The sequence below is a fragment of the Streptomyces sp. NPDC002773 genome, from assembly GCF_040295605.1.
Classification (GTDB): domain Bacteria; phylum Actinomycetota; class Actinomycetes; order Streptomycetales; family Streptomycetaceae; genus Streptomyces.
Window position 1 is genome coordinate 56,710 of sequence record NZ_JBEOVO010000018.1, and the last position, 54,614, is coordinate 111,323.

Genomic DNA, 54,614 nt, shown 5'->3' on the forward strand with positions numbered 1-54,614 from the left:
CTGCGCAGCCGGTCCCGTACGACCGCGAGGGTCATCGCGTCCATGTCCTTCATGTCGACGGCGCCGCGGCCCCAGACGCAGCCGTCGGCGATCTCCCCGGAGAAGGGGTGGTGGGTCCAGTCCTCGGCGTTGGCCGGGACGACGTCGGTGTGGCCGTGGATGAGGAGGGCCGGCCGTGACGGGTCCTCGCCCTCGATGCGGGCGACGGTGGAGGCCCGCCCCCGGTGCGACTCGATGATCTGCGGTTCGAGTCCGACCTCCGCGAGCTTCTCGGCGATGTACTCGGCCGCCGCGCGCTCACCCGGTCCCGAGTGGTCGCCGTAGTTGCTGGTGTCGATGCGGATGAGGTCGCCGCAGAGGTCCACGACCTCACTCTCGGCGGTGACGCTTCGGCCCGTGTTCGACTCGCTCACGCTGCTTCCTCCCACTACGTGCCCCACGTGATTGCTTCGGTGCTCGCCCATCCTCCCGCGCGCCCCCCTTCCCACCCAAGGGGGGCGGCCCGGGGGTGGTGATCGGCCACCCCGAATGTTTGCTATGGTTTTCCTCGTCGGAAGGGCCCAGCGGCCAGGAAGACAGACACCTTGTCCGGGTGGCGGAATGGCAGACGCGCTAGCTTGAGGTGCTAGTGCCCTTTATCGGGCGTGGGGGTTCAAGTCCCCCCTCGGACACCAGCGGAAGACCCCACATCTCGTGGGGTCTTTCTTGTTACGGCGGTAGGACCCGGTGCGACGCAGATCCAAGGCCCCCTCTTCGCCCCTCCCCCAGCGGGACGGGATCGATCCGGCGCGGGTGCGGTTGCCGGATGATCCCGAGGGGGTCTGGGGAACGGTACGGGAGCATCTGCTCGACCGGTACGCGGGCGCCATCGGTGCCGGGCGGGTCGAGGAGATGCTGCTGAGCGGCCGTTTCGTGGGGACGGACGGTCCCGTCGGCGGGGACGAGCCGTATGCCGTGGGGCGGTATCTCTGGTTCCACCGGGACTTTCCCGTCGAGACGCCGGTGCCCTTCCCGATCGGGGTGGTGCACCGTGACGAGCGGATCGTGGTGGCGGACAAGCCGCACTTCCTGGCGACGATGCCCCGGGGCCGGCATGTGACGGAGACCGCGCTCGCTCGGCTGCGGCGGGAACTGGGCCTTCCGCACCTCCAGCCCGCGCACCGGCTCGACCGGCTGACCGCGGGCCTGGTGCTCTGTGTCGTACGGCCGGAGGACCGGGGGGCGTACCAGACGCTGTTCCGGGACCGGCTCGTACGCAAGGAGTACGAGGCGGTGGCGCCGTACGATCCGGCGGTCGGGCTGCCGGTGACCGTGCGCAGCCGGATCGAGAAGGAGCGCGGGGTGATGGCCGCCCGGGAGGTGCCGGGCGAGCCGAACAGCGAGAGCCGGATCGCGCTCCTGGAGCGGCGGGGCGGGCTCGGCCGGTACCGGCTGGTGCCGGAGACCGGGCGGACGCATCAGCTGCGGGTGCACATGAACGCGCTCGGGCTGCCGATCCTGCACGATCCGATCTATCCGGTGGTCCGCGAGGACGGGCCGGAGGACTTCTCGCGTCCGCTGCAACTGCTCGCGCGGACGCTGGAGTTCACCGACCCGTTCACGGGTGTGGCGAGGTGCTTCGAGAGCCGGCTGGCTCTCAGTGGCCTCGGTTGATCCAGTCCTCCAGATGCGGGGCCTCGGCTCCGATCGTGGTGGTGTCGCCGTGGCCGGTGCGGACCACCGTCTCCGGCGGGAGGGTGAGGAGCTTCCCGCGGATCGAGTCGATGATCGTCGGGAAGTCCGAGAAGGACCGGCCGGTGGCGCCGGGGCCGCCCTGGAAGAGGGTGTCGCCCGTGAAGACCGTGCCGAGCTCGGGGGCGTACAGGGAGACCGCTCCGGGGGCGTGACCCGGGGTGTGGAGGACCGTGAGGTCGATGCCGGCGATGGTGAGGACCTGGCCGTCGGCGAGGTCGCCGTCCGGGCTGTGGTCGGGGTGGGTCCGCTTCCACAGCGGCTGGTCGGCGGGGTGGAGCAGGATGCGGGCGCCGGTGGCGGCGGCGAGCGCGGGGGCCGCGTCGATGTGGTCGTCGTGGGCGTGGGTGCAGACGATGGCGCGCAGCGTCCGGCCGTCGAGCGCGGCGAGGATCGCGCGGGCGTCGTGGGCGGCGTCGATGACGATGGCCTCGGCGTCGTCCCCGACGATCCAGACGTTGTTGTCGACGTCCCAGGTGCCGCCGTCGAGGCTGAAGGTGCCGGAGGTGACGAGGTGGTCGACGCGGGCGGCCATCACAGCACCACCACCGAGCGGAGGACGTCGCCCTCGTGCATGCGGGCGAAGGCCTTCTCGACGTCGTCGAGGCCGATGGTCTCGGTGACGAAGGCGGCGAGGTCGATGCGGCCCTGCTGGTGCAGGTCGACGAGCAGGGGGAAGTCGCGGGAGGGCAGGCAGTCGCCGTACCAGGAGGACTTGAGGGCGCCGCCGCGGCCGAAGACGTCGAGGAGCGGGAGTTCGAGCTTCATCTCGGGGGTGGGGACGCCGACGAGGACGACGGTGCCGGCGAGGTCGCGGGCGTAGAAGGCCTGTGCGTACGTCTCGGGGCGGCCGACGGCCTCGATGACGACGTCGGCGCCGAAGCCTCCGGTGAGTTCGCGGATCGCCTCGACGGGGTCGGTGGAGCGGGAGTCGACGGTGTGGGTGGCGCCCATCGTCCTCGCGGTCTCCAGCTTCCGGTCGTCGATGTCGACGGCGATGATCTTCGCGGCTCCGGCGAGACGGGCGCCGACGATCGCCGCGTCGCCGACGCCGCCGCAGCCGATGACGGCGACGGTGTCGCCGCGGCCGACGTTCCCGGTGTTGAGGGCGGCGCCGATGCCGGCCATCACGCCGCAGCCGAGGAGGCCCGCGACCTCGGGGGCGACGGCGGGGTCGACCTTGGTGCACTGGCCGGAGGCGACGAGGGTCTTCTCGGCGAAGGCGCCGATGCCGAGGGCCGGGGAGAGTTCCGTACCGTCGAGCAGGGTCATCCGCTGCTTCGCGTTGTGGGTGTCGAAGCAGTACCAGGGGCGGCCGCGCAGGCAGGCGCGGCAGGTGCCGCACACGGCACGCCAGTTGAGGATCACGAAGTCGCCGGGGGTCACGTCGGTGACGCCCTCGCCGACGGACTCGACGATTCCGGCGGCCTCGTGGCCGAGGAGGAAGGGGAACTCGTCGTTGATGGCGCCCTGTTTGTAGTGGAGGTCGGTGTGGCAGACGCCGCAGGCCTGGATCTTCACGACGGCCTCGCCGGGGCCGGGGTCGGGGATGACGATCGTCTCGACGCGTACCGGTTCGTTCCTGCCGGGGGCGATGACCCCCTGGACGTGCTGTGGCATCGCGACCTTCCCTTCCTCCGACCGGATCTTGTAAGGCTCTTGCGTACCACTATCTCCTGACAAAAGGCGAGACCCCCGCAGGCCGTGCCTGCGGGGGTCTCGCCGTATCCCGTGGGGGGAGGTCGTCAGTCGCGGTTCGCCGCGGCGGTCGTACGGACCCGGTTGCGGACGAGGAACCAGCCGCCGACGAGGGCCGCCGCGATGAGCGGCAGGCAGTTGACGGTGGTGCGGCTGATGCCGCCGTCCATCCACATGAGGACGAGGACGGAGCCGAGGAAGACGAGGGTCACGATCTGGGTGTACGGGGCCCAGGGCAGGTTGTAGCCGGGGCGGGTGAGCTTGCCCTGCTCGGCGTTGCGCCAGAACAGCAGCGAGCAGACCATGATCATGGCCCAGGTGCCGATGATGCCGATGGAGGCGAAGTTGAGGACCAGCTCGAAGGCCTCGCCGGGCATCACGTAGTTGAGCGCGACGCCCATGACGCCGAAGGCGGCGGTGAGCAGGATGCCGCCGTAGGGGACGCCGCCCTTGTTCATGACGCCGGTGAACTTCGGCGCGGAGCCGGAGAGCGACATGGAGCGCAGGATGCGGCCGGTGGAGTAGAGGCCCGAGTTGAGGCTGGAGAGCGCGGCGGTGAGGACGACCAGGTTCATCACGCCGGCGGCGCCGGGGATGCCCAGCTTGTCGAAAACGGTGACGAAGGGGCTCTGGTCTCCGGAGTACGCGGTGTACGGGAGGATCAGCGCGAGCAGGACGACGGAGCCGACGTAGAAGAGGCCCACGCGCCACATGATCGAGTTGATCGCCTTCGGCATGATCTTCTCGGGGTTCTCGGTCTCGCCGGCGGCGACGCCGCACAGCTCGACGGAGGCGTAGGCGAAGACGACGCCCTGGATGAGCAGCAGCATCGGCATCATGCCGTTGGGGAAGATGCCGCCGTTGTCGCTGATGTTGGCGAGGCCCGGGGTGTGGCCGCCGACGTCGTGCGAGGTCACGATGAGGAAGATGCCGATCAGCATGAAGGCGACGAGGGCGCCGACCTTGATGATCGCGAACCAGAACTCCATCTCGCCGAAGTACTTCACGGAGATGAGGTTGGCGGCGAGGACGACCGCGAGGGCGATCAGGGCGAGGATCCACTGCGGGACGTCGCTGAACATCGCCCAGAAGTGGGCGTAGGTGGCGGCCGCGGTGATGTCGGCGACGGCGGTGGTCGACCAGTTGAGGAAGTACAGCCAGCCGGCCGTGTAGGCGCCCTTCTCGCCCATGAACTCACGGGCGTAGGAGACGAAGGCGCCGGAGGAGGGGCGGTAGAGGACCAGCTCGCCGAGGGCCCGCACCACGAAGAAGGCGAAGACGCCGCAGACCGCGTAGGCGATGAAGAGGGAGGGGCCGGCCTGGGCCATCCGGCCACCGGCGCCCAGGAAGAGGCCGGTGCCGATGGCGCCGCCGATGGCGATCATGTTGATGTGCCGGGACTTGAGGTCCTTGCGGTATCCGGCGTCGCCGGCGTCGACGTGGGGGGCGGCCGGGTTCGCCTTGGCGGCGGACAGCGGGTCGGCCGCGATGACGCGGTCACTCATGGAGTTGTTCGCCTTCGTGAGGGGGCTGTGCGGTACCCGGCCGTGCCTCGTGGGGGTCTCCCGGCACGGCCAGCGGACATCCTCACGGCAAGGGGTGCCAACTGACTGTGGTGCATGTCACTGAACGCCCATATTTGAGCTAGTTCAGAGCTTTACGCGCGCCTTACGGGTGCCTGACCGGCGCCTTGCGACGTTCTACGGAGCCAGGACGTCCAGTTCATGGAGGGCGCCGACCGCGATCTGGCGGGTGAGCTCCTCGGCACGGGCCGCGTCCCGCTCCCGTACGGCCTCGGCGACCTGGACGTGGAGGGTGACGGCCGCCGGGTCGGGGTCCTCGAACATCACGTGGTGGTGGGTGCGGCCGGTGAGGACCTCGGCGACGACGTCGCCGAGGCGGGCGAACATCTCGTTGCCCGAGGCGTCGAGCACGACCCGGTGGAAGGCGACGTCGTGGACGAGGTACTCCTCAAGACGCCGGCCGCGCGAGGTGGCGACCATGCCCAGGGCGTGTTCGGTGAGCTCGCGGCACTGCTCCGGGGTGGCGTTCTCGGCGGCGAGGCCGGCGGCGACGGGTTCGACGGCCGAGCGCAGGACGGTGAGCGAGCGGAGCTGGCGGGGACGGTCGGCGCCGGCCAGGCGCCAGCGGATGACCTGGGGGTCGTAGACGTTCCAGCGGGCGGTGGGCAGAACGGTCACACCGACGCGGCGGCGGGACTCGACGAGGTGCATGGACTCCAGGACGCGGACGACCTCGCGGACCACGGTCCGGGAGACGTCGAAGCGCTGGGCGACCTCATCGGTGCGCAGCACGGTGCCGGGCGGGTACTCCCCGGCGGTGATCGCGAGACCCAGGGTGGCGAGGACGTGCGAGTGGAGCCCCTGGACCGGTGTCGTCATGGTGGCAAGCCTATGCGGGCCCGGCCGGGTGATCACATCGGGAATTAAAAGTACTACTTTTATGTCACAGCCTCTTGAATACGTCGTACCCAATGGGTTTCATGGGCGCGACGGATCGATGTCGAAGAAGACAGCGAGGCACCACCCATGAGCACCACCCCCCAGCCCGGCACGAGGACGGTCGTCGTCGTGATGGGCGTCGCCGGGACCGGCAAGACCACGATCGGCCCGCTGGTCGCCGAAGCCCTCGGCCTCCCGTACGCGGAAGGCGACGACTTCCACCCGCCGGCCAACGTGGCCAAGATGTCGGCCGGCGTCCCCCTGGACGACGAGGACCGGGGCCCCTGGCTCGACGCGATCGGCGCCTGGGCCCACGGCAGGGCCGGACTCGGCGGCGTGGTGAGCAGCTCCGCCCTCAAGCGGGCCTACCGGGACCGGCTGCGTGCGGCGGCGCCCGGTGTCGTCTTCCTCCATCTGACCGGCGACCGGCAGCTCATCGAGCAGCGCATGGGCTCCCGCAAGGGGCACTTCATGCCGACGGCGCTCCTCGACTCCCAGTTCGCCACCCTGCAGCCGTTGCAGGACGACGAGGCCGGTGTCGCCGTCGACGTCACCGGCACCCCCGAGGACATCGCCGCCCGGGCCGTCGTCGCGCTGCGCGGCCTCGCCGTCCGCTGACTCCCGTACCCCGTCCCCTTCCCCCGCTCGTACGAAGGACTCCACCGTGACCAGTCTCAGCGTCGAGATCCTGGCAGCGGACGCCGCCGAACCGATCACCTCGGCAGGCAACGCCCAGCTCGGGATCGCCGTGCTCGCCGGCATCGCCGTCATCGTCCTGCTCATCACCAAGTTCAAGCTGCACGCGTTCCTGGCGCTGACCATCGGCTCGCTCGCGCTCGGCGCGTTCGCCGGGGCGCCGCTCGCCGACGCCATCAAGTCGTTCACCGCCGGGCTCGGCAGCACCGTCGCCGGGGTCGGCGTACTGATCGCCCTCGGCGCGATCCTCGGCAAGCTCCTCGCCGACTCGGGCGGCGCCGACCAGATCGTCGACACGATCCTGGCGAGGGCAAGCGGCAAGGCCATGCCGTGGGCGATGGTCCTGATCGCCTCGGTGATCGGCCTGCCGCTGTTCTTCGAGGTCGGCATCGTGCTGCTGATCCCGGTGGTCCTCATGGTCGCCAAGCGGGGCAACTACTCCCTGATGCGGATCGGCATCCCGGCCCTCGCCGGTCTGTCGGTCATGCACGGCCTGATCCCGCCGCACCCCGGCCCGCTCGTCGCGATCGACGCCGTCGGCGCCAACCTGGGCGTCACCCTCGCGCTCGGTCTCGTCGTCGCCGTCCCGACCGTGATCATCGCCGGTCCGCTGTTCTCCCGGTACGCGGCCCGCTGGGTGGACATCCCGGCCCCCGAACACATGATCCCGGCCCGCCCCTCGGAAGACTTGGAGAAGCGCCCCGGTTTCGGCGTGACCGTCGCGACCGTGCTGCTGCCCGTCGTCCTGATGCTGGTCAAGGCGCTCGTCGACATCGTCGTGGACGACCCGGAGAACGGTGTCCAGAAGGTCACCGACGTCATCGGCTCGCCCCTGATCGCGCTGCTCGCCGCCGTCATAGTGGCCCTGTTCACGCTGGGCCGGGCGGCCGGCTTCACCAAGGAACGGCTCTCCTCGACCGTCGAGAAGTCCCTCGCCCCGATCGCCGGCGTGCTGCTCATCGTCGGCGCGGGCGGCGGCTTCAAGCAGACCCTCATCGACATCGGCGTCGGCCAGATGATCCTGGACTTCTCCAAGGACTGGTCCATCCCCGCGCTCCTCCTCGCCTGGCTGATCGCCGTCGCTATCCGCCTCGCGACGGGCTCGGCGACGGTGGCGACGATCTCGGCGGCCGGGCTTGTCGCTCCGCTGGCGGCGGGCATGTCGACGAGCGAGACGGCGCTGCTCGTGCTCGCGATCGGCGCGGGTTCGCTCTTCTTCAGCCACGTGAACGACGCCGGGTTCTGGCTGGTGAAGGAGTACTTCGGCATGAGCGTCGGCCAGACGATCAAGACCTGGTCGGTGATGGAGACGATCATCTCGGTCGTCGGCATCGTGTTCGTGCTGCTGCTGTCGCTGGTGTTGTGACCTGAACGGTGCGTACACCCGTACGGGCCGGTCGTGGCTGACAGACTGTCGGCCATGACCGGCCCTCACGCGCTCAAGCCCTTCCTCCTCGCCTTCCCGGGCCCGCTGCGGGACCGGCTCGTGGCCGCCGTCCTCTCCGGCGAGAAGGTCGCCACGACGGGTCTCCTCGTGGAGTACGAGATCGAGAACGAGGAACTGCCGGAGCCCGGCGAACGCTCGGCGCTCATCGACTCCGACGGCCGCGAGGTCGCGGTCGTCGAGCTGACGGAGGTCCAGGTCCTGCCCCTGGGCGAGGCGGACCTGCGGCTCGCCCTCGACGAGGGCGAGGGCTTCCTGTCGGTGCCGGAGTGGCGGGAGGCGCACGAGCGCTTCTGGCACAGCGCGGAGATGCGGGAGGCGCTGGGGGACCCGGGGTTCGTGGTGGACGACTCGACGATGGTGGTGGTGGAGCGGTTCAGGGTGGTGGAGTCGATTCAGGGGCACTGAGTGGCGAGGACCGTGAGGAGGCGCTGCGCGAGTTCTCGGATCTCCCGGTGGTCGTCGGTCGCGGCTGCCCGGCGGAGTAGCGGGAGGAGCTCGGGGTCGTCGCGGCGGAGGTCCGCGAGGACCCGGAAGGCGGTGAGCCGGACCGAGGGGTCGGGGTCGTGGGCGAAACGGTCCTGTGCCAGGGCCGCCAGCTCAGGGCCGCCGGCGCACTCCAGGAGGTACCCCAGGACGGTGGCCCGTACCTCGCCGGCCTCGTCATGCACGGCGAGGTCGTGGGCCAGGCGCACCGCCTCCACGCCGTCGTCGTCCTCGGTCATCAAGTGTCCGACCACCGCGACGCGCACGTCCGCGTCGGGGTGGTTCCGCGCGAGGTCGACGGCCAGGCCGTGCGCCCCCTCGTGATCCAGGGACTCGAGCCACAACAGAGCCTGGGCGCGGACCTCCGGACTCGCGTCGTTCCGACCCCGGTCGAAGAGGAAGTCCCGGACCGCCACCTCGTTCTCGCCGTGTGCCACCAGGAGATCCAAGCCGTACTGACGGATCCAGCCGAACTCGTCGTACGTCAGCCGATCAGTGAACAGGTCTGCCAACGGCCCGTCCGGGATCCCCGCCTCGGCCAGGCAGCGGAGGGCGGCCCAGCGCACGGTGAGGTTCTCGTGCCGGGTCAGCTCACAGAGGTGCGCGTGCGTGCCCGGCTCGTCCGACCCGATCTCCCGTACGGCGTCGATCGCGGCGGACACCACCTCGGGGCTGCCGTCTTTCCTCAGCAGGTCTTGGACGAGCGCACGGACCGCCGGCTCGTCGCCGGTCCTCGTCACCACGGCGGTCAGTGCCGTACCGCGGAGCACGGGATCGACGTCCTCCAGCGCGGACCGCAGCAGCTCGACCGCTTCTGTTCCGTCCTCGGCGTGCAGGGCGAGCGCCCGTACGACCGGCTCACGCAGGTTGGGATCGTCGCGCAACCCGTCGAGCGCGACCCGGGCTTCCGGCGTGGCGATCCGGTGACGCTCCAGACATTCGAGCGCCACTTCGCGCACATCCGTGTCCGCGTCACCGAGCCGCTCCACTGCGAGCCGGGCCACCCAGTCGGGGGCGGCGTCCTCGCTGTACTTCAGGCGTCTCATGAGCGCCGCCCTCATCGCGGCGCTCGGTTCCTGCCGAAGGCAGTGCGCCAGCCACTCCCCCGACGCCGTGTCGCGGCCCGCCCTGTCCATGAGCAGGCCCGCCGCACTGAGCCGCGCCGCCCTGCCGGATCCGGTCAGGGCTGTGTCGGCGAGGAGTTCGGCGCTGGGCGGCTCCCCACCACCGTGCAGGAACAGGTGGATCCGCATGGCGAGCCGGCTGATGGAGCCGTCCAGCACCAGCCAATCCTCCTGGTCCCCTCGGGTCCACGACTCGCACCACCGCAGATAGTCGTCCCGGCCCGCCCAGTCGGCGCCGAGAGACGTCAGCGTCGGCCCCAGGGACTTCACGTGCTCGGAGGGATGGAAGGTGGCGATGCCCAGCTCTCGGGTGAACGCGAACAGCCGGATCGTCCGCCGCACCAGTGCCCTGCTCTGCGGGGCCAGTGCCCCGATCCGGCGGGTCTCCGCCAGGCAGCGGGCGACGAAGGCCACTCCGGCGAAGGCCCCGTCCGTACGGTCTCCCACCGGTGTCTCGATGAGCTTCGGCGCCAGCAGCCGGTCGATCACCCCCGCCACGAACCGTTCGTCCAACAGCCCCACCAGCAACAGCAGGATCTCGTGCCACGTCGGATCGTGGACCTTGCTCGCGAACAGTTCCTGGAGGTCCCCCTCCGACAGGCTGCGTTCGTGGTTGAAGCGGTGGGCCAGGTCCGTCGCCGCCAGGTACTCCAGGAACGTGCGGTGGACGAAGCCGTAGATCTCGCCGCCGTAGCGGCTCAGGACGAAGTTGCGGTGCCGGAACTGGTCCAGCATCACGCGGGCCGCCGTCGCCGCGCGGTCCGGCGGGAGCGCGTAACGGTCCTTCAGGTACTCCTCGAAGCTCCTGAGGAGGTCGGGGCCCGCGATGTGGTTGCCGGCGACGCCGCCGTGGCCCTCCTGCATCTGGCGGGCGATGAGGCGGAGCAGTTCGCGTTTGTCCTCGGCGGCCAGGTACGGGAGGTGTTCCTCGACCTGACGGTCCTTGAGGTACTTGCTCGGATCCCAGTGCTCCACGAGGACGTCGACGGCGTGCTCGTACACCGTGCGCCGGTCGCGCGGGAGTTCACGGCGGCGGCCGATGATCGCCAGAATCGTGAGGATCAGGGGGTTGCCCGCGAGTTCCCGGACGGAGGTGGACGCGTCGACGGCCGTCGTGACGCGTTCGACCAGTTTCCGGGCCTGGTCCGGGTCGTCCGGGCACGCGAGCGCGAACCACTGCCCCGCGAACGCGCCGATCTGCTCCCGGTCGAGTTCCTGGAGCATGAAGTTGGTGAACCCCGCGCCGTCCAGGACGGCCCGCTGGTAGCCGTAGCCGCGTGAGGTGACGACGATCCGGGCCCGGTGGTGGCGGGCGGCGAAGCCCGCGATCCGGCGGGTGACCGCGTGCCTGACGTCCTTCTCGAAGAGCTCGTCGAGGCCGTCGAAGATCACGAGGGCGGAGTACGGGCCCTCCCCCGCGAGGAGCGCGGTCAGCGTCTCCGGCGGCAGCCCGAGTCCCTCCGTCGCGTACTGATGGGCGAGGAAGTCCTCGAAGGTCCGCTCGCGCCAGGCGGGTTGCGCGTACTCCCGGAGTTCGACGATGAGCGGGAGGCTGCCGTGCAGTGCGTCGAGGCCCGGCGCGGGTTCGGGGGAGGTGAGGACGAGTGCCAGGTAGCGGGCCAGGGTGGACTTGCCGGAGCCCGGGTGGCCGAGCAGGACGACACGGTCGTGCTCGGGCGTGGTCAGGACGTCGAGTACGGGCAGCGGTGGCCGCTCCTGGTACGCGCGGCGGACCCGGTCGACCGTCTCCCGGTCGATGCCGGGCGGCAGGTCGTGGAGCTGGGCCTCCGCGGGGTCCATGAGACGGCGCAGAAGCTCCTGGGGAAGTTCGACGGGCGGCGGGTCGGCCCGCACGGACTGGGGGACGAAGACGTCCCGCAGCCGCAGGACCGGGCGCTCGTCCTGCTCCCGGAGGGGGGTGAAAACCTCCAGGTCGAGGCGGCCGTAGCGCTGGCGTACGCGGGTGGCGTAGGCCTCGCGGGCCGTCTCGATCTCCGGTGCCTCGGGCTGCGGCGGGACGGGTCCGAGGGTGACGTGGACGTTGCCCTGGACGCCGCTGATCTGGGTCAGGGGCCCCTGGACGGTGGCTCGGGACGCTGTCTGGGACGCCTTCCGGCGCTTGAAGAAGCCTCTCACGGGGCCGGGGAGGCCGGAGGTTCGATGCGTACCGAGCCGCCCACCCCGTCGATCTGGTGCAGGTCCCCCGCCGTACGCGTTCCCTGGGCGGACTGCGTTCCGCCGCCCTGCCCCTCGACGGGGGCGGCCGTGGGCGGGGTGCCCGTACCGCCGCCGCCCGCCGTGACGACCACGTCCCCCGCGACGTTCCTGATCTGGTGCAGCGATCCCCCGGTCACGGCCTGGTCCGCCGACTGCGCGGAGGGGCGGTTGAGCAGGCCCACGAGGGTCATCGCGCAGCCCGCCACCGTGAAGAACAGGCTGAGGACGCTGCTCCACTTGTCCGCCGCGTCCAGGCCCTGGAGGACGAGGAAGACAGCCAGCCCGCCGAGGGCCACGACGCCGCCGACGAGTATCAGCAGTACACGTTTTGTCACACCGTCATCTTGCCCTGGTGGAGCGCCCCGCGTCAGCCGACCGCCCTCGCCGCCGCCCTGCCCGCCGCCCGGCCCGAGAAGATGCAGCCGCCCAGGAAGGTGCCTTCCAGGGAGCGGTAGCCGTGGACTCCGCCGCCGCCGAAGCCGGCCGCCTCGCCCGCCGCGTACACGCCCTCCAGGGGTTCGCCGCCCTCCGTCAGGACGCGGGAGTCGAGGTCGGTCTCCAGGCCGCCGAGGGACTTGCGGGTGAGGATGTTGAGGCGTACGGCGATGAGCGGGCCGGCCTTCGGGTCGAGGATGCGGTGGGGGGCGGCCGTGCGGATGAGCTTGTCGCCCAGGTACTTGCGGGCGCCCCGGATCGCCGTGACCTGGAGGTCCTTGGTGAAGGCGTTGGCGATCTCGCGGTCGCGGGCGGTGATCTCGCGGCGGAGGGCCGCCTCGTCGATGAGGGGCTCGTCGGTGAGCGCGTTCATGCCCCGGACGAGGGCCGGGAGGTCGTTCTCGACGACGAAGTCGACGCCCTTGTCCATGAACGCCTGGACCGGGCCCGGCACGTCGGCGCGGGCGCGGCCGAGGACGTCACGGACGGACTTGCCGGTGAGGTCGGGGTTCTGTTCGGAGCCGGAGAGGGCGAACTCCTTGCCGATGATCCTCTTGTCGAGGACGAACCAGGTGTGGTCGTGGCCGGTCCGCGTGATGTGTGCGAGGGTGCCGAGGGTGTCGAAGCCGGGGAACAGCGGGACGGGCAGCCGCTTGCCGGTCGCGTCCAGCCAGAGGCTGGACGGTCCGGGCAGGATGCGGATGCCGTGCCGGGCCCAGATGGGGTTCCAGTTCTCGATGCCCTCGGTGTAGTGCCACATGCGGTCGCGGTTGATGTGGTGGGCGCCCGCCTTCTCGGCGATGCCCAGCATCAGGCCGTCGACGTGGGCGGGCACTCCGGAGAGCATCCGGGCGGGCGGCGTGCCGAGGCGCTCGGGCCACTGCGCGCGGACCAGGTCGTGGTTGCCACCGATGCCGCCGGAGGTGACGATCACGGCCTGGGCGCGCAGTTCGAAGGTGCCGGTGGTGGTGCGGGTGCTCGCGGTGCCCCGGGCGGCGGTGGAGGGTTCCAGGATTTCGCCGGTGACGGTGTCGACGGCTCCGGCGGTGCGGCCGAGGGCGGTCACCCGGTGGCGGAAGCGGAGCTGGACGAGGCCCCGGGCGACGCCCTCGCGGACCGTGCGCTCGAAGGGGGCGACGAGGCCGGGGCCCGTACCCCAGGTGATGTGGAAGCGGGGTACGGAGTTGCCGTGGCCGTTGGCGTCGTAGCCGCCGCGCTCGGCCCAGCCGACGACGGGGAAGAACCGCACCCCGCGCGCGTGGAGCCAGGAGCGCTTCTCTCCGGCGGCGAAGTCGACGTACGCCTCGGCCCACTTCCTCGGCCAGTGGTCCTCGGTCCGGTCGAAGCCGGCCGTGCCGTACCAGTCCTGGAGGGCGAGGGCGTGGCTGTCCTTGACGCGCATCCTGCGCTGCTCGGGCGAGTCGACGAGGAAGAGCCCGCCGAAGGACCAGTGGGCCTGGCCGCCGAGGGACTGTTCGGGTTCCTGGTCGAGCAGGATCACGGTGCGGCCGGCGGCGACCAGCTCGGCGGTGGCGACGAGCCCGGCGAGGCCGGCCCCGATCACGATCACATCAGCGTCGTAGGACATGGACCGCATCTTGGATACACGGATGTATCGAGTCAACCGTTTCACCGATCGGCGACCCCTCCCGTTTTCTAATGTCCGGCATTAATATGAACGCATGGCGAGAACATCGGGGCCCGAGACCCGGGAGAAACTGATCCGCGCGGCGGAGGAGCTCTTCGCCGCCCAGGGCGTGCTCGGGGCGCAGTTGCGGGACGTCGTGGGCCGCGCCGGGCAGGCCAACCCGTCCGCCGTGCAGTACCACTTCGGCTCCCGGGCCGGGCTGCTCGACGCGGTGATGACCGGCCGCCAGGCACGTACGGAGAGCGTGCTCGCCCCGCTGCTCGCGGCGGCCCCCGACGAGCTGCGCGCCCTGGTCACGGCCCTCGTCACGGCGGAGGCGAGCGAGCTGCGCACCGCGTCGGGGCGGCGCTGTCTGCGGATCTCCGCGCAGCTCAGCCATGAGAGCGGTGTACGCGCCCGCACCCCCCATCCCACGCTCGCCGGCACCGGCTACTGGCGTCTGATCGAGCGGATCGGGGACCGCCTCGCCGCCGACGGGCTGCCTGAGCCGCTGCTCCTGGAGCGCCTCGACCTGGCGCTGACCGTGGTGGGCGCGGCGATGGCGGACCGGGCCCGGCAGTACCTCGACGGCACGGAACCCCTCACCGGCGAGGCGCTCTTCCTCGCCGATCTGGTCGAGACCACCACCGCCCTGCTGCGAGCCCCGCAGCCGGAGCAGGCGCACCCCCTTCCTCGAAAGGATGCTTCATGAACGACCTCACCGGCAGGACCGTGCTCGTCACCGGCGGCGCCCGCGGCCTGGGGGCCGAGGCCGCCCGGCAGGCCCTGGCGGCCGGAGCGAACGTCGTGATCACCGACGTCCTGGACGAGGAGGGCAGGGCGACCGCCGACGCGCTCGGCGAGCGGGCCCGCTTCCTCCACCACGACGTGACCTCCGAGGAGGAGTGGGCGGCGGCCGTCGCGTACGCGGTCGCGGAGTTCGGCGGGCTGCACGGCCTGGTCAACAACGCGGGCATCTCCACCGGCGCCTTCCTGGAGACCGAGTCCGTCGAGCACTTCCGCAAGGTCCTCGACATCAACCTGACGGGCGTCTTCATCGGCATGAAGACCGCGATACCGGCGATGAAGGAGGCCGGCGGCGGCTCGATCGTCAACATCTCCTCGGCCGCCGGCCTGATGGGCCTCGCCCTGACCGCTGGGTACGGCGCCTCCAAGTGGGGCGTGCGGGGTCTGACGAAGATCGGCGCGGTGGAGCTCGGCACGGCGGGCATCCGCGTCAACTCCGTCCACCCGGGCATGACGTACACCCCGATGACGGCCTCCGTCGGCATCGAGCGCGGCGAGGGCAAGTACCCGAACACTCCGATGGGCCGGGTCGGTGAGGCCGGCGAGATCGCGGGCGCGGTCGTCTTCCTGCTCTCGGACGCCTCCTCGTACGTGACCGGCGCGGAGCTCGCCGTCGACGGCGGCTGGACCACCGGCCCGACGGTCAAGTACGTCATGGGGCAGTGAGCGGTGGGTCCGCGGGGGCTTTTGCTTGGATGGGGGCATGAGCGCCGCTGAAGAGATTCTCGATGTCGTCGACGAGCACGACCGGGTGATCGGACAGGCCCCGCGGGGTGAGGTGTACGCGCGGGGTCTGATCCACCGCTGCGTCTTCGTCCGGGTCCGGGACGCCGAGGGCCGGGTCTTCGTCCATCGCAGGACCCCGACGAAGCTGGTCTTCCCCTCCCTGTACGACATGTTCGTCGGCGGGGTCGTCGGCGCGGGCGAGTCCTACGACGAGGCCGCGCTGCGGGAGGCGGAGGAGGAGCTCGGCGTCTCCGGGCTGCCCCGTCCCGAACCGGTCATGCGCTTCCTGTACGACTCCGAGGGCGTGGCCGGGAAGTGGTGGTCGGCGGTGTACGAGGTCCGCTGCGAGCTGCCCGTCCACCCTCAGGTGGAGGAGGTCGCCTGGCACGGCTTCCTCACCGACGGGGAGCTGGCCGAGCGGCTCGGCACCTGGGAGTGGGTGCCGGACGGGCTCGACGCGTACGAGCGGCTGCGGGCCCTGGAGGCGGGTGGCGGGCGCGGGGCCGGCCGCTAGGGTGCACGTGTGAGCGACTTCGTGCAGAGCCTGCGGCTGTGGTTCGCCCCGCAGCGGATCCGGGACGAGGGAGAGACCCCCGACTACCGCTTCTCCCTCGCCAACGAGCGGACCTTCCTCGCCTGGATCCGGACCGCGCTCGCCCTGGTCGGCGGCGGATTCGCCGTGGACCAGTTCCTGCCGGACCTGCGCTGGGGCGTACGGGTCGGACTGGCGCTCGCGCTGCTCGCGGCCGGGGTCCTGTGCGCGCTGCGGGCGGTGAACCACTGGGTGCGCTGCGAGCGGGCGATGCGGCGCGGCGAGGACCTGCCCGGGTCCCGGTTCCCCGCGCTGCTGAGCCTCGCCGTGGCGGTGGTGGCGCTCACGATGGTGGTGGTCGTGGTCTTCGGCTGGACGGGGCGGTGACGGAGGGGGCCGATCCGGGGGGCGGGGCTGAGGCACGTGACCCCGGGGCGGGGGCGGCCGAGGTTCGCGATCCCGGGCTTCAGCCGGAGCGGACGCGGCTCGCGTGGCGGCGTACGACCCTGTCGTGCACGGTGGTGGCGGTCCTCGCCGTCAAACTGGCCGTCCACGGCGACGTCACGGCGGTGGGGCTGACCGGCCTCGCCCTTTCGGCGCTGGTGTGGATCGGTTTCCTGGCCGTCGCCCATCGCCGGATCCGGTCCCTGAGCGCGGCCAGGCCGCGGGCCCTCTCGCACCGGGGCGCGCTGTTCGCGACGGCGTGCACGATCGCGCTCGCCGTCTTCGGGGCGGCGATGATCTGGTGACCCGGCCGTGCGCCGCGGGGAGAGGCACGAGTCGGGCAAACAGGGACTAGTAGCGCATTCGCGGCTAGCCTGGAGGTGTCAGCCGACCCCTCACAGAGGCCATGTCATGACCGTTCTCCACACCGAACACCCCACGCACACCCACACCCACGGCGCGGACTGCGGCCACCAGGCGGTGACCCACGAGGACCACGTCGACTACGCGCACGACGGGCATCTGCACCGCGAGCACTCCGGGCACTGGGACGAGTGCGAGAAGTCCGGCCACGTCGCCCACGACGGGCACGCGCACGAGCACGGGCCGGAGTGCGGACACCAGGCGGTGACGCACGGGAACCACGTCGACTACGTGCACGACGGGCACCGGCACGCGGCCCACGACGGCCACTGGGACGACCACTGAGCCGTGCCGCCTTCCCCCGGGCTCGGGCCGACTGGCAGGCTGCGCCTGTCCAGTCGGGCTCTCAACCGGGGGAACTCCTGTGTCTGCCACCGATCCCTACGTCGTCGCGCTCGCTCCGAAGGTCCATGCCTTCGTCCAGCCCGACGGCGGGTGGTGCCTGAACAACGCCGGCTTCCTCGGCGACGCGCGCGAGTCACTCCTCGTCGACACCGCCGCCACCGAGCGGCGGGCGCGGCTGCTGCGCGAGGCGGTGCTCGCCGAGGGACTTCCGCTGCCGGGGACCGTCGTCTCCACCCACCACCACGGCGACCACACCTACGGCAACGGCGTGTTCCTGCCGGAGGCGCGGGTCGTGGGGCACGAGAACTGCCGGAGCGAGCAGCTCGCGGCCGGCCACCAGCTCCATCTCCTGTGGCCGGGGACCGACTTCGGGAAGGTCGACATCCTGCCGCCGTCCGTCACCTACCGCGAACGGCTGACGCTGTACGTCGGGGACATCGAGGTGCGGCTGATCCACCCGGGCGTCGCGCACACCACCGGCGACTCGATCGTGCACCTCCCCGCAGAGGGCGTGGTCTTCACCGGTGACCTGGTCTTCCACGGCGGGACGCCGTTCGTGCCGATGGGTTCGCTCGCCGGGTCGCTGCGCGCGCTGGACCTGCTGCGGTCGCTCGACGCGCCGACGGTGGTCCCGGGGCACGGGCCGGTGACCGACCCCTCGGTGTACGCAGCCACGGAGCGGTATCTGCTCTGGGTGCGGGAGCTGGCCGCCGAGGGGTACGCGGAGGGGGCGACGCCGCTGGAGACTGCGCGGCGGGCGGAGCTCGGCGAGTTCGCCGCGTGGCGGGAGAGCGAGCGGCTGGTGGCGAACCTGCACCGGGCGTACGCGGAGCTCGACGGCCTTCCGGAGGGCTCGCCGCTCGATCCGGTGGGGGTCTTCGGGGACATGGCGGCGATGAACGGCGGGGAGCAGGTGGCCTGCCACGCGTAGCCGTTGGGCCAGCGGCGGGGTGCGGGGTGTGGGGTTCAGGCGCAAGGGGCGGAGGCGCCCGCCAGGGCGCCGTTCCGTTGTGCCCACCCGTTCCGCCCCAGCGGAACGAATGCCCACAACGAAGAGTCACCACTTGCCTGGGGTCCAGTTCGGGTCCGCGGCGTGCATCGCCGCCCTGTCGTCGCGGTTTCGCAGGGTGCCGTCGTCTTCGAGCCAGCGGCGGTGGAGGGCGGCGAGTGCCGTGCGGTCGAGGTCGATGCCGAGGCCGGGGGCGTCGGAGACGGTGAGCCGGCCGTCGTGGAAGACGGGGCGGGTGGTGACGACATCCTCGGTCTGCCACGGGTAGTGGGTGTCGCAGGCGTGGTGGAGCTCGGGCAGGGTGGCGGCGACCTGGGTCATGGCGGCGAGGCTGATGCCCAGGTGGGTGTTGGAGTGCATGGAGAGCCCGACGCCGTACGTGCGGCAGAGCGCGGCCAGTTCGCGGGTGCGCCCGAGCCCGCCCCAGTAGTGGTGGTCGCAGAGGACGATCCGTACCGCCCCCTTCGCGAAGGCCTCCGGGACCTCCTCGAAGGTGGTCACGCACATGTTGGTGGCGAGCGGCACGTCGGTGCGGGCGGCGATCCCGGCCATGGCGTCGGTGCCGCTCGCGGGATCCTCCAGGTATTCGAGTACGTCCTCGAGTTCGCGCGCCACGGCGAGCGAGGTCTCCACGGACCAGGCGCCGTTGGGGTCGAGGCGGAGCGGGCGGCCGGGGAACGCCTCGGCAAGCGCGCGGATCGCGGCGACCTCCTGCTCGGGCTCGAACACCCCGCCCTTGAGCTTGAAGGAGCGGAAGCCGTGGAGGCGGTCGAAGCGGCGGGCCTGGGCGACGATTCCGGCGGGGTCGAGGGCCGGGCCCCAGTCGTCCCCCGGCAGCTCCCGGCCGGCCGCGTCCGGGTGGGCGGCCCAGCGGTAGAAGAGGTAGGCGCTGTACTCGACGGTGTCGCGGACCTTGCCGCCGAGCAGGGCGTGGACGGGCAGGCCGAGCGTCCTGCCGAGCGCGTCGAGGCAGGCGGTCTCGAAGGCGGAGACGACGGAGAGGCGGAGCTTGTCGGCGGTCCGGACCCCGCGCAGTCCGGCGGCGTCGACGCCCGCGTCCGGTTCCTGGACAGCCCCGGTCGGCGCGGCCGCCGCGGCCAGGGCGAAGAGGGCGTTCATGTCCGTGACCGGGTGGCCCGGGAGCGCCTCGGCCAGCGGCCGGGCGAGGTCCAGGTAGACGCTGTCGCCGTAGGTCTCGCCGAGACCGCTCACCCCTCCCCTGGTGATCACTTCGACCACAAGGCGGGGCGTGTAGGGCTGGTGGACTCCTTGGACGTTGAGGAGAGGCGGGTCGGAGATGAGGATCGGGGTCAGCCGGACTTCGTCGACGATCAGCTTCGCATCCATATGTGAACCCTATTCAGGGATACGACTCGACACCAGAGTGCGGCAGGGCTTTCCCCGCGCCCCCTCTGGACGACATACCGACTGGTCGGTCATCATGAACGCCGACCGAAGCCGATCCGGAGGTACGTACGCATGAGTTCCGCCCCGCCGCCAGGCCTCGACCCCGAGCAGCTGCGCCGCTTCCTCGACCGCGAGCGCCCCGGCCTGGTGTCCGGCCCCCTCGAAGCCCGGCTGATCGAGGGCGGCCGGTCGAACCTGACGTACGTCGTGACCGACGGCGCCGGGCGCTGGGTCGTCCGCCGACCGCCGCTCGGCCACGTCCTCGCCACCGCCCACGACATGCGGCGCGAGCACCGCGTCATCAGCGCCCTGCACAGCACGGACGTACCCGTCCCGGAGACACTGCTGCTCTGCGAGGACGACTCCGTGCTCGGGGCGCCCTTCTACGTCATGGAGTTCGTCGAGGGCACGCCGTACCGCTCGGCCCGTGAACTCGCCCCGCTCGGCCCCGAGCGCACCCGTGCCGCCCTCCTCGGCCTGGTCGACACCCTGGTCGACCTGCACGCCGTGGACCCGGCCGCCGTCGGTCTCGGCGACTTCGGGCGCCCCGAGGGCTTCCTCGACCGGCAGCTGCGCCGCTGGGGCAAGCAGCTCGACGCCTCGCGCGGCCGTGAACTGGCCGGGATCGACGAGCTGCACGCCGCCCTCGGCCGCTCCCTCCCGGCGTCCGGGGCGCCGACGGTGATCCACGGCGACTACCGGCTCGACAACGTCCTCATCGACGGGGACGACCGCATCCGGGCCGTCCTCGACTGGGAGATGTCCACCCTCGGCGACCCGCTCACCGACCTCGGTCTGCTCGTCATGTACAGCACGCCGCTCGACCTGCCCGACTCCCCCGTCTCCACGACCGCCACGGCACCCGGACACCCGAGCGCCGCCGAACTCGTCGAGCGCTACGCGGCCCGCTCGGGCCGCGACACGTCCGCCCTCGCCTGGTACACGGCCTTCGCCTGGTTCAAGCTCGCCGTGATCCTGGAGGGCATCCACTACCGCTGGACCCTCGGGCAGACCGTCGGCGCGGGCTTCGACCGCATCGGCGACCTCGTCCCCGTCTTCATCGAGCACGGCCTCACCACCCTCCAGGAAGGCTGATCCGTCATGGACTTCGCGTACGACGCCCGCACCGAGGAACTGCGGGCGAAACTCCTCGCCTTCATGGACGAGCACGTGTACCCGGCCGAGGCGGTCGCCGAGGAGCAGCGCGCCCGGCTCGCCTCCCCCTGGGACACCCCGGCGGTCGTCGAGGAGCTCAAGGCCGAGGCCAGGCGGCAGGGGCTGTGGAACCTCTTCCTTCCCGACGAGGAGTACGGGGCGGGGCTCACCAACCTCCAGTACGCGCCGCTCGCCGAGATCACCGGCCGCAGCCCGCACCTGGCCCCCACCGCCCTCAACTGCGCCGCCCCGGACACCGGGAACATGGAGCTGCTCGCCCAGTTCGCCGACGAGGCGCAGAAGAAGCAGTGGCTCGGGCCGCTCCTCGCGGGCGAGATCCGCTCGGCGTTCGCGATGACCGAGCCCGAGGTCGCCTCCTCCGACGCGACGAACATCGAGACGCGGATCCGGCGCGACGGCGACTCGTACGTCGTCGACGGCCGCAAGTGGTACATCTCCGGGGCCATGAACCCCGACTGCGGGATCTTCATCGTCATGGGCAAGACCGACCCCGACGGGCCGGACCTCCGCCGCCAGCAGTCGATGATCCTCGTCCCCCGTGACACCCCCGGCGTCGAGGTGCGGCGCGCGATGCGGGTGTACGGGTACGAGGACCACTCCCACGGCGGCCACGCCGAGGTGCTCTTCGACGGGGTGCGGGTGCCGGCCGCGAACCTGATCGGCGAGGAGGGCGGCGGCTTCGCCATCGCGCAGGCCCGGCTCGGCCCCGGCCGCATCCACCACTGCATGCGGCTCATCGGGATGGCCGAGCGGGCCGTCGAGTTGATGTGCCGGCGCGCGGTCTCCCGTACCGCCTTCGGCAAGACGCTCGCCCAGCAGGGCGTCGTGCAGAACTGGATCGCGGACGCCCGGGTGACGATCGAGCAGCTGCGGCTCCTCGTCCTCAAGACGGCCTGGCTGATGGACACCGTCGGCAACCGCGGCGCGCACACCGAGATCCAGGCCATCAAGATCGCGACCCCGCGCGCGGTCGTCGACATCATCGACAAGGCCGTGCAGGCCCACGGGGCGGGCGGGGTGTCGCAGGACTTCCCGCTGGCCGAGCTGTGGGCGGCGGCGCGCACGCTGAAGCTCGCGGACGGGCCGGACGAGGTGCACCAGCGGTCGCTGGCGCGGCGGGAGCTGAAGAAGTACCTGTAGCGGTGGCCGTACGAGGGAGGGGCCCACGACCGTTCGGTCGTGGGCCCCTCCGTCGCGTACGCCCTTCAGGGGCGGAGCGCCCTGAGCAGGAGGTCGGCGAGGTGGCCCGCGACCTGCTCGGGGGTGAGCGGGCCGTCCGGGCGGTACCAGGTGGAGAGGTGGTGCACCGAGCCGAAGTGGTAGTCGACGACCAGGTCGGCGGGGGTCGCCGAGGAGAACACCCCGGCCTGCTGACCCTCCTCGATCAGGGCGCGGAACCGTTCGTGGTAGCGGCGCCGCTCGGATCGGACCTGCTTGTTCTTCTCCGGGCTGAGGTGGTGCATGGAGCGGAAGAAGATGGCGGCGTCGTCGAGGTTCTCGATGGTGGTGACGACGACGTCGGCGGCGGCGTCGCGCAACCGGTCCTCGATGGGCGCGTCGGCGTCCGCGTACGCGTCGAGGCGTTCCTGCTGGAGGCGCAGCACGCGGGCGTAGACCTCCTGGAGGAGGTCCTCCTTGGAGCCGAAGTAGTGGTAGAGGGCGCCCTTGGTGACCCCGGCGGCCTCGACGATCTCCTGGACGGACGTGCGGTCGTAACCCTGCTCGGCGAAGAGCCGGGTGGCGGCGGCGAGGAGCCTCTGGGGGACGGGGGTGCCGCTCCCGTCCGTCGTCCTGGCCATGCTCCGCCGCCTTCCGTGGTGATCGTTTTCGGTCATGGGGAACGTGTTCCCGCCGGTAGATCTTCCCATCCGCCGGGGTCCGCGCCGACGAGGGCTATCGGGTGCCCGTCTCCCAGGCCTGCTGGACGTGGTTCATGGTGGAGAGCCAGCGCTCGGGGTCGGTGGCCCGGTTGCGGTAGTAGCCGGCGACCTCGGGGTGCGGCAGGACGAGGAACCGGTCGGCCGCGACGGCGTCGAGGAGGGCGTCGGCGACGTCCTCGGGCTCGATGGCGGTGGGGGCGAGGACGAGTTCGCCGGCCGTCCCGGCGGCGGTGAGCATGTCCGTACGGACGCCCTGCGGGCAGATGGCGTGGACCTTGAGGCCGCGGTGCCGGTAGGTGAGGGAGAGCCATTCGGCGAAGGCGTACGCGCCGTGCTTGGAGACGCTGTACGGCGCGGCGCCGATCATGGTGAGCAGGCCGGCGGCCGAGACGGTGGAGACGAACCGGCCGCTGCCGCGCTCCAGCCACTCCGGGAGGAGGGCGCGGGCCGCGCGGACATGGGCCATGACGTTGACGTCCCAGGCGGCGGCCCACACGTCCTCGTCGGCGAAGGCGTCGCCGGGCGAGGAGAGTCCGGCGTTGGCGCACCAGATGTCGACGGTGCCGCCGAGGGCCTCGCGGGCCTCGTCGACGACGGCGGAGGCGTCACCGGGGACGGCGAGGGCGCCGATCTCCTCGGCGACGGCCTTCGTACGGACGGGGTCGAGGTCGTTGACGACGACCCGGGCCCCTTCGGCGGCGAACCGGCGGGCGAGGGCGGCTCCGATGCCACCGCCCGCTCCCGTGACGACCACTCCGGCGCCCTGGACGACGCTCGCGCCCGTGCCCCCGCTCGTACCCGCACCCATGGCGTGATCCACCTCTCCGCGACGACGACCCGAACTGACGTGACCTGTCGACCGGCAGACTAACCGGTCGGTATGTCGGGAGGGAAGGGACCGGGCGGGGGTGACGGAGGTGCCGGACCCGGCGGGTCCCGCACGCCTCGTTCCCCGACGGCGTCAGGAGCGCTAGCGTGCGTGCCCATGTCACGTGCCCCGGCCGGGGACGGCGATCGAGGAGGTTTCCGCATGAGCCTGTCGCGACGGAGTCTGCTGGCCGCCGGAGGCGCGCTCGGGGCGGTGGCGGCCGCCGCGCCCACCGCCTCGGCGGCCGGGGAGCGGTCGGGCCGGCCCGGGGTGCGGACCGGGTTCGAGCGGCTCGCGGCCGACGGGTACGCCCTCCTCGCCGGCGAGCGGGTCGGCGTCGTCACCAATCCGACCGGCGTCACCCGGGACGCGCGGCACATCGTGGACGTGATGCACGCCGACGAGCGGGTGGACCTGGTCGCCGTCTTCGGACCGGAGCACGGCTTCCGCGGTACGGCCCAGGCGGGCGGCTCCGAGGGCAGGTACGACGACCCGGCGACCGGACTGCCCGTCTACGACACGTACCTGAAGAGCGGACAGCCGCTCGCGGACGTCTTCACCGCCTCCGGGGTGGACACCGTCGTCTTCGACATCCAGGACGTCGGCGCCCGCTTCTACACCTACATCTGGACGCTGTACGACTGCATGGCCGCCGCCGCCCTCGCCGGGAAGCGGTTCGTGGTCCTGGACCGGCCGAACCCGGTGACCGGGCGGGCGGCCCTCGGCCCCGTCCTCGACCGGGCGTTCGCCACGTTCGTCGGACGCGAGCCGATCGCGCAGGCGCACGGCATGACGGTGGCCGAGCTGGCCCGCCTCTTCGCGGGCGAGTTCCTGACCGCGCCCCTCGCCCTGGAGACGGTACGGATGTCGGGGTGGCGGCGCACGGACTTCTTCGACGCGACCGGGCTGCCCTGGGTGCCCCCCAGCCCCAACATGCCGACGCCGGACACCGCGCTCGTCTACTCCGGCACCTGCCTCTTCGAGGGGACGAACCTGTCCGAGGGCCGGGGCACCACCCGCCCCTTCGAACTCCTCGGCGCCGAGGGGATCGACCGGCGGTGGGCGGAGGCGGCGAACGCGCTCGGTCTGCCCGGGGTGCGGTTCCGTGAGGCGTACTTCGCGCCGACCTTCTCCAAGTTCCAGGGGAAGACGGTGGGCGGGGTGCAGCTGCACGTCCACGACCGGGACTCCTTCGACCCGGTACGGACCGGGATCGGGCTCCTGGTCACCGCCCGGAGCTCGTGGCCCGGCTTCGCCTGGCGGGCGGACCACTGGATCGACAAGCTGACCGGTTCGACCCGGGTCCGGACCATGATCGACGCCGGCGCGGGCGTGGACGAGACCGCGGGGGCGTGGCAGGCCGACCTGGCGGCCTTCCGGGCGGTGCGGAAGGAGTACCTGCTCTACCGGTGAGGCGGAGGGTGACCGGGGGCTGTGCCCGGGTAGGCACGGGCGCGGACCAGTGGCTGCCCCCGGGTCGGCACGGGTGCGGACCTGGGGCTGCCCCCCGGTCGGGACGGGTGCGGGCGGGATGTTCCCCGGGCGTCCCGCCGACCAAGCTGGCCCCATGAACCTCTCCTTACGCCGCCGGCTGCCCCTCGTCGGACTCCTGCTCGCCGCCTGCCTCGGCACCCTGGCTCCCGCCGCCGGCGCCACCGCGGCCCCGGCCGTGCCCGATCCCGCACGCGAACTCGCCCGCACCGCACAGCCCTTGGCCGATCTGCGTCCGCTCGACCGGATGATCGGCTCGGCCAAGGTCGTCGGGATCGGCGAGGCCACCCACAGCTCGGCGGAGTTCTTCACCACCAAGCACCGGATCTTCGAACACCTCGTGGAGCGGCGGGGCTTCACCACCTTCGCCCTGGAGGCCAACTGGTCGACCGGACTGCTCGTCGACGAGTGGGTACGCACCGGCCGCGGCGACATCCGGAAGATCATGCGGGACGAGTTCCAGGAGTCGTACCGCCTCTGGAACACCGAGGAGTACCTCGACCTGTTCCAGTGGATGCGGCGGCACAACCAGCTCCACCCCGGGCACCAGGTCCGCTTCATGGGCAACGACCTCGGCTACGCGGGCGGGAACGTCTTCGACGAGGTGACCTCGTACGTGGCCCGTGTCCACCCGGCGCTCCTCCCCCGCTTCCAGGAGCTGTACCGGGCCTCGCGCCCCAGCGGTGAGGTGGAGGCGTGGATGAAGGGGTACATGACCAAACCGCTGCCCGAACGGCGGCGGCTGGCCGCCGAGGTGAACGCCGCCCTCGCCCTCCTGGAGCGGCAGCGCCCCGGGAAGGACGCACGCGCGCGCGAGGCGGCGGCGTGGGCCGTCCAGCACGCGCGTGCCATCGCCCAGGTCGGCACCGAGTACGCCCACGACATCCTGACGGACGCCGGGATCGCCGAGGCGATGCTCTACCGCGACCGGGTCATGGCCGAGAACACCGTGTGGTGGCAGCGGCGGACCGGCGACCGGATCCTGCTCTCCGCGCACAACGGGCACGTCGGCTACGAGACCACGAAGCCGGACCAGTACCCGCGGCTCCAGGGCGCCTTCCTCCGGGACGCCCTCGGCCGGGACTACGTGAGCGTCGGCACCTCCTTCGGCCAGGGCTCCTTCAACGCGCACGACACCGAGGCCCCCGGCGAGCCGCTGCGGCCCTTCACCGTCGGCGCGCTCGGTCCCGACAGCAGCGCCCACACCCTCGACCGGGTCGCACCCGGCGCCTTCTACCTGGACCTCCGGCGCGCGACACCGGCGGCGCGGGACTGGCTCGGCACGCACCGGCCGACCCGGGGCATCGGGACCGCGTACCCCTGGCCCGGCGCCGTCGCCCCGGTCCGCCTCTCCACCGCGTACGACCTCCTCGTCCACTTCCCCCGGATCACGGCGGCCCGGCTGCGCTGACAGCGCGCCGCGCGTCTGGACGGGGCCGTGCGCGGGCATGCTGGCCATGGAGCCGCCGCCCGCGCGCGGGGCGCATTCGGCGCTGCGGCCCCCTCGACGTGGAGGGACGGGTCGGGCCGTGGCCGGGATGAGTGTGGAGCCGTACCAGGAGATCACTTTCGACAAGGAGGGCGACGGGCCGCCGGGGCAGACCGCGGCCCTCGCCGCACTGGCCCGGCGAGGGGTCACCGACCTGGTGGTCCTTGCCCACGGGTGGAACAACTCGCCCTCCGGCGCCACCCGCCTCTGTTCCGACTTCTTCGCCCCCTTCCCCGGTCTGCTCGCCCCCGGGGCCGAGGTCGGGTACGCGGGGGTGATGTGGCCGTCGATGATGTTCACCGGCGAGCCGGTCCCCGACTACCGGGCCCTCGTGACGGTCCTCCCGGAGAAGGAACCGGTCCTCGACCGGATCACCGAACTCCTCGTCACGGCACCGGCGGACGAGGGCGCGTTCGCCGAGTTCGGGGCGCTGCTGCGGGAGCTGGCGGACGTGCACGGCGGTGGTGGCCGGGAGCGCGCCGCCGGGTCGGGGGAGCCGGTGCCGGAGTTCCTGGTCGCGGACCCGGTGGAGGTCTGCGCCCTGTTCACGGAGGCGCTGGAGGGCGGCGCGGGCGCCGTACCCGAGGAGGGCTTCGGGGAGGGTCTGAAGCGGTACTGGAAGGGCGGCCGGGAGGCCCTTCGGCAGGCCACGTACTACGTGATGAAGAAGCGGTCCGGGCAGGTCGGCGAGGCCGGGCTCGGGCCCCTCCTCGGTGAGGTCGCCCGGGCCGCCCCCGGCCTCCGCGTCCATCTCGTGGGCCACAGCATGGGCGCCCGGCTCGTCGCGCACGCGCTGAAGGGGCTGCCGTCGGGGGCCCGTCCCGTCGCCTCCGTGACCCTCCTCCAGGGCGCCTTCTCGCACTACGCGTTCGCGGGGAGGCTGCCGCACGACCCCCGGCGGTCCGGCTCGCTGCGGGACATGCAGGAGCGGGTCCGGGGGCCCCTGGTGGCCTGCTACTCGCGGCACGACACGGCACTCGGGGTGATGTACCCGCTGGCGTCCCGGCTCGCGCGCGACTCCGAGTCGCTCGGGGCCGCCGCGTCCGGCCTGCTGGGCTCGGGCGACCCGCGCTGGGGCGCGATCGGTCACGACGGCGTCCAGGCGGTACCGGGCACGGTGGTACGGAACCTTGCGGCGGTCCTGCGCGAGGGCGTGCCGGCGTCGGGGTGCGTGAACGTGGACGCGGCGGAGGTCGTTCTGTCGCACAGCGACATCTGCCGTCCCGAGCTGGCCCGGGTGGTGGTGTCGGCGGCGGGGGCGGGCCGCTAGGACCTGGGCGTATAGCTGGTCGAACGCCTGGTCAGGCGCCTGCTCAGCGGTGCGCGGCCTCGGCGGACGCGCGGGTTCCGCCAGGTCTCAGGGGCCTCTCGCGCACCACTGATGGCTGCCATCCGTATTTCGATGGAACACGGCGGGCCGCTCGTTCGTCCCTCTGATACCGCGGAAGGACCAGCGACGGAGGTGGCGGGAGATGGCCGGTTTCCGGAGTCTCGCGAGACAGGTGCGCGATCCGGGGTGCGACACGGCGCTGCGCAGGTACTCGCTGCGCAAATGCCTGGAGCGGTTCGCGCCGTACGGGCACCGGGCGACATGGGACCACCTGTGCCGGCGGCACAGGTTCGGACCCGAGGACCGGGAGCTGGACCCGGGGCGGCTGATCGCCGCGCTCGACGAGCTGGAGGAGGCGCGGGCCGTGTGGCTCGCGTACGAGGAGGAGTTCGCGGCCCGGCGGCGGCGTGAGAAGCAGGAGGGCCTGCGCGGTCTCGGGGCGGTCGACGACTGGCACCGCCGGGTCTGGGGAGGCAACGGGGTGGTGCGGTGCGGTGATCCCGCGGTGCACCCGTCGGACCCGCTGCCGGAGGTGCTGCGGCGGCTGATCACGGCCCTGGAGCGCGGGCCCGGCGAGAGGTGCCCGGTGTGCGCGGGGCCGCGGATCGAGTGGGCAGGACCCGCCGAGCCGTACGAGCCATGGCTCGGCCCGGTCTGCGGGGACTGCGGGGTGGGCGTGCCGCGTACGGTGCTCACCTCGGGGGCGCTGGCCCGCGCCCGCGGGGAGCGGAGCAGGCCGCTGGCGTCGGCGGCGTGAGCGGTGCGGCCGGTGTCTGAGGTACGGGTGGGGCGTCTGGCGTCTCAGGTGCTTCGGGTACCGCAGGGGCCACCGGTCCCCCACGTGCTCCAGGCGTGTCTCAACGGCCTGCGCGGGCCCGGTGATTCGGCCGCGGTCCCGATGTCGCCGGAGTCGCTCGCGGAGTCCGCGGCGCGGGCGGTGGCGGCCGGGGCCCGGGAGGTGCGGGTGTACCCCCGTACGCCGTGCGGGGCGGTCTCGCTCTCGCCCCGGGTGCTCACCCCGGTCCTGGAGGCGGTCCGGGCCGCGGCCGGCACCCGTACCGCGGCCGCGAACGGCGTCGCGAGCGCCCGGGTGCGGGTGGCGACGGCGATGGCCGCCGAGACCGATCCGGGGCGCCGGGTGGAGCGGATCCGCTCCTGGCCGGTGCTGCCCGACCTCGTGTCGGTGGCCTGGCACGAGCCGGACGCCGAGGAGGTGGCGGCGGCGCTCCTCCAGCGGGGCGTCGGGGTGGAGGCCGCCCTGCGGTCGGGCACGGACGGCCCGGCCCGATTCGCCCGCTCACCCCTCGCGCCCCGGGTACGGCGGATCGTCGCGGCAGTGCCGTACTCCCCGACGGGGACGCGGACAGGGGCCGAGGCCGCCGCGCGCTCGCTCCTGGCGGCGCTCGTCATCCCGCCCGGCGTCCCGGTGCTGCTGCACGGCGAGGAGGGCGGCGCGTGGCCGGTGCTGCGGCTCGCCCGCCGTCTGGGCCTCGCGGCGCGGATCGGGTTCGAGGACACCCTGCTGCTGCCGGACGGCACCCCGGCACGCTCCAACGCCGAGCTCGTGACGGCGGCTCTCGGCAGCTAGGGCGTGTCCGGCGGATCAGGACCCCGGCCATGATCCGCCGGACACGCCCTAGGGCGTGTCCGGGCCTGGCCGGCGGACCGGCAGCAGGCGGGAGCCCGCGATCCGTTCGCCGACGACGTCGTCGGGGTTGGACAGGACGCAGGTCTCGAGCGAGAGGCAGCCGCAGCCGATGCAGTCCGTCAGGTGGTCGCGGAGCCGGCCGAGCTGGGTGATGCGCTCGTCGAGCTCGGCGCGCCAGGCCGCCGAGAGCTTCGCCCAGTCGTCGTTGGTGGGGGTGCGCTCCTCGGGGAGCTGGGCGAGCGCCTCGCGGATCGTGGCCAGCGGGATGCCGACCCGCTGGGCGGCGCGGACGAAGGCGACCCGGCGCAGGGTGTCACGGCCGTAGCGGCGCTGGTTGCCGGTGGTGCGGCGGCTGCTGATGAGCCCCTTCGCCTCGTAGAAGTGGAGGGCGGAGACGGCGGCCCCGCTACGGGCGGAGAGCTGGCCGACGGTGAGTTCGTGGATCTTCTCTGGAATCTGCGGCACCCCGCGACCCTACTGGTCCGTCGACCGGCCGCCTCCGCCCGTCCGTTGACAGCGCCCCCCTCACCCCCACATGCTGAGCAAGCGCTTAGATACCGACCGTTGGGTATGCCGTACCGAAGGGAACAGGAACATGGCCGAGCCGAGGATCTTCACCTCCGCCGACGAGCTGCGCGCGGGGGTCGGCGAGCAGTTGGGACACAGCGACTGGCTGGAGATCGACCAGAAGCGGATCGACCTCTTCGCGGAGGCGACCGGGGACCACCAGTGGATCCACGTGGACCCGGAGCGCGCGGCCTCCGGCCCGTTCGGGACGACCATCGCGCACGGCTATCTGACCCTGTCGCTGCTGCCGGTCCTCGTCCCGCAGGTCCTGAGGGTCGAGGGCATGAAGATGGGCCTCAACTACGGCACCGAGAAGGTGCGTTTCCCCGCTCCCGTGCCGGTCGGTTCGCGGCTGCGGGCCACGGCCGTCCTGACGAAGGTCGAGGAGGCGGGCGGCGGCGTGCAGGTGACGGCGGCGGTGACGGTGGAGCGCGAGGGCGCCGAGAAGCCGGTCTGCGTCGCCGAGTCGGTCTCCCGTTACTACTTCTGAGCGCCGACCATCCTGAGCACGAGGTCGGCGTAGAGCGCGCCGACCTCGTCGGGCGTCCGGCGGCCCTGGGTGTTGAACCAGCGCGAGACGTCGATGCAGAGGGAGAGCACGGCGACCGTCGTGCCGGACACGTCGGGCACGTCGAACTCGCCCGCCGCCACGCCCTCGTTGATGACGCGGCGCACCACGGCGTCCGACCTGCGGCGCAGTTCCACGATCTCGGCGCGGTGTTCGGGGCCGAGGGCGTCGAGTTCGTACTGGACGACCCGGGCCGTCGTGTGGCGCTCGGCGTGCCAGCGGACGAAGGAGCGGACGGCGTCGGCGAGGCGCTCGGCGGCCGTACCGTCGGCGTCGGCCGCGGCCGTGAGGATCTCGAGCGCCCGGTCGTGGCCGATCCGGCTGATCCGGTGGAGCAGCTCTTCCTTGGTCTTGTAGTGGATGTAGAGCGCGGCCGGGCTCATCCCGGCGCGGCCGGCGATGTCCCGGGTGGTGGTGGCGTGGTAGCCGCGCTCGGCGAACGCCTCGACGGCGGCCACCAGCAGCCGCCGGGCAGCCTCGGGCGTGACCTCGCCCCAGGGCATGTCCTCCACCCCGGGGGTCTCCTCCGCCGCGCTCATCCCACACTCCTTCTCGGACCCCGTCAGGACCAACACCATACAACGAGGGTGAGCAAGCGCTTAGAGCTTCTGGAAGGGGTCGTGCTCGGCGAGGAGCTTCTCCAGCCGGGCCTGGTCGACGCGGCTGACGATCTGCCCGGCCTCCTGGCGGTCGCGGACGACCTTGGCGAGCGTGAACGCCGAGGTCGTGAGGTAGAGGACCGAGACGGCGAGGAAGGCCCGCACCCAGGCGCTCGCCTCCAACTGGAAGATCCCGATGGACACGGCCGCGAGGGCGAGCCCGAAGGAGAGGACGGCCTGCGTGTAGTAGGCGGCGGTGTTCTGCTGCTTGACCGGTGTGTCGCTCATGTCGGACAGCATCGGCCGGATGTGGCCGGTGCCACATCCGTCCGCGTACTCAGCGGCGTACTCAGAAGCCGGGGATCAGAAGGCCGACACCCCCGTCAGCGCCCGTCCGATGATGAGCTTCTGGATCTGGCTCGTGCCCTCGTACAGGGTCATCACGCGCGCGTCGCGGAGCAGCTTGCCGACCGGGTACTCGTCGATGTAGCCGTAGCCGCCGAAGACCTGGAGGGCGTTGTTCGCGGCGCGGACGGCGGCCTCGGAGGCGTACAGCTTCGCCTTGGAGGCGGCGGTCGCGAAGTCCTGGCCGCGGTCGATCAGGTCGGCGACCCGCCAGGTCAGCAACCGGGCGGCGTCCACGTCGACGGCGATGTCGCTGATCAGCTCCTGGACCAGCTGGTACGAGGCGATGGGCTTTCCGAACTGCTCGCGCTCCCCCGCGTACCGCACGGCGGCGTCGAGGGCGGCCTGCGCGATGCCGACGCAGCCCGCGGCGACCGACATGCGCCCCTTGGCGAGGGCGGACATGGCGACGGTGAAGCCCTTGCCCTCGGGGCCGAGCATGGCGCCGGCCGGGACGCGGACGCCGTCGAGGACGAGTTCGGCGGTGGCCTGGCCGCGCAGGCCGAGCTTGCCGTGGACGGGGCGGCGGGTGAGGCCGGGGGTGTCGGTGGGGACGAGGAAGGCGGAGACGCCCTTGTGGCCGGGGGTGTCGTTGGTGCGGGCGAAGAGCAGCACGACGTCGGCCCAGGTGCCGTTGGTGATGAACATCTTGGTGCCGTCGATGGCGTAGTCGTCCCCGTCCCGTACGGCCCTGGTGGCGAGGTTCCCGGCGTCGGAGCCGGTGCCGGGTTCGGTGAGGCCGAAGCAGCCGAGTGCCTCGCCGGAGGCGAGCCGGGGCAGCCACGCCCGCTTCTGCTCCTCGCTGCCCCACGCGGCGACGGTCTTGGCGACCAGGCCGAGGGAGACGGAGACGATGCCGCGCACGGAGGAGTCGCCGCGGCCGAGTTCCTCGGTCACGAGGCAGTACGCGAGGTGGTCGCCGCCCGAGCCGCCGTACTCCTCCGGGAGGGTGAGCCCGAGGAAGCCGACGGCACCGAGCTTCTTCACGATGGCCCGGTCGACCTCCTCGGCGCGGTCCCACGCCACGGCGTGCGGGGTCACCTCGCGCGCGACGAAGTCCTCGGCGAGCCGCCGTACGGCCTCCTGCTCCTCGCTCAGCGCCAGATCCACCGTGCACCCCTCACTCGGGCCGCTGCCCGGTCCCCGGTGCGGCCGTCGGTCACGCGGGCCGCTGCCCGGCTCATTAATTACCACTGCTAGTTTTTTCTGCGCGGGCCTACTATGTGCGCCATGGCCCGACCGCGCAAGCCCCTGCTCAGCCGAGACCGCATCGTCGAGACGGCGGGCGCGCTCGTGGACGCGGAGGGCCTCGGCGCGCTCTCCACCCGCCGGCTCGCGGCCGAACTCGGGGTGAGCGGACCCTCGCTCTACAACCACTTCCGCACGAAGGACGAGATCCTCGACGCCGTCGCCGACGCGGTCAGCGCGAAAATCGACCTGTCGATGTTCGCGGAGGCGGACGGCCGGGACTGGGTGACGGCGCTGCGGGACTGGGCCGTGTCCTACCGCGCCGCCCTCGCCGACCACCCGCACATCGTCCCGGTCCTCGCCCAGGGACCCGGCCGCCGCCCGGCCGGCCTGCGCGTCGCGGACGCCGTCTTCGGCGCGATGGTCCGCGCGGGCTGGCCGCCGGCCCAGGCCACCTCCATCGGCGCGCTGATGCGGTACTTCATCACCGGCTCGGCGCTGGGCTCCTTCGCCCGCGGCTTCGTCGACGACGAGTCGGCCTACGACCCGGCCGACTACCCCCACCTCGGCCAGGCGCACCTCCTCGCGGAGCACCGCCAGAAGGTCGACGAGGGCGCCTTCGACACGGGGCTGCGGGCCCTGCTCGACGGGCTGCGGCTCCAGTACGCGGCCCTCGGCCGCCGGCCCGGGACCTCGATCGGCACTTCGGCCACCACCGAAGCGTGAGTGCGGGAGCCTTGGCGCATGGCTGCCAGTGACCTCGCCGCGCTCGCGGCGCTCCTCGCGGACGAGACCCGCGCCGCGTTCCTGCTCGCCCTGCTCGACGGACGGGCCTGGACCGCCGGGGAGCTCGCCCGGCACGCGGGCGTGGCGCCGTCCACCGCGAGCGAGCACCTCGGCAAACTCGTCTCCGGCGGGGTGCTCACGGAGGAGCGGCAGGGGCGCCACCGGTACGTACGCCTCGCCGATCCCGGGATCGCGCACCTCGTCGAGGACCTCGCCGCCCGGTCCGAACCGGCGGTGGCCGCGCCGCCCCGCTCCCTGGGGGCGGCGAGCGCCGGGCGGGCGATGGCCCGGGGACGGACCTGCTACGACCACCTCGCCGGACGGCTCGGCATCGTCGTCACGGAGGCGATGACCCTGCGCGGGCTGCTGCGCCAGGACACCGGTTTCGCGCTGACGGACCGGGGTCTCGCCTGGTTCGACGAGCTGGGCGTTCCCCTCGTACGCCGGGGGCGGCGGCCCGTCGCGCGCGGCTGCCTCGACTGGACCGAACGGCGACCGCACCTCGCGGGGGTCGCGGGCGCCGCGCTGTGCCGGCACGCGCTGGACGCCGGGTGGTGCGTACGGATCGGCTCGGAGCGGGCCGTGAAGGTGACCGTGGAGGGCGAGAGCGCGCTGTACGCGTCCCTGGGCATCGCCCCGGCGGAACTGCGGTGACATCGCGGCGAGTCGGGGCGGCACACCTCCCCGGGGGGCCGCGCGATATTGCGGTGACCGCCGAAGCGTCCGCGTCCTACGGTCGGGCCATGCAGAAGCAATCCTCGCGGCTCGCCTTCGCGGCCGCCGGCGTCACCGTCGTCCTCTGGGCCTCCGCCTTCGTCTCCATCCGCAGCGCCGGGGAGGCCTACTCGCCCGGCGCCCTCGCCCTCGGCCGGCTGCTCGCGGGGGTCCTGGTCCTCGGGACCGTCCTCCTCGTCCGGCGCGAGGGGCTGCCGCCGCGGGCGGCCTGGCCGGGGATCGTGGTCTCGGGGCTGCTCTGGTTCGGGGTGTACATGGTGGTGCTCAACTGGGGCGAGCAGGAGGTCGACGCGGGCACGGCCGCGATGGTGGTGAACATCGGGCCGATCCTGATCGCGCTGCTCGGCGCCCGGTTCCTCGAGGAGTCGCTGCCGCCGCGGCTGCTCGCGGGCATGGCGGTCTCCTTCGCCGGCGCGGTGACCGTGGGCCTTTCGATGTCCGCCGGGTCCTCCGGCGGGCACGCCTCGGTGCTCGGAGTGCTGCTCTGCGTCCTGGCGGCGATGGCGTACGCGGGCGGGGTCGTGGCCCAGAAGCCGGCCCTCGCGCACGGCAGTGCGCTCCAGGTGACGACCTTCGGGTGTCTGGTGGGGGCGGTGGCCTGCCTGCCGTTCGCCGGGCAGCTGGTGGAGGAGGCGGGCCGCGCCCCGCTGTCGGCGACCCTCAACATGGTCTATCTGGGCGTGTTCCCGACCGCGCTCGCGTTCACGACCTGGGCCTATGCCCTGGCGCGTACGACCGCCGGGCGGATGGGCGCGACGACGTACGCCGTGCCCGCTCTCGTCGTGCTGATGGCGTGGGTGTTCCTGGGCGAGCTGCCGGGGCTTCTCACCCTCGCCGGGGGCGCGCTGTGCCTGGCCGGTGTGGCCGTTTCGCGCTCGCGGTCCCGGGCTTCGGCCGCCGCCGGAACGGCTGGATCCACCTGACAGGCCATACCTCCGGTTCCGGTCACTTCACGGACGGGAGGCGCGCGGCGGGCGCCCGCGACCTGGGGAGGAGATGCCCGTCAAGCCCCAGTTTCGGCCCGTGGGAAGGCGAGGCACGTTTCGCCGCCGCCCGGCCGGATAGTTTCGAGTCGGTCACAGGCGTGGGCCGGAACATAACGCTCCGGCACCTTCTCGCAAGCCCGACGGGGGAGCTCATGGCGATACAGCAGCGGGCGGAACGTACGAGACAGGAGATCCTGTCGGCAGCGGCGCGGGTGTTCGACGGCCTCGGGTACGAGCGGGCGTCCCTGGCCAGGATCGCCGGCGAGGCCCGGGTCACCACCGGGGCGCTCGTCTTCCATTTCGCGACGAAGGCGGATCTGGCGACGGCGGTCCGCGGACGGGCCCGCGCGGTCACCCGGATCACGGTCGAGTCGGCCTGTCTGTCCACCGAGGGTGTGGGGGGCACCGCGATCGACAAGCTGGTGATCGCCACGCACGCGCTGATCCGGCTCTTCGAGACCGATCCCATGGCACGGGCCGGCGAACGCCTCGCGCGGGAGCTCCAGTTGACCGACCCCGGCTTATCCGGGGACTGCCCCTGGCGTCGCGAGGTGGCCCGCCTGGCGCGCTTCGCCGCGGCCGAGAAGGCCCTGCGCCCCGGAGTCGACGCGACGGCGGTCGCGGCGCTGATCGGTTATGTGATCACCGGGGTCGAGCTGGAGATGCGCTGCCCGAGCACACCGTCGGACGAGGCCTGGTCCACCGAGGAGGAGCCCAGGACCGCCGAGACCGGCGCCCTGCACTGCCCGGCCGAGCAACGGCTCGGCCGGATCTGGAAGTTGATCCTGCCGGGCCTGGTCCACCCGGCCCCGCAGGTCCCCTAGGGCAGGCGGGCCCGGTCCACCCGGCCCCGCACATCCCCTAGGGCCCCTCCGGCTCTGATCCGCCGACACCTCCCCGCCCCTGACCCGGCTCACTCCCCCGAGCGCAGCAGCTGGCGGGCGAAGAGTGAGAGGGAGCGGCCGATGCGCTCGGTCGACAGGCCGAGTTCGTGCCGCTGGAACTGGAAGAGCTCGGGTGACAGAGGGCCGAGCGCGATGTCGATCAGCGGGTCCGGGTCCTGGACGCCGTGGTCGACGAGCAGGGTGCGGACGTGGACGCGCCAGAAGCCGTAGGCGCCCGTCCGGAAGCGCGCGGGGCCGGTCTCCGCCCCCAGCGCCAGCGGCAGATGCCGTTCGAGCAGGTCGAGCATCGCCAGGTAGAAGGCCGCGAGCCGCTCCCCGGCGGGCGCGCCGGGGCCCAGCGGCGGCGGACCGTAGATGAGCTGCCCCTGGAGCCTGCGCTCGTGCTCGTCGAGCAGGGCGACGGCGACCGACGACGGATCGGGGAAGCTCCGGTACAGGGTGGCGCGGCCCACCCCGGCAGCCTTGGCGATCTTGTCCATGGTGACCGACCGCGGGTCCTGCTCGGCGAAGAGCCGCTCGGCCGCGGACAGGATCTGGGCGCGGTTGCGTTCCGCGTCCGCGCGCCGACGCGGAGCGACCGGCTGTTCGTCGACCGCCTGGAGATCGCCGAGGAGCCCGCCGACCCGGTGCACGGAGGCGGCTCCACGACCGCGCTGCTCGTCCTCGCTCATGGACCAGACCTTACTTGCCTCGGAGCTAAGTGGACACCTTGTCCGCTTGCTGGGTGTCATGGCATGCTAAACGGACTCAGTGTCCACTTACCCGCTCGCCATCCCGCCCCAGGGAGATCAAGATGCACACCGCGCTCCTCGCCGCGGCCCTGCTGGTCGGCTGCCTCCTGGCCGTCCAGGCCTCGGTGAACCTCCAGCTCAACTCGGCCGTCGGCACCCCGTACGGCGCCTCGACCATCCAGCTCGGCGTCGCGACCGGTCTGCTGACCGTGCTCGCGGTGGCGGCCGGAGCCCTCGGCGCGCTCGGCAAGCTGCCCGACGTCGAGGCCTGGCAGCTCCTGGGCGGTCTGGCCAGTCCGCTCTACATCACCAGCGGCATCCTGCTCTTCCCCCGGCTCGGAGCCCTCGCCGCCGTCGGACTCTTCGTCACCGGCCAGATGTTCGCCTCGCTCGCGCTCGACCTCTTCGGTCTCCTCGGGCTCGAACAGAAGGACCTCAGCGCCGGGATCGTCATCGGCGCCCTGGCGGTGCTCGCCGGCATCGTCGTCATCATCCGGGGCATGAAGGCCGCCGCGCCTCCCGGCGCGCCCAGGATGTCGAGCGCCGGCCGCGTCGGCTGGCTCGCCCTCGGTGTCGTCGCCGGCGCCGTGCTCCCCGTACAGGGCGCGGTCAACGCCCAGCTGCGCGCCCAGCTCAAAGAGCCCATCACCGTCGCCGTGATCAGCTTCGCCGTGGCGACCTTCACCATCGCCGTCGTCCTGCTCGTGCTCTACGCGACCCGGCGCACCCCCAAGCCGAAGATCGCGCCGCTGAAGAAGATGCCCTGGTGGGGCTGGCTCGGGGGTGCCTGCGCCGCCGCCTACGTGACCGGGACCTTCCTGCTCATCCCCTCCATCGGGGCGGCGGTGACCATCGCGCTCACCGTGACGGGACAGCAGCTCACCTCGGCCCTGATCGACCACAAGGGCCTCTTCAAGCTCCCCCAGCGCTCCCTCACGAAGCCGCGCGCCCTAGGTCTCGTCCTGCTGATCGCCGGATCCCTGATCATCCAGCTCGTCTGACCGCGGGTCGATCACGCGTCATGAAAGGTGTGTCATGAGAGCGTCCTACACCGCCGGGCCGGACATCCACGTCCTCCCCTCGGCGCTGCCCATACCGGGCCTCGGCGACCAGCCGGTGAACGCCTTCCTCGTACGCTCCGGCCAGCCGCTCCTCGTGGACACCGGCATGCCCGTGGACCGGGAGGACTTCCTCGACTCCCTCTGGTCGCTGATCGAGCCCGCCGATCTGCGCTGGGTCGCCGTCACCCACGACGACCGCGACCACACCGGAGCCCTCGCGGACATCCTGGCGGCCGCGCCGCACGCGAAGGTGCTCACCAACGCGTTGTCGGTGACGCGAATATCGGAAGAGTTCAGCATTCCGCAGGACCGGGTGGTGACCGCCAACCCGGGAAGTCGGGTGAAAATCGGCGACCGTGAGCTGAGTTTCCACCGGCCCCCCACCTTCGATTCACCCGGAACTCTCGCCGTGTTCGACCACTCCGATGGAACGCTCTACAGCTCCGACAGTTTCGGTACCGTCATCGAGGAAATCAGCGAGGACTTCGCCGATCTCCCCGAGGAGGAATTCTTCCACGGCTTCGACGTGCTGAACCGGGCGATAGCACCGTGGACCGCTCTGGTCGACGAGGCGAAATTCCTCCGCCCGGTGCGCGAACTGGCGGCCCTGCGTCCCACGCGGCTGCTCAGCGCCCACGGGCCGACCGTCCGCGAGGACGCCGTACTGCGGCTCTTCCGGGCGATGGCCCGCATCCCCTCCCTGCCCGCCTGGCTGCCGGGCGCCGACCTCGACCTCGAGGCGGCGCTCGACGCCGTCGAGTCCCCTGCCGGCTGAGCCCGCTCCGCCCGGCGTACCCACCGAGGAGAACCATGCTCGACCCGACCACCGCCGACCTGACCCCGCCGCGCGGAGTCGTCACCGTCTTCTCCGACATCTGGTGTTCCTTCGCGCACATCGCCATCCACCGGCTGCACGCCACCCGGGCCCGTCTCGGCCTGGCGGAGCAGGTCTCCTTCGACCTGCGCGCCTTCCCCCTGGAACTGCTCAACGACGCCCCGAGCCCGCGCCCCGGCACGGACAGCGAGGTCGCCCGGATGGCCAGCCTCGAGCCGTCCGCCGGCTGGCAGCTGTGGCAGGCCAAGGACTGGCTCTACCCTTCCACGACCCTGCCCGCGCTCGAGGCGGTGCTCGCCGCCAAGGAACAGAGCCTGAACGCGTCCGAACAGCTCGACCTCGGGCTGCGCCGGGCCTTCTGGGCCGAGTCGCGCTGCATCAGCCACCGCAAGGTGATCCTGGACGTGGCCGCCGGCACCGGCGCGGTCGACGTCGACGCCCTCACCGAGGCGCTGGACGACGGGCGCGCGCGCCGGGCGCTCGCGGACCAGGCCGCGCTGTCCGGGACCGACCGGGTCAACTGCAGCCCCCACCTGTTCCTGCCCGACGGCTCGGACCAGGCCAACCCCGGGATCGACGTGGGCTGGGAGGGCTCGTACGGCATCGGCTGGCCGGTGATCCACTCGGACGACCCGAAGGTATACGAGGACATCCTGCTGAGGGCCGCCACTGAATAGTTGAAAGGCCGCCCAAAGCGGCAGCACAAGCGAAAGAACAAGGGGAACGACGGTCAGGCATTCCTTCGAGGGCCTTTCGAGGACCTTTCGAGGAATGCCCGACCGTCGTTCCTTTTTTACGCCGGGAGAACATCGTGGTGATTATTAATTGCGTGACCCGGCCGTTATTCGCAAGGCCGGTCGAAGCTCCTACAGTCGTTCACGCCGCCCGAATTCCGGACGGAGTTTCGTATCGACAGCGGGAGTTCTTCATGTCGTTGACCGACAAGGCAGACGTCAGCACGTTCGTCGACCTCACCCAGCACGAGATCGAAGCCCTGAAGACCCGGTTCAATCTGGCCGACGCGCACACCCACCAGCGCCAGTCCGCGTCCCAGGAGCGGATCGTCTCGCGCCTCCCCGAGCTCTGGCACGAGTCCGAGTCGAAGCAGCAGGCGCACTTCGAGCGCCAGTTCCTCGACGCCTTCTTCCGACTGCACCAGCAGCCCACCGCCCGTGCGATGGACCGCACGCTCCTTTCCTACTCCGCCAGCGTGTCGACCATGGTCGCCGGCATGTTCCTGAAGCAGCGCGGGAAGTCGGTGCAGCTGGTCGAGCCCTGCTTCGACAACCTGGTCGACCTGCTGCGCAACATGCAGGTGCCGATCTCCCCGCTCGCCGAGTCGGCCCTGCACGACAAGGACACCCTCTACGAGCGGCTCGTCGAGCAGGTCGACGCCGACGCCCTCTACCTCGTCGACCCCAACAACCCCACCGGGTTCACCTTGCTCGCGGAGAAGCTGGAAGGTTTCCGCGAGGTGGTCCGCTACTGCGTGGACCACGACAAGGTCCTGGTGATGGACTTCTGCTTCGCCTCCTTCGCGCTCTGCGACGAGGGCATCGGCCGGGTCGACATCTACCGGCTCCTGGAGGAGTCGGGCGTCACGTACATGGTCATGGAGGACACCGGGAAGACCTGGCCGATCCAGGACGCCAAGTGCGCCATGATCACGGCGAGTCGGGACATCCAGGAGGAGGTCTACAACCTCCACACGAGCGTCCTCCTGAACGTCTCGCCGTTCGTCCTCAACATGGTCACCCAGTACGTCGAGGACTCCATCTCCGACGGTTTCGCCTCCATCCGCGACATCATCCGCACCAACGGCGACGCCGCCCGCACCGCCCTCAGCGGCACGATCCTGGAGTTCCAGGAGCCGGTCGTGGGTACCAGCGTCGCCTGGTTCCGCATCACGGCGGAGGACCTGACCGCCACCCGGCTCCAGGCCGTCCTCTTCGACGAGGAGGTGTACGTCCTGCCGGGGACCTTCTTCTACTGGAACACCAAGGAGAAGGGCGAGCGCTTCATCCGCCTGGCCCTGGCCCGCGAGCCCGAGGTGTTCGCCGGCGCGATGGAGCGGATGCGGAAGGTGCTCGAGCGCTATGCGGCCTGACGCGAAATCGGCCGTGTTCGTCGACGCCACCCTCTTCATGGGCATGCACAGCAAGGACGACACCGTCCGCCTGGCCGCCAAGGCCTTCTTCGCCGGCCGGCTGGCCGCCGGGGACGCCGGCGGGATCGTCATGAGCTGGGAGCAGGTCGGCCGCTGCGACGACCTGGTGTGGGGCTACGAACGAGGGGTGCAGGACGAGTACTACCCCTTCATGGACGTCCTCCACACCGACCTGGCCATCGAGCGTGCCGCCTACACCGAGGACGACCTCCGCCGGGCCTGCACCACGCCCGGGTTCGACGGCCTCCCCACCCACGAGCGGCTGCTGCTCGCCCAGGTCCTCGGCCGCGGCGGCGTCCTGCACACCGCGAGCCCCCGGCTCACGGCGAGAGCCGGCCTGCCCGTCGTACCGATCGTGCCGGACGGCTCAGCCGGCCCGCTCGGGGAAACGACGTTCCCCTCGTACCTGGAAGACCTCTACCAGCGGTCGCTGGTGCTGACGGTCGTCTCCGAAAACCTCTGAAGGCATTCCGAAAGGCACCCCTCTCATGCCTGACACCCACTCCTACTCCGGGACCGTCGTCCCGCTGATCACCCCCCTCGACGAGCACGGCACCGTCGACGAGCAGAGCGTCGCCCGCCTCCTGGACCACATCCGGGCCGAGGTCACCGGCCTCATGCCGGCCCTGACCTCCGGGGAGGGCTGGAAGCTCGACGCCCGGCAGTGGCAGGACGTCGTCACGTACACCGTCAAGCACGCCGACGGCCTCCCCGTGCTCGCCGGCATCCAGCTCCCCGACACCGCCTCGGTGATCGACCGGGCCCGCACGGCCGCAGACATCGGCGCCGACGCGGTCGTCGTCACCACGCCGTTCGGCGCCGACGTGACGCAGGACCAGATCGTCGCGCACTACCGGGCCATCCGCTCGGCCCTCGACGTACCGATCTTCCTCTACAACGAGGAAGCGCTCTCGGGCAACCGGATCGAGTTCGACACCCTGGTGCGGATCTGCGCGGAGATCCCCGGGATCGTCGGCATCAAGGAGTCCAGCGGCGACGCCGCCTTCACCCGGAGGATGGCCGGGGCCGGCACCGGCATCCCGGTCTTCGAGGGCTGGGAGAACCTGCTCGTCGACGCCCGCGGCATCCAGGGCTTCATCGGCCCGCTCGCCAACCTGGAACCCGCCCTGTGCAACGCGATGCTGGTCGACCCGACCCCCGACCGCCAGGCCGAGATCAACACCGTCTGCGAGCGGTACGGAGTCTTCCGCGACGACTGGTACCGCTGGGTCAAGAAGGAACTGCACCGGCGCGGCGTCATCGCCTCCCCCACCACCCACGAGGAGGCGAAGGCGGCATGAGCACGCCCTCGTCCCACCTGTCCGTCCCGGTGGCCGCGCATTCGGTCACGGCCCCGGCCGCGACCGCGCAGCGCGAACTGCACAGCCTCTACCGGCGGGTTCCCAACCTCGGCGACTACGGGTCGATGACCGCCATCGAGGAGCGGTGGATCCTGCCCAAGGCGCGGGCGTACGAGACCTCGGCGCCCCGGTTCGACTCGGCCGGCGAGCTGCTCCAGGCGCTCAAGCAGTTCCTCGCCGAGGAGGAGGCCGCGCTGCCCGAGAGCGCGACCTTCCTCGCCGAGCACGCCACGCTCGACCAGTTCAAGGCCGTGGTGCGGCAGTTCGCGCTCGACGGCCTCACGGAGTCCGAGTCGCTGCTGCCGGTGGTGCCCCGGCTGCCGTACCGCTCGGCGATGGCGGTCTTCCGGGTCCTCATCGACGAACTCGGCTGCGGCAACGAGGAGAAGGCGCACTCCCAGCTCTACCGCGACCTGCTCACCGAGCTCGGTCTGAGCCTCCGGCTCGACGACTATCTCGACGAGACCGTCCCGGAGTGCTTCGCGTACGTCAACATGTTCCACTGGCTGGCGAGCCGGGCGCCCTCGCCCCAGTACTTCCTGGGCGCGTACGCCTACTTCGAGACGAGTGTGCTGTACGCCTTCCAGAGCTTCGCGCGGGCGGCGCGGCGGCTCGGGATCGCCCACGACGCCTACTACACCGAGCACCTCTACATCGACTCGTACCACAGCAACCACATGCGTACGGCGATCCGCTCCCTCGACGAGCCGGACCTGGCGAAGATCTGGGCGGGGGTCCGGCTGGCCTCCGACATCGTCGGTACGGCCACGGAGGCGGCCGTAGCCCGGGCGCGGGAGACCGTCGCGTGACGGCCGTGCCCGCCGGGCGGCGGGGTTCCGACGAGCCCACCGTCCGGCAGGTGACCGAGGACCTGGTCCTGGTCGAGGTCGGGGGCCGCAAAGTCCTCGCGGCCGCCGTCTGCCCGCACCGCGGGGGCCGGCTGAAGTACGGCAGGGTCGACGGGGACAGGCTGCGGATCACCTGCCCCCTGCACCACACGACCTTCGACCTGACGAGCGGGGAGCGCACGTCGGGCGCGGCGTGCGCGGCCCTGCGGGTGCTCGACGTACTGCCGGGCGAGCCCGCCGGGGGCGCCTCATGACCACCACTCCGACCGGGGCGGCGTCCACCGCGGCGCCGCCCCGTGCGGGGGCCGACCACGACGGCGTCGCGCCGGTGCCCGAGGCCGAACGCACCTCGGCACCGGGCGACTTCGGCTGGATCTGGCCCTCCGCGCAGTTCTCGTTCGGCACGGTCGTCCTCGGCGCGCTGCCCGTCGTCTTCGGCCTGGGCTGGTGGGCCTCGGCGAGCGCGATCGCCGTGGGCGTCGCCGTCGGTACGGTGCTGCTCGCCCCGTTGGCCCGGTTCGGCGTCCGTACCGGCACCAACGATCCGGTGGCGAGCGGCGCGCACTTCGGTGTGCGGGGCCGGGTCGTCGGCAACGCCCTCACCGTGGTGACCGCGCTCGGGTTCTTCGCGATCGCCGTGTGGACGGGCGGCACCGCCGTCATGGTCGCGGGACACCGACTCCTCGGCACCCCCACGGGCCCCGGCGCGCTGACCGCCGCGATGTTCGTGACGGCGGCCGCGGTCGCGCTGGTCGCCGTACGCGGCCACCGGACGCTCGTCCGCACCTACAAGGTGACCGCGGTCACCGGCGGCGTCGTCCTCCTCGGCACCGTGCTCGTCCTCGCCCCGGACTTCGACGCGGGCTACGCCGGCGGGACGCTCGCGCTCGACGGCGCCTTCCACACCTGGCTGCTCGCGGCGACCGCATCCGCCACCGTGCCCCTGTCGTACGCCACCTTCCAGGGCGACTACACCCGTTTCATGCCCTCCTCCACCCCCACCGGCCGGGTCGTACGGGCCAGCGGGGTGTCCATGTTCCTCAGCAGTCTCGCCGCGCTGCTCACCGGCGCGTACGTGACGACCCTCTTCCCCGTGCCCGACGAACCGTGGCTCCAGGGCCTGACGGACGCGGTGCCCGGCTGGTTCGCGGTGGCGGTCGTGGTCTTCGGCTTCGCGGGCACCCTGCCGCAGGCGGGGCTGTGTCTGTACGCGGCCGGGCTCTCCGCCAACTCCGTGTTCTGGCGCTCCTCGCGGGCCGCCGTGACCACGGTGGTCGCGCTGCTCGCGGCGGCCGTGCTGTACCTCGGGGCGGTGGTGTACGACGCCATGGACGCGATGTCGGCGTTCGTGACGCTGCTGCTCACGGTCGTCGCCCCGTGGGCGGCCGTGCTCTCCGTCGGGTACGTGCTCCACCGGGGCCGCTACGACACGGAGGCGCTGCGCAGCTTCACCACGGGCGGGGGCGGGCGGTACTGGTACACGGGCGGGGTCAACGCGCGGGCCGCCGCGGCCTTCGCGGCCGGTTCCGTCGTCGGCGTGCTCTGGATCAACAACCCCCTGTACATGGGGCCGTTGACCGGCCTGACGGGCGGGGTGGACCTGAGCCTGCCGGCCTCCTTCGTGGTCGCGGGCGTGCTGTACGGGGCGCTGTGCCGCGTATGGCCGGAGCCGCTTCTGCCGCCGACGCGAGCGGGGAGGTGACGCCATGACCGTGGTGACGGGCCGGCTGACGGTCCGGTCGGTCGTCCGGGAGGCCGAGGGCGTCCTGGGGTTACTGCTCGTCGACCCGGCGGGCGGGGAGCTGCCCGCGTGGGAGCCCGGCGCGCACGTGGAGGTGACGCTGCCGTCCGGGGCGGTCCGGCACTACTCGCTCTGCGGCGACCCCGCGGACCGGAGCGCGTACCGGCTCGGGGTGCTGCGCGAGCCGGCGGGCCGGGGCGGCTCCGAGGAGATCCACACCTCGGTCGGCGAGGGCACGGTCCTCGGGGTCCGGGGGCCGGTCAACCGCTTCCCGCTGGTGCCCGCCGAGCGGTATCTGTTCGTCGCGGGAGGCATCGGCATCACCCCGCTCCTTCCGATGGTCCGCTCGCTGCCGCCGGGGTCGTGGTCGCTGCTGTACGGGGGCCGCAGCCTCGCCTCCATGGCGTACCGCGAGGAGCTCACCGGCCTCCCGGGGGTCACGCTCGTCCCGCAGGACACGGCGGGGCTGCCCGACCTGGACGGCGTTCTGGCCGGACTGCCGGCGGAGACGGCCGTGTACTGCTGCGGCCCGGAGGGGCTGCTGCGGGCGGTGGAGGAACGGTGGTCGGGCCCTCTGCACATGGAGCGGTTCGGGGCGGCGCCGCCTTCCGAGGAGGCCGCGGTGGCGGGCGGCTTCGAGGTCGAGCTGCGGCGGACCGGGCGGACCCTGCGCGTGGATCCCGGCCGGACGCTGCTCGACGCGGTGCGCGAGGTCGTGCCGGGTGTGGCGTACTCCTGCGAGGAGGGCTGGTGCGGCACCTGTGAGACGAAGGTGCTCGCCGGGACGCCCGAGCATCATGATTCCGTCCTCGGCGAGGAGGAGAAGGCCTCGGGGACGACGATGATGATCTGCGTGGGGCGCTCGTGCGGGCCCCGGCTGACCCTGGACCTGTGAACGCGGAAGCCCGTACCGGCATGTTCGCCGGTACGGGCTTCCGCACGCTGTCGGTCAGTCGGGCAGTCGGTCGGGCACGGTCGGTCGGTCGGTCAGTCGGGCGGTCAGTCGAAGATGACGAGGGCCCGGCCGCCCTTGCCCGCGATCATGTTGTCGAAGGCGCCCGGGATGCCGTCCAGGGTGATCCGCTCGGTGACGAGCGCGCCGAGGTCGAACCGGCCCGCCCTGATGTGCTCGGCGAGGACCGGCAGGTCCACGGCCGGGTTCGAGTTGCCGTAGACACAGCCCGCGAGGGTGCGGCCCCAGTGGAAGATCTCCAGGGCGTTGAAGGTGACCTGCTGGTCCTTGCCGCCGATGCCGACGACCGTGGTGCGGCCGCCGCGCCGGGTGGACTCCCAGGCGGTACGGATGGTGACGGCGCGGCCCACGCACTCGACGGCCACGTCGACGCCCTGGCCGCCGGTCAGCTTCCGGATCTCACGGGCGGTGTTGTCGGAGGCGACGACATACTCGGTGGCGCCCGCCGCCCGCGCGAGGGCCTCCTTCTCCGGGGAGACGTCGACGGCGACGATCGTCGAGGCGCCCGCGATCCTGGCGGCCTGGAGGGTGGCGAGACCGACCCCGCCGACGCCGAACACCGCGACGGACTCGCCCTCGCGGACCCGCGCGGAGTGGTGGACCGCGCCCCAGCCGGTGAGGACGGCGCAGCCGAGCAGGGCCGCGTCGGCGAGCGGCACCCCGTCGGGGGCGGGCAGGACGCAGTTCGCGGCGACGACCGTCTCCTCGGCGAAGGCCGCGACGTTGAGGCCGGGGTGGAGCTCCGTGCCGTCCTGGGTACGGGCGTGGACGTTCGCGGCGCCGGCCAGGGCGCTGGCGCAGAGCCAGACCTCGCCGAGCGAACAGGGGTGGCAGGTCCCGCAGGACGGGGCCCAGTTGAGGACGACGTCGTCACCGGCGGCGATGTGGGTGACGCCCTCGCCGACGGAGACGACGGTGCCGGCGCCCTCGTGGCCGAGGACGGCCGGGACCGGCAGGCGCATGGTGCCGTTGGTGAGGGACAGGTCGGAGTGGCACACGCCGGCGGCGGCGAGCCGGATGCGGACCTGGCCGGGGCCGGGCTCGGGGAGCTCGATGCCGGTGATCTCCAGCGGAGAGCCGACGGCGGGCAGGACTGCGGCGCGGATCACGCTCGTTGCTCCTTCTGCGCGGAGGACCGGGGGGTCAGAACTGGAGGGACTTGGTCTGGAGGTACTCGGAGAGACCGTGCGCCCCGAGCTCCCGGCCCACGCCGGACTGCTTGTAGCCGCCGAAGGGGGCAAGGGGGTTGAACCGGCCGCCGTTGATGTCGACCTGGCCGGTCTCCATGCGGCGGGCGAAGGCCACGGCCTCGTCCGGCTCGCCCCAGACCGCTCCGGCGAGACCGTAGACGGTGCCGTTGGCGATCGCGAGGGCGTCGGCCTCGTCCTCGTACTTCAGGAGCGAGACGACGGGCCCGAAGATCTCCTCCTGGGCGATGGTCATCTCCGGGGTGACGTCGGCGAAGACGGTCGGCGAGACGTAGTAGCCGGTCTCGCGCGGGGCCTCGGGGCCGCCGGCGACGAGCCGGGCGCCCTCCTCGACGCCCTTCTCGATGTAGCCGCGGACGCGCTGCTGCTGCTTGGCGTTGACCAGGGGGCCGACACGCTCGCCGGGAACGTACTTGGCGACGGCCTCGGCGGCGAGCGCCACCGCTTCCTCGTACCGGTCGGCGGGGATCAGCATCCGGGTCCAGGCGCTGCACGTCTGGCCGGAGTTGGACATGACGTTGGCGACGCCGACGGCGACGGCCTTGGGGAGGTCGGCGCTCGGCAGGATCACGTTGGCGGACTTGCCGCCGAGTTCGAGGGCGACCCGCTTGACGGCCCCGCCCGCGAGGGCGCCGATGCGGCGGCCGACGGCGGTGGAGCCGGTGAAGGAGACGAGGTCCACGTCCGGGTGCTCGGCGAGCGCCTGCCCCGCGACCGGGCCGAGGCCGGTGACCAGGTTGAACACACCGGCGGGCAGGCCCGCCTCATGGACGGCCTCGGCGAAGAGCTGGGCGGTGAGCGGGGTGTCCTCGGCGGGCTTGAGGACGGTCGTGCAGCCGGCCGCGAGGGCGGGGGCGACCTTGGCGACGATCTGGTGGAGCGGGTAGTTCCAGGGGGTGATCGCGGCGACGACACCGACCGGCTCGGAGAAGACGGTCGAGTTGCCGACCTTCTCCTCGAAGGGGTGGGTGGCGGCCAGTTCGGCGTACGAGCCGGCCACGGCGATCGGCAGTCCGGCGTGGACGGCGGCGGCGAGCTGCGGCGGCGCGCCGAGTTCGGCGGTGACGGTGGCGGCGATCTCCTCCGCGCGGGCGGCGAGCGCGTCGCGCAGGGCGGCGATACGGGCGCCCCGCTCGGCGGGCGGGGTCGCGGCCCAGCCGGGGAGCGCGGCGCGGGCGGCGCGTACGGCGGCGTCGACGTCCTCGGCCGTGCCGGCCGGGACGTGGCCGATGACCTGCTCGTCCGCCGGGTTGATGACGGCGATCGTGTCGGGGCCGGAGGCGGGGCGCCATTCCCCGCCGATGTACATCGCGTCGTGCGCGTCGTGGGCCTTCATGCGCTTCCCTCTCCTCACCCGGCCGAGCGGTTCGGCGGCGGCACCCAAACTAGCGCTGTTAGTTTTTCGGCGCCAGGGTCCCGGGGCGTGCCCCCGGTCTCAGTGGCCGGTACGGGACCGATCGTGCCGCCCCGGCGCGGACCCTGTCCACGGCGGGATCGGACAGGCACGGGCGGCCGGGACTGGCACGGGGCGCCTGGACAGGGGGAGGACTCCGGGTGGGCCGCACGGCCTGGGGGCACGCCGACGCGTCCGGTGGGCGCGCGCCGGGTGGCGGGCCCACCGGACGCGGCGGGGAGGGGGCCGACGGAGCGGCTGGGTCCGTCGGGACCGTGGGTCAGATCTTCTGGGCGGTGTCGGTGAGGTGGGCGAAGACGACGATGTTCGCCTCGTAGCCCGTCTCGCGGTCGAAGGCTCCGCCGCAGGTCAGCAGCCGTAGTTCGGGCCGCCCGGTGGAGCCGTACACCTCCTTGTCGGGGAACTCGGCCTTGGTGTACGTACGGATGCGGTCGACCGTGAAGACGGCGACCCTGCCGTCGGCGCGGGCGACCCTGATGGTGTTGCCGGGGCTGAGCGCGTTGAGGTTCAGGAAGACGGCGGGCCCGGTGCGGGTGTCGCGGTGGCCGACGACGATGGCGGTCCCCCGCTCACCCGGCGTGGCGCCCTTCGCGTACCAGCCGACGACCCGGGGGTTGTCGACCGGTGGCGTGGCGAGCCGTCCCGTGGCGTCGAGACCGAGCTCGATGACGGGCGCCTCGATGGTGATGGCCGGCACGGCGAGGGTGGTGGGACGTGACCGGGCCAGCGGCGCGGGCGGGGCCGCCGGCCGGGGCGGGGGGACGACCTTCGGCCGGGGCTGGGGCGTGGCTTTCGGCTGCGCCCCGGTCCGCGGCTTGTGGTCCTGGGCGGCCGGCGCTCCGGCGGCCTCGGCCGCCCCGGCCCCGCCGGCCTCGCCGACCGCCTCGGCCCCGCCGGTCTCACCGGTTTCGCCGGTCTGGCCGGTCTGGCCGGTCTCGCCGGCTTCACCGGGGGCGGCCAGGCCGGCGGCGAGGGCCGGCGGGGCCGGCTCCTCGTCGCCGGCCCACCAGACGCCCCCGGTCACCAGGACCACGGTGACGGTCACGGTCCTGGCGAGCCGGAACAGGCGCCGGCGCCTGCGCGTGAGGCGGGACGACCTACGCGGCGCCATCGTTGCGGCGGCGCGAGCGGCGGATCAGGACGAGTCCGGCCGTACCGGCGAGGCCGGCGGCCACGGCCGCCCCGACGCCGAAGGTGGAGGAGTCCTCGGCGGCGATCACCGCGCTGCCGCCGCCGCCCGCGCCGACCGGGCCGTGCGGGGGCTTGTGGTGACCGTTGCCGCCGTTGTGGCCGCCGTTGTTGCCGTTTCCGCCGTTGTTGCCGTTGCCACCGCTCGGCGGGTTGGTGAAGCGGTCGCAGTCGACCTTGAAGACCTTGCTCTTCTTGGCCCCCTGCTGTCCGAGCCAGGTCCACTCGACCTTGTACATGCCGTCGGGGAGCTCGATGTCCCGGGTGAACCCGTTACCCATGCCATCGACGGTGATCGCGCCCCGATCGACCACGCCGCCCTTCGGAGGCTGCGGCGTGATCGTCCAGTTGAGCAGCGCGAGCCCGTCGAAGCCGAGCGCGGCGACGTAGAACGTGCAGACCTTGGGCTCGTTGCGCTGATCGGTCTCCCCCGTGCGGGGCGGCTCGTCGGCGCGCCCGGCGTGGTGGATCTTGACGTCGCCGTTGTCGCCGGGGGCGGCGAGAGCGGCGGGTGCGCCCGCGAGGGCGAGGCCGCTGAGCGTGAGAGCGGCGGCGGTGGCGGCCAGGGGCCGGACGAGGCGAACGGACATGCGGATTCCTCCGGGAAGATGTCGGCGGACATTTCAACCGATAGTCTGACTATCGGTCACCACATGAGCACGGAGGGTGGCGACATGCGCGTCGCCACCCTCCGTTTCCCCCGTCCGGCCCAGCGGTCCCTCGTACCGGCCCCGTCCGCCCGCCGAGGCAGCCGCCGCCCCGGCTCAGACGATCCCGAAGAGGATCCCCGCCGCGAGTACCACCAGCGAGGTCAGCGCGGCCCACTTCACCGTGAACCTGGTGTGGTCGCCGAACTCCACCTTCGCCATGCCGACCAGGACGTACACGGCGGGCACCAGCGGGCTCGACATGTGCAGGGCCTGGCCGACCAGCGAGGCCCGAGCGATCTCCAGGGGCGACACGCCGTGGGCGGCACCCGCCTCGGCGAGGACCGGCAGCACGCCGAAGTAGAAGCCGTCGTTCGACATGAAGTAGGTGAGCGGGAGGCTGAGCACGCCGGTGACCACGGCCATGTGCGGGCCCATGCCCTCGGGGATGGCGCCGACGAGCCAGTCGGCCATGTGCTTGACCATGCCCGTACCGGTCAGGACACCGGTGAAGACGGCCGCGGCGAAGACCATGCCGGAGACGTTGAGGACGTTGTCGGCGTGGGCGGCGATACGCGCCTTCTGCTCGGCCATCTTCGGGTAGTTGACGGTGAGCGCGAGGGCGGCGCCGAGGAGGAACAGCACCGGGATCGGCAGCAGTTCGAGGATCATCGCGGTGAGCAGCACGAGCGTGAGTCCGGCGTTGAACCAATACAGCTTGGGGCGGAGCGTCGCGCGGTTCGGGTCGAGGCCCTGGAAGCCGCCGTCCGCGGCGCCGCCCTCGCCGCCGACTGCCGCGGCGCCGGAGCCCGTCGGCTTCTTGTCCAGGGAGCCGTCGCCGGAACCGGTGGCGGTGCCGCCGCCGCCCGCCGCGACGAGCACGGTCTCGTTCTCCGGCACCAGGGCCTCGTCGAGCGTGAGGTAACCGAGGCGCTTGCGCTCGCGGCGGCCGAGGACGTACGCGAGGGCGAAGACGAAGAGCAGGCCCATGCCGAGCGCGGGGATCATCGGTACGAAGATGTCGGCGGCGTCCAACTTCAGCGCGGTCGCGGCGCGGGCCGTGGGGCCGCCCCAGGGCAGGGTGTTCATGACGCCGTTGGCGGTGGCGGCGACACCCGTCATGACGACGAGGCTCATGCCGAGCCGCTTGTAGAGCGGATACATCGCCGAGACGGTGATCATGAAGGTGGTGGAGCCGTCGCCGTCCAGCGAGACGATCGCGGCGAGCACCGCCGTACCCACGACGATCCGTACGGGGTCGGCCTTGCAGAAGCGCAGGATGCCCCGGACGATCGGGTCGAAGAGGCCGACGTCGATCATGACGCCGAAGTAGACGATGGCGAACATCAGCATCGCGGCGGTCGGTGCCAGCTTGCCGACGCCTTCGATGACGTAGTCGCCGAGCTGGGCGCCCTGCCCGACCGCGACGCAGAAGAGCGCGGGGATCAGCACGAGCGCCGCGATCGGCGACATCTTCTTCATCATGATCAGGACCAGGAAGGTCGCGATCATGGCGAAACCGAGGACGGTCAGCATGGGGCACCTCACGTTCACCGTTGAACTGCCGCCGAGCGGCGGTCCGGATGACGGTAGGTGCCCCCTTCTGCCGTTAACAAGACGTTGACGCGTGAGCAATACGAGCAAAACCCCAGGTCACGGCAGGGGTGACAGGCGGTGGCGCGGCGGTCGGCACGACAGGGCCGCGGCGGGCGTCACGACAGGGGTGACACCTCGACGGGGAAGCCGTTCAGCACGGCCGTACCCGACAGCGGGTCGATCCGGGACCCGTCGAGCAGCTGGTTGACGTTGACGCCGGGACGCGCGGATGCCACGGTCAGCCGGGTGCCCGGCCGGTCGTGGCCCCAGCCGTGGGGAAGGCTCACCACCCCCGGACGCACCCCGTCGGTGACCTCGACCGGCACCTCCAGCTCGCCGCCCTCGCCTTTGACGCGGGCGAGTCCGCCGTCGGCCAGCCGCAGCCGGGCGGCGTCCTCGGGGTGCACCTGGAGGGTGCAGCGGTTCGAGCCGCCGCCGAGCGCGGGGGTGTTGTGCAGCCAGCTGTTGTTCGAGCGCAGGTGGCGGCGCCCGACGAGCTGGAGGGTGCCCGGGTCGGGTACGGCGTCGAGCGCGGCGCGCAACCGGGGCAGGTCGGCGGCGAGGGGCGCGGGGAAGAGTTCGATCCGTCCGCTGCGGGTCTTGAGGAGCTGCGGGACGCGCGGCTTCAGCGGGCCGAGGTCGATGCCGTGCGGGTGGGCCTTCAGCTCGTCGAGGGTGAGCCCGTACGGGCCGAGGCGCAGCATCAGGTCGAGCCGGCGCTCGGCCCCGGTCTCCCCGGTGAGCCGGGCCGCGAACTCCTCGGGATCGGCGCCGTACGCCGGCGAGTGCTCCTGCGTCACGGCCTTGGCGAGGGTGGTGTCGATGGCGAGCTGGTCGACGGCGGAGGGCGGAGCACCCTGCTCCCCCGAGACCGCGAGGACGAGCCTGGCATGGATCTCGCACTCGTCCATGCGGTCCGCTTCGAGGGGTACGGCCGCCGGGGTGTAGCGGACCTGGTCGCGGACGGCGAACCCGTTGAAGGCGAAGTCGAAGTGGGCACTGCGGGAGGGCGGCGGCGGGGGCAGCAGGACATCGGCGTGGCGGGTGGTCTCGTTGAGGTACGGGTCGACGGCGACCATGAGGTCGAGGGAGCCGAGGGCCGCGTCGAGGCGGTCCCCGTCGGGCGCGGAGAGGACGGGGTTGGCGGCGATGGTGATCACCGCGCGGACGCGCCCCTCCCCCGGCGTTTCGATCTCCTCGGCGAGCGCGACCAGCGGCAACTCGCCCTTGACCTCGGGGTGGTGCGAGACCCGGCTGTGCCGCCGCCCGAGGGCGAAGCCCTTCCCCGGTCCGGCGGGGCGCGGGGCGGCCGCGGTGGCGGAGAGCGGGAAGAGGGCTCCGCCGGGCCGGTCGAGGTTGCCGGTGAGGATGTTGAGGACGTCGACGAGCCAGTTGCCGAGGGTGCCGTACGCCACGGTGGAGCTGCCCATCCGCCCGTACACGGCGGCGGTGGGCGCGGCGGCGAGCTCCCTGGCGAGGGCACGGATGGTGTCCGCGTCCACGTCGCAGGCGGCGGCGACCGCCTCGGGGCTGAACTCCCGTACGGCAGCCCGTACCTCCTCGACCCCCTCCACATGGGCGGCGAGCGGACCGAGGTCGGTGAGGCCCTCCTCGAAGAGGGTGTGGGCGAGGGCGGCGAGGAGGAGCGCGTCGGCGCCGGGGCGGATCGCGACGTGACGGTCGGCGAGCCGTGCGGTGCGGGTCCGCCGGGGGTCGACGACGGTGAGGGTGCCGCCGCGCCGGCGCAGCGCCTTGAGCCTGCCGGGGAAGTCGGGGGCGGTGCACAGGCTTCCGTTGGAGTCCAGCGGGTTGGCTCCGAGGATCAGCAGGTGATCGGTGCGGTCCAGGTCCGGCACGGGGACGGCGAAGGGGTCTCCGAACAGCAGACCGCTGGAGACGTGCTTGGGCATCTGGTCGAGCGTGGACGCCGTGAAGAGGTTCCGGGTGCGCACCGCGCCGATCAGCAGGGGTGGGTAGAGGGCGCCGGCGATCGTGTGCACATTGGGGTTGCCCAGGACGATACCCACGGCATCCGGGCCGTACTCCTCGATGATCGGTCGGATTCTGGCGGCGATCATGTCGAACGCCTCCTCCCAGGTGGCCTCCTGGAGCCGTCCGTCCTTCCGGACCAGGGGGGCACGGAGCCGGTCGGGGTCGGCGTCGACCTCGGGGAACGCGGCGCCCTTGGGGCAGATGAACCCCTGGCTGAAGACGTCGTCGCGGTCGCCCCGCGCCCCGGTGACGCGGGTCCCCTCGATCGTCAGGGTCAGTCCGCAGGTCGCTTCGCAGAGCGGGCAGATGCGCGGGGCGGTGGGCATGGCGTCTCCCTGGGGCGGCGTCGGGGTGGCTGAGCATACCGACCGGTAGGCACGTACGGGAGGGGTCTGCGGGAGGTGGTCCGGAGGCGGCCTGCGGGAGGTTACGAGAGCGAGGGCGCCAGATAGGCGTGGAGAAGGTGACGGGTCTCGTCGATGAGGGCCTGGTCGCCGGCGGCGTCGGTGCGGAACGCGAGCCGGACGAGGGCGTCGGCGGTCTCGACTCCGACCAGGACCTTCCGTCGCAGGCCGTCGTCGGCGGGGCGGTTCAGATGGGTGGCGAGGAGGGCGCAGA

At 72.3% G+C, this 54,614-nt stretch carries 56 protein-coding genes and 1 tRNA gene (2 of these 57 only partly in view); 34 read left to right on the plus strand and 23 right to left on the minus strand.

All coding sequences use genetic code 11. The features are described from left to right. Positions 1–413, minus strand: the start of a protein-coding gene (locus ABT034_RS21900) for a M20/M25/M40 family metallo-hydrolase (RefSeq protein ID WP_351217642.1). Its footprint begins 913 nt before the window's first position; only the first 413 of its 1,326 coding nucleotides appear in the window; its start codon is at positions 411–413; the stop codon falls past the left edge of the window. A gap of 173 nt (positions 414–586) precedes the next feature. Between ABT034_RS21900 and ABT034_RS21905 the strand changes: the two genes are divergently transcribed. Then, positions 587–674 (plus strand) — tRNA-Leu (locus ABT034_RS21905). Between the two features lie 52 nt (positions 675–726). Beyond that, entirely contained in the window at positions 727–1,653 is a 927-nt protein-coding gene (locus tag ABT034_RS21910; RefSeq protein ID WP_351217644.1) for an RluA family pseudouridine synthase, read from the plus strand. On the opposite strand, the gene ABT034_RS21915 is transcribed toward ABT034_RS21910, so the two are convergent. From ABT034_RS21915 to ABT034_RS21930, 4 genes are all read right to left on the minus strand, one after another. Next, positions 1,637–2,266, minus strand: a complete 630-nt coding sequence (locus ABT034_RS21915; protein ID WP_351217646.1) for an MBL fold metallo-hydrolase — start codon at positions 2,264–2,266, stop codon at positions 1,637–1,639. The two genes, ABT034_RS21910 and ABT034_RS21915, sit on opposite strands and share 17 nt — an antisense overlap. Further along, positions 2,266–3,351: an S-(hydroxymethyl)mycothiol dehydrogenase gene (locus tag ABT034_RS21920; protein ID WP_351217648.1), complete on the minus strand. Its 1,086-nt coding sequence runs from the start codon at positions 3,349–3,351 to the stop codon at positions 2,266–2,268. Before ABT034_RS21920 ends, ABT034_RS21915 begins: the two co-directional genes overlap by 1 nt. 125 nt (positions 3,352–3,476) lie before the next feature. Then, positions 3,477–4,934 (minus strand): amino acid permease, encoded by a 1,458-nt coding sequence (locus ABT034_RS21925; protein ID WP_351217650.1) that lies wholly within the window; start codon positions 4,932–4,934, stop codon positions 3,477–3,479. Between the two features lie 195 nt (positions 4,935–5,129). Beyond that, entirely contained in the window at positions 5,130–5,831 is a 702-nt protein-coding gene (locus ABT034_RS21930; RefSeq protein ID WP_351217652.1) for a FadR/GntR family transcriptional regulator, read from the minus strand. A 147-nt stretch (positions 5,832–5,978) separates the two neighbouring features. Here ABT034_RS21930 and ABT034_RS21935 point away from each other — a divergent pair, with 147 nt between their 5' ends. The 3 genes from ABT034_RS21935 to ABT034_RS21945 are packed head-to-tail and all read left to right on the plus strand — an operon-like array spanning position 5,979 to position 8,439. Beyond that, positions 5,979–6,509, plus strand: coding sequence for a gluconokinase (locus ABT034_RS21935; protein WP_351217654.1), 531 nt, complete (start codon positions 5,979–5,981; stop codon positions 6,507–6,509). 46 nt (positions 6,510–6,555) lie between these two features. Then, the gene (locus ABT034_RS21940; protein ID WP_351217656.1) at positions 6,556–7,953 is read left to right on the plus strand and encodes a GntT/GntP/DsdX family permease; all 1,398 of its coding nucleotides are present in this window, start codon (positions 6,556–6,558) and stop codon (positions 7,951–7,953) included. Positions 7,954–8,007: 54 nt separating this feature from the next. Beyond that, positions 8,008–8,439, plus strand: a complete 432-nt coding sequence (locus ABT034_RS21945) for an ASCH domain-containing protein (RefSeq protein WP_351217658.1) — start codon at positions 8,008–8,010, stop codon at positions 8,437–8,439. Here ABT034_RS21945 and ABT034_RS21950 read toward each other — a convergent pair. From ABT034_RS21950 to ABT034_RS21960, 3 genes are read right to left on the minus strand one after another with little or no spacing between them, the layout of a single operon-like run. Beyond that, complete coding sequence (locus tag ABT034_RS21950; RefSeq protein WP_351217660.1) at positions 8,427–11,777, minus strand: HEAT repeat domain-containing protein; 3,351 nt, start codon at positions 11,775–11,777, stop codon at positions 8,427–8,429. The two genes, ABT034_RS21945 and ABT034_RS21950, sit on opposite strands and share 13 nt — an antisense overlap. Then, the gene (locus ABT034_RS21955; RefSeq protein WP_351217662.1) at positions 11,774–12,193 is read right to left on the minus strand and encodes a hypothetical protein; all 420 of its coding nucleotides are present in this window, start codon (positions 12,191–12,193) and stop codon (positions 11,774–11,776) included. The genes ABT034_RS21950 and ABT034_RS21955 overlap by 4 nt, the downstream gene beginning before the upstream one ends. Before the next feature lie 32 nt (positions 12,194–12,225). Then, on the minus strand, positions 12,226–13,881 hold the full coding sequence (locus ABT034_RS21960; RefSeq protein WP_351217664.1) for an FAD-binding dehydrogenase: 1,656 nt from the start codon (positions 13,879–13,881) through the stop codon (positions 12,226–12,228). 94 nt (positions 13,882–13,975) lie between these two features. Here ABT034_RS21960 and ABT034_RS21965 point away from each other — a divergent pair, with 94 nt between their 5' ends. The 7 genes from ABT034_RS21965 to ABT034_RS21995 all read left to right on the plus strand — a co-directional run bounded on the left by ABT034_RS21965 (position 13,976) and on the right by ABT034_RS21995 (position 18,128). Further along, a complete protein-coding gene (locus ABT034_RS21965; protein WP_351217666.1) occupies positions 13,976–14,632 on the plus strand; it encodes a TetR/AcrR family transcriptional regulator in 657 nt (218 codons plus the stop codon). Next, a complete protein-coding gene (locus ABT034_RS21970) occupies positions 14,629–15,393 on the plus strand; it encodes a glucose 1-dehydrogenase (protein ID WP_351217668.1) in 765 nt (254 codons plus the stop codon). Before ABT034_RS21965 ends, ABT034_RS21970 begins: the two co-directional genes overlap by 4 nt. A 37-nt stretch (positions 15,394–15,430) precedes the next feature. Further along, complete coding sequence (locus tag ABT034_RS21975) at positions 15,431–15,967, plus strand: NUDIX domain-containing protein (protein ID WP_351217670.1); 537 nt, start codon at positions 15,431–15,433, stop codon at positions 15,965–15,967. Between the two features lie 9 nt (positions 15,968–15,976). Beyond that, positions 15,977–16,372 carry a YidH family protein gene (locus tag ABT034_RS21980; protein ID WP_351217672.1) on the plus strand — a complete coding sequence of 132 codons (396 nt, stop codon included), beginning with the start codon at positions 15,977–15,979 and terminating at the stop codon, positions 16,370–16,372. After that, complete coding sequence (locus ABT034_RS21985; RefSeq protein ID WP_351217674.1) at positions 16,369–16,734, plus strand: DUF202 domain-containing protein; 366 nt, start codon at positions 16,369–16,371, stop codon at positions 16,732–16,734. The genes ABT034_RS21980 and ABT034_RS21985 overlap by 4 nt, the downstream gene beginning before the upstream one ends. Before the next feature lie 106 nt (positions 16,735–16,840). Continuing rightward, a complete protein-coding gene (locus ABT034_RS21990; protein WP_351217676.1) occupies positions 16,841–17,137 on the plus strand; it encodes a hypothetical protein in 297 nt (98 codons plus the stop codon). A 79-nt stretch (positions 17,138–17,216) separates the two neighbouring features. Further along, positions 17,217–18,128, plus strand: a complete 912-nt coding sequence (locus ABT034_RS21995) for an MBL fold metallo-hydrolase (RefSeq protein WP_351217677.1) — start codon at positions 17,217–17,219, stop codon at positions 18,126–18,128. A 126-nt stretch (positions 18,129–18,254) separates the two neighbouring features. Here the strand turns inward: ABT034_RS21995 and ABT034_RS22000 are convergent, their stop codons facing one another. Then, on the minus strand, positions 18,255–19,553 hold the full coding sequence (locus ABT034_RS22000; protein WP_351217679.1) for an enolase C-terminal domain-like protein: 1,299 nt from the start codon (positions 19,551–19,553) through the stop codon (positions 18,255–18,257). Between the two features lie 132 nt (positions 19,554–19,685). On the opposite strand from ABT034_RS22000, the gene ABT034_RS22005 reads away from it, so the two are divergent. Continuing rightward, positions 19,686–20,708, plus strand: a complete 1,023-nt coding sequence (locus ABT034_RS22005; RefSeq protein WP_351217681.1) for a phosphotransferase — start codon at positions 19,686–19,688, stop codon at positions 20,706–20,708. Between the two features lie 6 nt (positions 20,709–20,714). After that, a complete protein-coding gene (locus ABT034_RS22010; protein WP_351217683.1) occupies positions 20,715–21,929 on the plus strand; it encodes an acyl-CoA dehydrogenase family protein in 1,215 nt (404 codons plus the stop codon). Between the two features lie 65 nt (positions 21,930–21,994). On the opposite strand, the gene ABT034_RS22015 is transcribed toward ABT034_RS22010, so the two are convergent. Both ABT034_RS22015 and ABT034_RS22020 read right to left on the minus strand, forming a co-directional pair. After that, entirely contained in the window at positions 21,995–22,588 is a 594-nt protein-coding gene (locus ABT034_RS22015; protein WP_351217685.1) for a TetR/AcrR family transcriptional regulator, read from the minus strand. 94 nt (positions 22,589–22,682) lie between these two features. Further along, positions 22,683–23,477, minus strand: a complete 795-nt coding sequence (locus ABT034_RS22020; protein WP_351217687.1) for an SDR family oxidoreductase — start codon at positions 23,475–23,477, stop codon at positions 22,683–22,685. 222 nt (positions 23,478–23,699) lie between these two features. On the opposite strand from ABT034_RS22020, the gene ABT034_RS22025 reads away from it, so the two are divergent. The 5 genes from ABT034_RS22025 to ABT034_RS22045 all read left to right on the plus strand — a co-directional run bounded on the left by ABT034_RS22025 (position 23,700) and on the right by ABT034_RS22045 (position 29,435). Beyond that, positions 23,700–24,950 carry an exo-beta-N-acetylmuramidase NamZ family protein gene (locus ABT034_RS22025; protein ID WP_351217689.1) on the plus strand — a complete coding sequence of 417 codons (1,251 nt, stop codon included), beginning with the start codon at positions 23,700–23,702 and terminating at the stop codon, positions 24,948–24,950. Positions 24,951–25,104: 154 nt separating this feature from the next. Next, a complete protein-coding gene (locus ABT034_RS22030; protein WP_351217691.1) occupies positions 25,105–26,439 on the plus strand; it encodes an erythromycin esterase family protein in 1,335 nt (444 codons plus the stop codon). Between the two features lie 127 nt (positions 26,440–26,566). Continuing rightward, a complete protein-coding gene (locus tag ABT034_RS22035; RefSeq protein ID WP_351217805.1) occupies positions 26,567–27,787 on the plus strand; it encodes an alpha/beta hydrolase in 1,221 nt (406 codons plus the stop codon). A 202-nt stretch (positions 27,788–27,989) separates the two neighbouring features. Then, on the plus strand, positions 27,990–28,604 hold the full coding sequence (locus tag ABT034_RS22040) for a hypothetical protein (RefSeq protein ID WP_351217693.1): 615 nt from the start codon (positions 27,990–27,992) through the stop codon (positions 28,602–28,604). 84 nt (positions 28,605–28,688) lie between these two features. Further along, positions 28,689–29,435, plus strand: a complete 747-nt coding sequence (locus tag ABT034_RS22045) for a 3-keto-5-aminohexanoate cleavage protein (RefSeq protein WP_351217695.1) — start codon at positions 28,689–28,691, stop codon at positions 29,433–29,435. Positions 29,436–29,483: 48 nt separating this feature from the next. Here the strand turns inward: ABT034_RS22045 and soxR are convergent, their stop codons facing one another. Further along, positions 29,484–29,960: a redox-sensitive transcriptional activator SoxR gene (soxR, locus tag ABT034_RS22050; protein ID WP_351217697.1), complete on the minus strand. Its 477-nt coding sequence runs from the start codon at positions 29,958–29,960 to the stop codon at positions 29,484–29,486. 130 nt (positions 29,961–30,090) lie between these two features. On the opposite strand from soxR, the gene ABT034_RS22055 reads away from it, so the two are divergent. Next, the gene (locus tag ABT034_RS22055) at positions 30,091–30,552 is read left to right on the plus strand and encodes a MaoC family dehydratase (protein WP_351217699.1); all 462 of its coding nucleotides are present in this window, start codon (positions 30,091–30,093) and stop codon (positions 30,550–30,552) included. Here the strand turns inward: ABT034_RS22055 and ABT034_RS22060 are convergent. From ABT034_RS22060 to ABT034_RS22070, 3 genes are all read right to left on the minus strand, one after another. Then, positions 30,543–31,169, minus strand: coding sequence for a TetR/AcrR family transcriptional regulator (locus ABT034_RS22060; RefSeq protein ID WP_351217701.1), 627 nt, complete (start codon positions 31,167–31,169; stop codon positions 30,543–30,545). The two genes, ABT034_RS22055 and ABT034_RS22060, sit on opposite strands and share 10 nt — an antisense overlap. A 60-nt stretch (positions 31,170–31,229) precedes the next feature. Then, the gene (locus ABT034_RS22065; RefSeq protein WP_351217703.1) at positions 31,230–31,517 is read right to left on the minus strand and encodes a YiaA/YiaB family inner membrane protein; all 288 of its coding nucleotides are present in this window, start codon (positions 31,515–31,517) and stop codon (positions 31,230–31,232) included. A gap of 75 nt (positions 31,518–31,592) precedes the next feature. Beyond that, a complete protein-coding gene (locus ABT034_RS22070) occupies positions 31,593–32,744 on the minus strand; it encodes an acyl-CoA dehydrogenase family protein (protein WP_351217705.1) in 1,152 nt (383 codons plus the stop codon). Positions 32,745–32,864: 120 nt separating this feature from the next. Here ABT034_RS22070 and ABT034_RS22075 point away from each other — a divergent pair, with 120 nt between their 5' ends. From ABT034_RS22075 to ABT034_RS22090, 4 genes are all read left to right on the plus strand, one after another. Continuing rightward, the gene (locus ABT034_RS22075) at positions 32,865–33,548 is read left to right on the plus strand and encodes a TetR/AcrR family transcriptional regulator (protein WP_351217707.1); all 684 of its coding nucleotides are present in this window, start codon (positions 32,865–32,867) and stop codon (positions 33,546–33,548) included. Positions 33,549–33,566: 18 nt separating this feature from the next. After that, positions 33,567–34,262 (plus strand): ArsR/SmtB family transcription factor, encoded by a 696-nt coding sequence (locus tag ABT034_RS22080; protein WP_351217709.1) that lies wholly within the window; start codon positions 33,567–33,569, stop codon positions 34,260–34,262. Between the two features lie 89 nt (positions 34,263–34,351). Continuing rightward, the gene (locus ABT034_RS22085) at positions 34,352–35,266 is read left to right on the plus strand and encodes a DMT family transporter (protein WP_351217711.1); all 915 of its coding nucleotides are present in this window, start codon (positions 34,352–34,354) and stop codon (positions 35,264–35,266) included. Between the two features lie 215 nt (positions 35,267–35,481). Continuing rightward, positions 35,482–36,153, plus strand: coding sequence for a TetR family transcriptional regulator (locus ABT034_RS22090; RefSeq protein WP_351217713.1), 672 nt, complete (start codon positions 35,482–35,484; stop codon positions 36,151–36,153). A gap of 89 nt (positions 36,154–36,242) precedes the next feature. On the opposite strand, the gene ABT034_RS22095 is transcribed toward ABT034_RS22090, so the two are convergent. Continuing rightward, positions 36,243–36,905, minus strand: a complete 663-nt coding sequence (locus tag ABT034_RS22095) for a TetR/AcrR family transcriptional regulator (protein WP_351217715.1) — start codon at positions 36,903–36,905, stop codon at positions 36,243–36,245. A 122-nt stretch (positions 36,906–37,027) separates the two neighbouring features. Here ABT034_RS22095 and ABT034_RS22100 point away from each other — a divergent pair, with 122 nt between their 5' ends. From ABT034_RS22100 to ABT034_RS22145, 10 genes are all read left to right on the plus strand, one after another. Beyond that, a complete protein-coding gene (locus ABT034_RS22100) occupies positions 37,028–37,966 on the plus strand; it encodes a DMT family transporter (protein WP_351217717.1) in 939 nt (312 codons plus the stop codon). A 34-nt stretch (positions 37,967–38,000) separates the two neighbouring features. Next, positions 38,001–38,801 (plus strand): MBL fold metallo-hydrolase, encoded by an 801-nt coding sequence (locus ABT034_RS22105; RefSeq protein WP_351217719.1) that lies wholly within the window; start codon positions 38,001–38,003, stop codon positions 38,799–38,801. A 35-nt stretch (positions 38,802–38,836) separates the two neighbouring features. Next, positions 38,837–39,538, plus strand: coding sequence for a DsbA family oxidoreductase (locus tag ABT034_RS22110; protein ID WP_351217721.1), 702 nt, complete (start codon positions 38,837–38,839; stop codon positions 39,536–39,538). A 251-nt stretch (positions 39,539–39,789) separates the two neighbouring features. Next, the gene (locus ABT034_RS22115) at positions 39,790–40,968 is read left to right on the plus strand and encodes an aminotransferase class I/II-fold pyridoxal phosphate-dependent enzyme (RefSeq protein ID WP_351217723.1); all 1,179 of its coding nucleotides are present in this window, start codon (positions 39,790–39,792) and stop codon (positions 40,966–40,968) included. Then, positions 40,958–41,491 (plus strand): DUF6190 family protein, encoded by a 534-nt coding sequence (locus tag ABT034_RS22120; RefSeq protein WP_351217725.1) that lies wholly within the window; start codon positions 40,958–40,960, stop codon positions 41,489–41,491. The genes ABT034_RS22115 and ABT034_RS22120 overlap by 11 nt, the downstream gene beginning before the upstream one ends. Before the next feature lie 25 nt (positions 41,492–41,516). Next, complete coding sequence (locus ABT034_RS22125) at positions 41,517–42,329, plus strand: dihydrodipicolinate synthase family protein (protein ID WP_351217727.1); 813 nt, start codon at positions 41,517–41,519, stop codon at positions 42,327–42,329. Next, positions 42,326–43,198, plus strand: a complete 873-nt coding sequence (locus ABT034_RS22130) for an iron-containing redox enzyme family protein (protein ID WP_351217729.1) — start codon at positions 42,326–42,328, stop codon at positions 43,196–43,198. The genes ABT034_RS22125 and ABT034_RS22130 overlap by 4 nt, the downstream gene beginning before the upstream one ends. Further along, positions 43,195–43,491 (plus strand): Rieske (2Fe-2S) protein, encoded by a 297-nt coding sequence (locus ABT034_RS22135; RefSeq protein ID WP_351217731.1) that lies wholly within the window; start codon positions 43,195–43,197, stop codon positions 43,489–43,491. The genes ABT034_RS22130 and ABT034_RS22135 overlap by 4 nt, the downstream gene beginning before the upstream one ends. Continuing rightward, positions 43,488–44,939, plus strand: a complete 1,452-nt coding sequence (locus ABT034_RS22140; protein ID WP_351217733.1) for a purine-cytosine permease family protein — start codon at positions 43,488–43,490, stop codon at positions 44,937–44,939. The genes ABT034_RS22135 and ABT034_RS22140 overlap by 4 nt, the downstream gene beginning before the upstream one ends. 4 nt (positions 44,940–44,943) lie before the next feature. Next, positions 44,944–45,873 carry a PDR/VanB family oxidoreductase gene (locus ABT034_RS22145; RefSeq protein WP_351217735.1) on the plus strand — a complete coding sequence of 310 codons (930 nt, stop codon included), beginning with the start codon at positions 44,944–44,946 and terminating at the stop codon, positions 45,871–45,873. Between the two features lie 104 nt (positions 45,874–45,977). Here ABT034_RS22145 and ABT034_RS22150 read toward each other — a convergent pair whose 3' ends face one another. The 7 genes from ABT034_RS22150 to ABT034_RS22180 all read right to left on the minus strand — a co-directional run. Next, positions 45,978–47,060 carry a Zn-dependent alcohol dehydrogenase gene (locus tag ABT034_RS22150; protein WP_351217737.1) on the minus strand — a complete coding sequence of 361 codons (1,083 nt, stop codon included), beginning with the start codon at positions 47,058–47,060 and terminating at the stop codon, positions 45,978–45,980. A gap of 34 nt (positions 47,061–47,094) precedes the next feature. Beyond that, positions 47,095–48,495, minus strand: coding sequence for an aldehyde dehydrogenase family protein (locus ABT034_RS22155; protein WP_351217739.1), 1,401 nt, complete (start codon positions 48,493–48,495; stop codon positions 47,095–47,097). A gap of 337 nt (positions 48,496–48,832) precedes the next feature. After that, complete coding sequence (locus ABT034_RS22160; RefSeq protein ID WP_502973015.1) at positions 48,833–49,684, minus strand: class F sortase; 852 nt, start codon at positions 49,682–49,684, stop codon at positions 48,833–48,835. Further along, positions 49,671–50,351 (minus strand): hypothetical protein, encoded by a 681-nt coding sequence (locus ABT034_RS22165; RefSeq protein WP_351217743.1) that lies wholly within the window; start codon positions 50,349–50,351, stop codon positions 49,671–49,673. Before ABT034_RS22165 ends, ABT034_RS22160 begins: the two co-directional genes overlap by 14 nt. A gap of 174 nt (positions 50,352–50,525) precedes the next feature. Further along, positions 50,526–51,944, minus strand: coding sequence for a CitMHS family transporter (locus ABT034_RS22170; RefSeq protein WP_351217745.1), 1,419 nt, complete (start codon positions 51,942–51,944; stop codon positions 50,526–50,528). 176 nt (positions 51,945–52,120) lie between these two features. Beyond that, a complete protein-coding gene (locus tag ABT034_RS22175; protein ID WP_351217747.1) occupies positions 52,121–54,322 on the minus strand; it encodes a molybdopterin-dependent oxidoreductase in 2,202 nt (733 codons plus the stop codon). A 101-nt stretch (positions 54,323–54,423) separates the two neighbouring features. Then, a protein-coding gene (locus ABT034_RS22180) for a TetR/AcrR family transcriptional regulator (RefSeq protein WP_351217749.1) crosses the window boundary here: on the minus strand, positions 54,424–54,614 show its end. It continues 460 nt past the right edge of the window; the window shows 191 of its 651 coding nt (coding positions 461–651); its start codon lies beyond the right edge, outside the window; the stop codon is at positions 54,424–54,426.

Bases quoted from the DNA above. Each gene is read 5' to 3' on its own strand.
- ABT034_RS21945 (WP_351217658.1), top strand. From the start codon at position 8,008: ATGACCGGCCCTCACGCGCTCAAGCCCTTCCTCCTCGCCTTCCCGGGC.
- ABT034_RS21920 (WP_351217648.1), bottom strand. From the start codon at position 3,351: ATGCCACAGCACGTCCAGGGGGTCATCGCCCCCGGCAGGAACGAACCG.
- ABT034_RS22035 (WP_351217805.1), top strand. From the start codon at position 26,567: ATGAGTGTGGAGCCGTACCAGGAGATCACTTTCGACAAGGAGGGCGAC.
- ABT034_RS22095 (WP_351217715.1), bottom strand. From the start codon at position 36,905: ATGAGCGAGGACGAGCAGCGCGGTCGTGGAGCCGCCTCCGTGCACCGG.
- ABT034_RS21930 (WP_351217652.1), bottom strand. From the start codon at position 5,831: ATGACGACACCGGTCCAGGGGCTCCACTCGCACGTCCTCGCCACCCTG.
- ABT034_RS22040 (WP_351217693.1), top strand. From the start codon at position 27,990: ATGGCCGGTTTCCGGAGTCTCGCGAGACAGGTGCGCGATCCGGGGTGC.
- ABT034_RS22130 (WP_351217729.1), top strand. From the start codon at position 42,326: ATGAGCACGCCCTCGTCCCACCTGTCCGTCCCGGTGGCCGCGCATTCG.
- ABT034_RS22025 (WP_351217689.1), top strand. From the start codon at position 23,700: ATGAGCCTGTCGCGACGGAGTCTGCTGGCCGCCGGAGGCGCGCTCGGG.
- ABT034_RS21970 (WP_351217668.1), top strand. From the start codon at position 14,629: ATGAACGACCTCACCGGCAGGACCGTGCTCGTCACCGGCGGCGCCCGC.
- ABT034_RS22100 (WP_351217717.1), top strand. From the start codon at position 37,028: ATGCACACCGCGCTCCTCGCCGCGGCCCTGCTGGTCGGCTGCCTCCTG.
- ABT034_RS21990 (WP_351217676.1), top strand. From the start codon at position 16,841: ATGACCGTTCTCCACACCGAACACCCCACGCACACCCACACCCACGGC.
- ABT034_RS22030 (WP_351217691.1), top strand. From the start codon at position 25,105: ATGAACCTCTCCTTACGCCGCCGGCTGCCCCTCGTCGGACTCCTGCTC.
- ABT034_RS22090 (WP_351217713.1), top strand. From the start codon at position 35,482: ATGGCGATACAGCAGCGGGCGGAACGTACGAGACAGGAGATCCTGTCG.
- ABT034_RS22060 (WP_351217701.1), bottom strand. From the start codon at position 31,169: ATGAGCGCGGCGGAGGAGACCCCCGGGGTGGAGGACATGCCCTGGGGC.
- ABT034_RS22005 (WP_351217681.1), top strand. From the start codon at position 19,686: ATGAGTTCCGCCCCGCCGCCAGGCCTCGACCCCGAGCAGCTGCGCCGC.
- ABT034_RS22080 (WP_351217709.1), top strand. From the start codon at position 33,567: ATGGCTGCCAGTGACCTCGCCGCGCTCGCGGCGCTCCTCGCGGACGAG.
- ABT034_RS22115 (WP_351217723.1), top strand. From the start codon at position 39,790: ATGTCGTTGACCGACAAGGCAGACGTCAGCACGTTCGTCGACCTCACC.
- ABT034_RS21925 (WP_351217650.1), bottom strand. From the start codon at position 4,934: ATGAGTGACCGCGTCATCGCGGCCGACCCGCTGTCCGCCGCCAAGGCG.
- ABT034_RS22075 (WP_351217707.1), top strand. From the start codon at position 32,865: ATGGCCCGACCGCGCAAGCCCCTGCTCAGCCGAGACCGCATCGTCGAG.
- ABT034_RS22155 (WP_351217739.1), bottom strand. From the start codon at position 48,495: ATGAAGGCCCACGACGCGCACGACGCGATGTACATCGGCGGGGAATGG.
- ABT034_RS22175 (WP_351217747.1), bottom strand. From the start codon at position 54,322: ATGCCCACCGCCCCGCGCATCTGCCCGCTCTGCGAAGCGACCTGCGGA.
- ABT034_RS22055 (WP_351217699.1), top strand. From the start codon at position 30,091: ATGGCCGAGCCGAGGATCTTCACCTCCGCCGACGAGCTGCGCGCGGGG.
- ABT034_RS22010 (WP_351217683.1), top strand. From the start codon at position 20,715: ATGGACTTCGCGTACGACGCCCGCACCGAGGAACTGCGGGCGAAACTC.
- ABT034_RS22125 (WP_351217727.1), top strand. From the start codon at position 41,517: ATGCCTGACACCCACTCCTACTCCGGGACCGTCGTCCCGCTGATCACC.
- ABT034_RS22165 (WP_351217743.1), bottom strand. From the start codon at position 50,351: ATGTCCGTTCGCCTCGTCCGGCCCCTGGCCGCCACCGCCGCCGCTCTC.
- ABT034_RS21975 (WP_351217670.1), top strand. From the start codon at position 15,431: ATGAGCGCCGCTGAAGAGATTCTCGATGTCGTCGACGAGCACGACCGG.
- ABT034_RS22120 (WP_351217725.1), top strand. From the start codon at position 40,958: ATGCGGCCTGACGCGAAATCGGCCGTGTTCGTCGACGCCACCCTCTTC.
- ABT034_RS21960 (WP_351217664.1), bottom strand. From the start codon at position 13,881: ATGTCCTACGACGCTGATGTGATCGTGATCGGGGCCGGCCTCGCCGGG.
- ABT034_RS21915 (WP_351217646.1), bottom strand. From the start codon at position 2,266: ATGGCCGCCCGCGTCGACCACCTCGTCACCTCCGGCACCTTCAGCCTC.
- ABT034_RS22020 (WP_351217687.1), bottom strand. From the start codon at position 23,477: ATGGGTGCGGGTACGAGCGGGGGCACGGGCGCGAGCGTCGTCCAGGGC.
- ABT034_RS22000 (WP_351217679.1), bottom strand. From the start codon at position 19,553: ATGGATGCGAAGCTGATCGTCGACGAAGTCCGGCTGACCCCGATCCTC.
- ABT034_RS22065 (WP_351217703.1), bottom strand. From the start codon at position 31,517: ATGAGCGACACACCGGTCAAGCAGCAGAACACCGCCGCCTACTACACG.
- ABT034_RS22140 (WP_351217733.1), top strand. From the start codon at position 43,488: ATGACCACCACTCCGACCGGGGCGGCGTCCACCGCGGCGCCGCCCCGT.
- ABT034_RS22160 (WP_502973015.1), bottom strand. From the start codon at position 49,684: ATGGCGCCGCGTAGGTCGTCCCGCCTCACGCGCAGGCGCCGGCGCCTG.
- ABT034_RS21935 (WP_351217654.1), top strand. From the start codon at position 5,979: ATGAGCACCACCCCCCAGCCCGGCACGAGGACGGTCGTCGTCGTGATG.
- ABT034_RS21965 (WP_351217666.1), top strand. From the start codon at position 13,976: ATGGCGAGAACATCGGGGCCCGAGACCCGGGAGAAACTGATCCGCGCG.
- ABT034_RS22145 (WP_351217735.1), top strand. From the start codon at position 44,944: ATGACCGTGGTGACGGGCCGGCTGACGGTCCGGTCGGTCGTCCGGGAG.
- ABT034_RS22105 (WP_351217719.1), top strand. From the start codon at position 38,001: ATGAGAGCGTCCTACACCGCCGGGCCGGACATCCACGTCCTCCCCTCG.
- ABT034_RS22110 (WP_351217721.1), top strand. From the start codon at position 38,837: ATGCTCGACCCGACCACCGCCGACCTGACCCCGCCGCGCGGAGTCGTC.
- ABT034_RS22085 (WP_351217711.1), top strand. From the start codon at position 34,352: ATGCAGAAGCAATCCTCGCGGCTCGCCTTCGCGGCCGCCGGCGTCACC.
- ABT034_RS22015 (WP_351217685.1), bottom strand. From the start codon at position 22,588: ATGGCCAGGACGACGGACGGGAGCGGCACCCCCGTCCCCCAGAGGCTC.
- ABT034_RS22170 (WP_351217745.1), bottom strand. From the start codon at position 51,944: ATGCTGACCGTCCTCGGTTTCGCCATGATCGCGACCTTCCTGGTCCTG.